The sequence below is a fragment of the Myxococcus sp. CA005 genome (assembly GCF_006518205.1).
Taxonomy (GTDB): Bacteria; Myxococcota; Myxococcia; order Myxococcales; family Myxococcaceae; genus Myxococcus; species Myxococcus xanthus.
Map to the genome: position 1 here is coordinate 1 of NZ_SRLV01000076.1, position 43,404 is coordinate 43,404.

The 43,404-nt window shown below is 69.0% G+C and carries 36 protein-coding genes, 1 rRNA gene and 1 pseudogene; 14 read left to right on the plus strand and 24 right to left on the minus strand.

The window, feature by feature from the left end:
• From FMQ63_RS27550 to FMQ63_RS27560, 3 genes and pseudogenes are all read right to left on the minus strand, one after another.
• Positions 1–596: pseudogene (locus FMQ63_RS27550) on the minus strand (hypothetical protein); the annotation flags it as partial.
• A 6-nt stretch (positions 597–602) separates the two neighbouring features.
• The gene (locus FMQ63_RS27555) at positions 603–1,358 is read right to left on the minus strand and encodes a general secretion pathway protein GspE (RefSeq protein WP_011554659.1); all 756 of its coding nucleotides are present in this window, start codon (positions 1,356–1,358) and stop codon (positions 603–605) included.
• A gap of 61 nt (positions 1,359–1,419) precedes the next feature.
• Positions 1,420–2,256: a DUF4292 domain-containing protein gene (locus tag FMQ63_RS27560; protein ID WP_011554660.1), complete on the minus strand. Its 837-nt coding sequence runs from the start codon at positions 2,254–2,256 to the stop codon at positions 1,420–1,422.
• A gap of 43 nt (positions 2,257–2,299) precedes the next feature.
• On the opposite strand from FMQ63_RS27560, the gene FMQ63_RS27565 reads away from it, so the two are divergent.
• Together FMQ63_RS27565 and FMQ63_RS27570 are read left to right on the plus strand one after the other, a co-directional pair.
• Positions 2,300–3,022: a MotA/TolQ/ExbB proton channel family protein gene (locus FMQ63_RS27565; RefSeq protein ID WP_011554661.1), complete on the plus strand. Its 723-nt coding sequence runs from the start codon at positions 2,300–2,302 to the stop codon at positions 3,020–3,022.
• A gap of 18 nt (positions 3,023–3,040) precedes the next feature.
• Positions 3,041–3,493 carry a biopolymer transporter ExbD gene (locus tag FMQ63_RS27570; RefSeq protein WP_011554662.1) on the plus strand — a complete coding sequence of 151 codons (453 nt, stop codon included), beginning with the start codon at positions 3,041–3,043 and terminating at the stop codon, positions 3,491–3,493.
• A 97-nt stretch (positions 3,494–3,590) separates the two neighbouring features.
• Here the strand turns inward: FMQ63_RS27570 and FMQ63_RS27575 are convergent, their stop codons facing one another.
• From FMQ63_RS27575 to FMQ63_RS27590, 4 genes are all read right to left on the minus strand, one after another.
• A complete protein-coding gene (locus tag FMQ63_RS27575; RefSeq protein WP_011554663.1) occupies positions 3,591–5,435 on the minus strand; it encodes an acyl-CoA dehydrogenase in 1,845 nt (614 codons plus the stop codon).
• A gap of 168 nt (positions 5,436–5,603) precedes the next feature.
• Positions 5,604–6,266: a MaoC family dehydratase gene (locus tag FMQ63_RS27580; protein ID WP_026113990.1), complete on the minus strand. Its 663-nt coding sequence runs from the start codon at positions 6,264–6,266 to the stop codon at positions 5,604–5,606.
• Positions 6,266–6,715 carry a MaoC family dehydratase N-terminal domain-containing protein gene (locus FMQ63_RS27585; RefSeq protein WP_002636736.1) on the minus strand — a complete coding sequence of 150 codons (450 nt, stop codon included), beginning with the start codon at positions 6,713–6,715 and terminating at the stop codon, positions 6,266–6,268. Before FMQ63_RS27585 ends, FMQ63_RS27580 begins: the two co-directional genes overlap by 1 nt.
• 14 nt (positions 6,716–6,729) lie before the next feature.
• The gene (locus tag FMQ63_RS27590; RefSeq protein ID WP_043612339.1) at positions 6,730–7,731 is read right to left on the minus strand and encodes a dihydrodipicolinate reductase; all 1,002 of its coding nucleotides are present in this window, start codon (positions 7,729–7,731) and stop codon (positions 6,730–6,732) included.
• Between the two features lie 237 nt (positions 7,732–7,968).
• Between FMQ63_RS27590 and FMQ63_RS27595 the strand changes: the two genes are divergently transcribed.
• The gene (locus tag FMQ63_RS27595; protein ID WP_011554666.1) at positions 7,969–9,084 is read left to right on the plus strand and encodes an HD domain-containing phosphohydrolase; all 1,116 of its coding nucleotides are present in this window, start codon (positions 7,969–7,971) and stop codon (positions 9,082–9,084) included.
• A 9-nt stretch (positions 9,085–9,093) separates the two neighbouring features.
• On the opposite strand, the gene FMQ63_RS27600 is transcribed toward FMQ63_RS27595, so the two are convergent.
• Positions 9,094–11,262 carry a peptidylprolyl isomerase gene (locus tag FMQ63_RS27600; RefSeq protein WP_020477895.1) on the minus strand — a complete coding sequence of 723 codons (2,169 nt, stop codon included), beginning with the start codon at positions 11,260–11,262 and terminating at the stop codon, positions 9,094–9,096.
• A gap of 375 nt (positions 11,263–11,637) precedes the next feature.
• On the opposite strand from FMQ63_RS27600, the gene FMQ63_RS27605 reads away from it, so the two are divergent.
• The 4 genes from FMQ63_RS27605 (at position 11,638) to FMQ63_RS27620 (ending at position 17,555) form a co-directional block, all read left to right on the plus strand.
• Positions 11,638–12,255: a hypothetical protein gene (locus FMQ63_RS27605; protein ID WP_100248072.1), complete on the plus strand. Its 618-nt coding sequence runs from the start codon at positions 11,638–11,640 to the stop codon at positions 12,253–12,255.
• A 67-nt stretch (positions 12,256–12,322) separates the two neighbouring features.
• The gene (locus tag FMQ63_RS27610) at positions 12,323–13,258 is read left to right on the plus strand and encodes a MoxR family ATPase (RefSeq protein WP_011554669.1); all 936 of its coding nucleotides are present in this window, start codon (positions 12,323–12,325) and stop codon (positions 13,256–13,258) included.
• A complete protein-coding gene (locus tag FMQ63_RS27615; RefSeq protein WP_011554670.1) occupies positions 13,255–14,592 on the plus strand; it encodes a DUF58 domain-containing protein in 1,338 nt (445 codons plus the stop codon). The genes FMQ63_RS27610 and FMQ63_RS27615 overlap by 4 nt, the downstream gene beginning before the upstream one ends.
• 200 nt (positions 14,593–14,792) lie before the next feature.
• Positions 14,793–17,555 (plus strand): SNF2-related protein, encoded by a 2,763-nt coding sequence (locus FMQ63_RS27620; protein WP_020477896.1) that lies wholly within the window; start codon positions 14,793–14,795, stop codon positions 17,553–17,555.
• Here the strand turns inward: FMQ63_RS27620 and FMQ63_RS27625 are convergent.
• From FMQ63_RS27625 to aspS, 5 genes are all read right to left on the minus strand, one after another.
• Positions 17,537–17,905, minus strand: coding sequence for a Smr/MutS family protein (locus FMQ63_RS27625; protein WP_011554672.1), 369 nt, complete (start codon positions 17,903–17,905; stop codon positions 17,537–17,539). The genes FMQ63_RS27620 and FMQ63_RS27625 overlap by 19 nt on opposite strands.
• Positions 17,868–18,119, minus strand: coding sequence for a hypothetical protein (locus FMQ63_RS27630; RefSeq protein ID WP_020477897.1), 252 nt, complete (start codon positions 18,117–18,119; stop codon positions 17,868–17,870). Before FMQ63_RS27630 ends, FMQ63_RS27625 begins: the two co-directional genes overlap by 38 nt.
• A 53-nt stretch (positions 18,120–18,172) precedes the next feature.
• On the minus strand, positions 18,173–19,228 hold the full coding sequence (locus FMQ63_RS27635) for a DUF72 domain-containing protein (protein ID WP_011554673.1): 1,056 nt from the start codon (positions 19,226–19,228) through the stop codon (positions 18,173–18,175).
• A 169-nt stretch (positions 19,229–19,397) separates the two neighbouring features.
• Complete coding sequence (locus FMQ63_RS27640; protein WP_011554674.1) at positions 19,398–20,324, minus strand: diacylglycerol kinase family protein; 927 nt, start codon at positions 20,322–20,324, stop codon at positions 19,398–19,400.
• A gap of 151 nt (positions 20,325–20,475) precedes the next feature.
• On the minus strand, positions 20,476–22,296 hold the full coding sequence (gene aspS, locus FMQ63_RS27645; RefSeq protein ID WP_011554675.1) for an aspartate--tRNA ligase: 1,821 nt from the start codon (positions 22,294–22,296) through the stop codon (positions 20,476–20,478).
• 236 nt (positions 22,297–22,532) lie between these two features.
• Between aspS and FMQ63_RS27650 the strand changes: the two genes are divergently transcribed.
• From FMQ63_RS27650 to FMQ63_RS27660, 3 genes are all read left to right on the plus strand, one after another.
• Complete coding sequence (locus FMQ63_RS27650; protein WP_044275795.1) at positions 22,533–23,822, plus strand: hypothetical protein; 1,290 nt, start codon at positions 22,533–22,535, stop codon at positions 23,820–23,822.
• 17 nt (positions 23,823–23,839) lie between these two features.
• Complete coding sequence (locus FMQ63_RS27655) at positions 23,840–24,598, plus strand: hypothetical protein (protein ID WP_020477899.1); 759 nt, start codon at positions 23,840–23,842, stop codon at positions 24,596–24,598.
• Between the two features lie 184 nt (positions 24,599–24,782).
• A complete protein-coding gene (locus FMQ63_RS27660; RefSeq protein WP_011554678.1) occupies positions 24,783–25,010 on the plus strand; it encodes a YHS domain-containing protein in 228 nt (75 codons plus the stop codon).
• Between the two features lie 12 nt (positions 25,011–25,022).
• Here FMQ63_RS27660 and recJ read toward each other — a convergent pair whose 3' ends face one another.
• The gene (recJ, locus tag FMQ63_RS27665) at positions 25,023–26,735 is read right to left on the minus strand and encodes a single-stranded-DNA-specific exonuclease RecJ (RefSeq protein ID WP_026113991.1); all 1,713 of its coding nucleotides are present in this window, start codon (positions 26,733–26,735) and stop codon (positions 25,023–25,025) included.
• A gap of 226 nt (positions 26,736–26,961) precedes the next feature.
• Between recJ and FMQ63_RS27670 the strand changes: the two genes are divergently transcribed.
• Positions 26,962–27,564, plus strand: a complete 603-nt coding sequence (locus FMQ63_RS27670; protein WP_026113992.1) for a hypothetical protein — start codon at positions 26,962–26,964, stop codon at positions 27,562–27,564.
• 110 nt (positions 27,565–27,674) lie between these two features.
• Here FMQ63_RS27670 and secF read toward each other — a convergent pair whose 3' ends face one another.
• The 6 genes from secF to FMQ63_RS27700 all read right to left on the minus strand — a co-directional run bounded on the left by secF (position 27,675) and on the right by FMQ63_RS27700 (position 34,606).
• On the minus strand, positions 27,675–28,853 hold the full coding sequence (gene secF / locus FMQ63_RS27675; protein WP_011554681.1) for a protein translocase subunit SecF: 1,179 nt from the start codon (positions 28,851–28,853) through the stop codon (positions 27,675–27,677).
• A 23-nt stretch (positions 28,854–28,876) separates the two neighbouring features.
• Positions 28,877–30,649: a protein translocase subunit SecD gene (secD, locus tag FMQ63_RS27680; RefSeq protein WP_011554682.1), complete on the minus strand. Its 1,773-nt coding sequence runs from the start codon at positions 30,647–30,649 to the stop codon at positions 28,877–28,879.
• Positions 30,649–31,005, minus strand: coding sequence for a preprotein translocase subunit YajC (gene yajC / locus FMQ63_RS27685; protein ID WP_011554683.1), 357 nt, complete (start codon positions 31,003–31,005; stop codon positions 30,649–30,651). Before yajC ends, secD begins: the two co-directional genes overlap by 1 nt.
• A 142-nt stretch (positions 31,006–31,147) precedes the next feature.
• Positions 31,148–32,347 (minus strand): tRNA guanosine(34) transglycosylase Tgt, encoded by a 1,200-nt coding sequence (gene tgt / locus FMQ63_RS27690; RefSeq protein ID WP_020477900.1) that lies wholly within the window; start codon positions 32,345–32,347, stop codon positions 31,148–31,150.
• Positions 32,348–32,352: 5 nt separating this feature from the next.
• Complete coding sequence (gene queA / locus FMQ63_RS27695) at positions 32,353–33,441, minus strand: tRNA preQ1(34) S-adenosylmethionine ribosyltransferase-isomerase QueA (RefSeq protein WP_026113993.1); 1,089 nt, start codon at positions 33,439–33,441, stop codon at positions 32,353–32,355.
• A 61-nt stretch (positions 33,442–33,502) separates the two neighbouring features.
• On the minus strand, positions 33,503–34,606 hold the full coding sequence (locus FMQ63_RS27700; RefSeq protein WP_011554686.1) for a SpoIID/LytB domain-containing protein: 1,104 nt from the start codon (positions 34,604–34,606) through the stop codon (positions 33,503–33,505).
• 72 nt (positions 34,607–34,678) lie between these two features.
• Here FMQ63_RS27700 and FMQ63_RS27705 point away from each other — a divergent pair, with 72 nt between their 5' ends.
• The 3 genes from FMQ63_RS27705 to FMQ63_RS27715 all read left to right on the plus strand — a co-directional run bounded on the left by FMQ63_RS27705 (position 34,679) and on the right by FMQ63_RS27715 (position 36,196).
• Positions 34,679–35,167 (plus strand): hypothetical protein, encoded by a 489-nt coding sequence (locus FMQ63_RS27705; RefSeq protein WP_225909360.1) that lies wholly within the window; start codon positions 34,679–34,681, stop codon positions 35,165–35,167.
• A 122-nt stretch (positions 35,168–35,289) separates the two neighbouring features.
• On the plus strand, positions 35,290–35,613 hold the full coding sequence (locus tag FMQ63_RS27710) for a hypothetical protein (RefSeq protein WP_225909361.1): 324 nt from the start codon (positions 35,290–35,292) through the stop codon (positions 35,611–35,613).
• A gap of 82 nt (positions 35,614–35,695) precedes the next feature.
• Complete coding sequence (locus FMQ63_RS27715) at positions 35,696–36,196, plus strand: hypothetical protein (RefSeq protein ID WP_020477902.1); 501 nt, start codon at positions 35,696–35,698, stop codon at positions 36,194–36,196.
• A 53-nt stretch (positions 36,197–36,249) separates the two neighbouring features.
• Here FMQ63_RS27715 and FMQ63_RS27720 read toward each other — a convergent pair whose 3' ends face one another.
• The 4 genes from FMQ63_RS27720 to rrf form a co-directional block, all read right to left on the minus strand.
• A complete protein-coding gene (locus tag FMQ63_RS27720; protein WP_020477903.1) occupies positions 36,250–37,494 on the minus strand; it encodes a KamA family radical SAM protein in 1,245 nt (414 codons plus the stop codon).
• Positions 37,494–38,864: a KamA family radical SAM protein gene (locus tag FMQ63_RS27725; RefSeq protein WP_011554690.1), complete on the minus strand. Its 1,371-nt coding sequence runs from the start codon at positions 38,862–38,864 to the stop codon at positions 37,494–37,496. The genes FMQ63_RS27720 and FMQ63_RS27725 overlap by 1 nt, the downstream gene beginning before the upstream one ends.
• A gap of 97 nt (positions 38,865–38,961) precedes the next feature.
• A complete protein-coding gene (locus tag FMQ63_RS27730) occupies positions 38,962–41,787 on the minus strand; it encodes a serine/threonine-protein kinase (protein ID WP_011554691.1) in 2,826 nt (941 codons plus the stop codon).
• A gap of 1,517 nt (positions 41,788–43,304) precedes the next feature.
• Positions 43,305–43,404: ribosomal RNA gene (gene rrf / locus FMQ63_RS27740) — 5S ribosomal RNA — on the minus strand; the annotation flags it as partial.

Sequence of the window (43,404 nt, forward strand, 5' to 3'; positions counted from 1 at the left end):
GAGGGGGGACGGGCAGCGGGGGGCGGAGAAGGCGGTACGGACTTGGGCACGGGCTTCGGAGCCTCCGGGAAATCCCATTCGAGCGGCGCGCCAGCGGCCACGGGCGGAGGCGGAGCACCGTCCTCGTCCTCCAGGGCCACGGCTTCCACGATGTCCAGCGGCTCGCCCCGAGCCCGCGCCAGCGCGGCGTCCAGGTCGTCCGAAGCCGCCACGAAGACGCGCATCTGCTTGCGGAGCTGGAAGCGCAGCTCGTCCACGAGCGTCACGTCCGCCGGGTCATCCACCGCGACGAGGATGCGCTCGCTGCGGCCTTCCACTTCCATCCGGAACGGCAGGATGCGGTGCTCGGACTGGAAGTCCACGGACACCAAACCCGCGACGTTCGCCGGAATCTCCTCCGGCAGCGCCACGAAGGGAAGCGCGTGCTGGGCGGACAGGGCCTGCGCGATGTGCGTGGGCGTGCACAGCCCCTGCGCCACCAGCACCTCACCCAGGCGATGACTGCCGAATGCGCCCCGACGTCCCAATGCCACGCGGACCTGCTCCTCCGTCACGACGCCGGCCTCGACGAGCAGCTCACCAATCTTCTTGCGCATGGGGGACTACCGCTTGACCTTCGCGAGATACTCCTCGCGGCTGAACACGCCCTTCTCGATGAGCAACTCCACCATCGCCTTGAGGGCGGCGACTTCCTTGCGCTGCACTTCTTCCACGTTGCGAAGCAGCTCCGCCGGGCTGCCAGAGGCCGCCGCGGGACGGGCGGCGGGAGCCTCGGACGCAGGGGCGGGACGGGCCGAGGCCGGAGCGCCGCGCGGCGAGGTCGCCGCGGCCGCCGGGTCCAGGTCCTTGAGGTTCTTCACCACCGTGCGGCCCTGGGCGTCCACCACCTTGAAGTTGGTGTCCGCGTCCTCCAACTCGTGGTTCTGCTCGTAGATGCGCGCGAAGGCCCGGGCAATGGAGGTCCGGCCCGCCACGTTGGGGATGATGCGGCACTTGGTGATGGCGCGCAGTTCGTCCAGCATGCGCACGTTGAGCGGATCCGACATCGCCACCACCAGCGACTTGCCGTCATCCCGCACCTGCAGCGGCAGCACGGAGAAGTCCCGCGCCGTCTGGGCCGGAATCTTCGCCTTCACGTGCGGCTGCACCATCTGCACCGCATCCAGGTTCACCGCCGGCATTCCCAGTTGCTTGGACAGGGCGCGCACCAGGATGTCCTCGGAGACGAGGCTCATCCTGACCAGGATTTCGCCCAGCTTGCCGCCCCACTTCGCCTGTTCGGCGAGCGCGGCCTTCAGCTGGCTCTCCTGAAGCACGTTCGCCTTGATCAGCAATTCACCAAGCTTGATCTGTGCCATGTCGTGGCGCGCACTCTAGACTGTCTCGGCAGCGTGCGCCCCTTCTTCCGCGCCTGCTTGGTCAGGAACCCGGTGCCAGGGGCGCGGACGACCCGGAGGCGGGCGCCCCGGCGGGCAGCTCCCGGCCGGCCTCATCCACCTCCACCACCCGGGCTCCCTCGGGGGGGACCAACTCGTAGAGTGTGAGGTCCGGTCGCGCGTTGAGTTTGATCTGCTGGTAGCGGACCTGGAGCTTCGTCTTCGCCTGCTTCGCCTCCAGTGACACCCGGCCCGGGAAGATGAGCCCGCCCTGCTCCAGGAAGTCCTCGAAGCCCAGGTCGTACCCCGGGATGCCCCGCACCTGACTCTTCATGATGCGCAGGTACTTGGTGTGGACGTCGAGAACCTGCGTCGCCTGGCCCCGGTGGAGCGTCAGCACGTAGACGCCCTTCTTGCGGTCCAGCTCCAGCGTCATCCGCTCCGGCGGGATGAGCGGCACCTGCCCGAGCATGATGGGCACCAGCTCCTCGCCCGGCAGCATGACCGGCAGGAAGCGGGACACGTTGGCGGGGCTGGCGGGGCCCTGGTACCAGGTGTTCGTATCCGCCTGATACAGCCCGAAGCGCTGTCCGTCGGACACCAGGGAGGCGAGCGGCCTGTTGAAGAAGTCGAACGTCTCCAGGTGCAGCATGGCCGGCCGGGTGACGGCGATGAACATGCTCAGCGTGCCGCTCTGGTCGGGCAGCTCGGCGCGCAGCTTCGCGTCCCCCTCCAGCGTGACGACGTTCTCCTGGTTCTTCACGACGCGCTGATAGACGGTGTCCGCATCCGTGAGCTCGCCCTCAGGGCCGAACTCGATTCGCTTGGGACAGCCAGAACAGAGCACTACCAGGAAGATTGCGACGGCTGCGCGGTTCATATGGCCTAGTCTGGGCCAAGCCGCCCTGCCCGGTCACCCACCAATGAGCCTGAACGACATCCTCCATTACCTCCGCCTGGGTGGCGTCACCCTCGCCATGCTCATCTTCGCCTCGGTCGCGGCGTTGATTGTCGCCGTCGAGCGCATCATCGTGCTCTGGGGCGTGGGCGAGCGTTCACGCGCCTTGGGTGAGACAGTGAACAAACACCTGCTGCGCGGGGACGTCGCCGCGGCCCGCACCGCCGCCGAGCGCTCCGACGCGGTGGCCGCCGACATCTTCCTGGCCGGGTTCGACCGGATGGAGCGCAGCCGCACCGCCGGGGGCGCTGGCATCGAGGCGGCGGTGGAACGCGAGCGCGCCCAGGTGGCCCTCAAGCTGCGCCGCTACCTGTGGATCCTGGCCACCATCGGCTCGATTACGCCCTTCGTGGGCCTCTTCGGCACCGTCGCCGGCATCATGCGCTCCTTCAAGGACCTGGGCCTGGACGTGGAAGCGGGCGGCACCGGCGGCAGCTCGGCGGTGATGACGGGCATCTCCGAGGCCCTGGTCGCCACCGCGGTGGGCATCCTGGTCGCCGTGCAGGCGATGGTCTTCTACAACTACTTCCAGGCCCGCCTGTCCCGCGTGCTGGTGGAGCTGCGCCTGATTGGCGACGAGTTCGTCGAGCTGCTCAAGGAGCGGGCCGCCGGCCTGCCGCCGTCCGAGCCCATGCCTCCCGAGCCGCAGGCCGCCCCCGCCACGCGCACGGACGCACAGCCCGCCTAGGCCGGAGGAGAACGCACCATGGGCATGGGAAAGACTCCGGGCAGCGACGACGGCTCCGAGGACGGCGTCTTCGCTGAAATCAACATCACCCCGCTCACCGACATCTTCCTGGTGCTGCTCATCATCTTCATGGTGACCAGCTCCGTCATCGTGCAGCAGGGACCGGGCGGCGGCGCCAAGGCCGGCCTCAAGGTGAACCTGCCCAAGGGCGGCGCCGCGGACGTCACCGCGCGCACCACGGACCTGTCGGTGGCGGTGCTCGCGGACGGGCGCTTCATGCTGGCCGGCAACGTCGTCTCCCAGGACGAGCTGCAGCAGGCCTTCGATGACGCCAGGCAGAAGGACGAAGAGACGGTGGTCATCGTCCAGGCCGACGAGGGCGTGCCCCACGGCACCGTGGTGCAGGTGATGGAGCTGGCCAAGAAGGCCGGGCTCGCCCAGCTCGCCATCGGCGTGCGCGAAGGCGAATAGGCAACACCTCCCCGCTGGGAACACGAAGGCCACCCAGGGCAGCGCGCCCGGGTGGCCTTGATGCTTCAGGCGCCCCGCCTTTCAGCGGGGCGCGGGCTCAGACGGACGCGAAGGCGGCGTCCGAGATGTCCATGGGCGAGGTGTCCTCGATGGTGAGCATCTTCGCCGCCTGCTCCACGTTGGGCAGCACGTTCCGCGCGTACCAGAGGGCGCTGTACTTCTTGCCCTCGTAGAAGGCGTGGTCCGGGTGGTCCGCGGAGACGGAGCCCTTCGCCTTCTCCGCGATGACGGCCGCGTCCAGCAGCAGCCAGCCCACGGCGACCTCGGACATCATGTCGAGGAAGCGGTTGGCGGACAGCGGAATCAGCGGGAACTTGCTGCCGTCCTGCGACCAGCCGAACACCACCATGGCGCTGGCCATCAGGGCCTCCTGCGCCGCGGCCAGGGACTTCACGGCCTCGCCGTAGACGGCGTGCTCGCGGTGGGCCTCGATGAAGGAGCCCACGTCGCCCATGAACTGCTGGAAGTGCATGCCGCCCGCCTGGCCCATCTTCCGGCCCACCAGGTCCATGGCCTGGATGTGGGTGGTGCCCTCGTAGATGGAGAAGATCTTCGAGTCGCGGGTGTACTGCTCCACCGGGTAGTCCTGGATGTAGCCGGCGCCGCCGTAGATCTGGATGGCCTGCGCGCACAGGCGGAACGCCTGCTCGGAGCTGTAGGCCTTCACCAGCGGGGTGAGCAGCTCCACCTGGCCCTTGTGGTAGGTGGCCGCGTCGTCATCCTTGCCGGCCAGTTGGCGCGCCTTGTCCAGGTGCATGGCCAGCTTGATGATCAGCGAGCGGATGCCCTCCACATGCGCCTTGATGTCCAGCAGCATGCGGCGGACGTCCGGGTGCTCGATGATGGCGGCGCGGGGCGCGGTGGGGTCCTTCCACTTGGTGAAGTGGGAGCCCTGCTTGCGGTCCTTCGCGTAGTCCAGCGCGTTGTAGTACGCGGCGGACGCCAGGCCAATGCCCTGGATGCCCACGGCGATGCGCGCGCCGTTCATCATCTTGAACATCTGGCTCATGCCGACGTGCTCGACGGTGCCCACGAGCTCGCCGACACAGTTGTCGCTCTCACCAAAGTTGATGACACAGGTGGCCGAGCCGTTGATGCCCATCTTGTGCTCGATGGAGCCCACGCCCACGTCGTTGGGCTGGCCCGAGCTGCCGTCCGCGTTGATGCGCAGCTTGGGGACGATGAACAGCGACAGGCCCTTGGTGCCCGGCGAGGCGCCGTCAATGCGCGCGAGCACGAGGTGGATGATGTTCTCCGCCATGTCGTGGTCGCCGCCGGAGATGAAGATCTTCGTCCCGCGGATGTTGTAGGTGCCGTCGCCGTTGCGGCGGGCCGTCGACTTGGCCGCGCCCACGTCGGAGCCGGCGTGCGGCTCGGTGAGGCACATGGTGCCGCCCCACGTGCCGTTGAGCATGCGCTCCACGAACTGTTTCTGCTGCTCGGGCGTGCCGCACTCCGCGACAACTTCCGCCGCGCCGAAGGCCAGGCCGGGGTACATGTTGAACGCCGAGTTGGCGCCCGACAGCAGCTCCTCCACCGTCACCTGGAGCATCATCGGCGAGCCCTGGCCGCCGTGCTCCGGGCTCACGCCCACCGTCTTGAAGCCCTGCTCGTAGAGCTTCTTCCACGCGTCCTTGAAGCCCGTCGGCGTGAAGACGGCGCCGTTCTCCACCCGGCATCCCTCCCGGTCACCCACCGAGTTGAGGGGCCCGAGCACCTCGCGCGCGAAGCGATACGTCTCCGACAGCACCGCCTTCGCTTCGTCCGGACCCCAGGCATCGAACGGCGCCTGGCCGGCCACCTGGCCGAAGCCGAACTGCTCGAACAGCGTGAAGAAGATCTCTCGAAGGTCGGTCTTGTAGGTGTTGATCCCGGCGGACATGGCCACTCCTGCGTGACGGCTCGCTGCCCGCCCTCGGTGAAAAAGGATGAGGTCAGCGGCGCGTTGAGACGCAGGAAGTGTGGCGGCGACTGATTTTTGAGTCAACCCCGAATGACACCTCGCGTTGAGGGGCGGTCAGAACCGCCCCTCCAGACGCGGTGCGCCTGCCTACTTCTTCGCCTTCTTGGCGGAGGGAAGCGTGGCTGTCTTGGCCGCCGGCTTTTCCCTGGGAACCGTCTTCTTGGAGGTGACGCCCTCGCGGCGCTCGTCCGCCTCGTCGCCCCCCTCGCTGGGAGCGGCGCTGGTGGCGGAGGCGGGCGCGGCGGCGCTGCTCAGGCTCTCCCGAGGCACCTCCACCACGATGGGGGACTGGCCGGAGCGCTGCCGGTTCTCGTCCTCCAGCGAATAGAAGAGCTGGATCTGCGAGGAGCCCTTCATCAGCAGTTCGCCCTTCTGGTTCTCCGCCCAGAGGTCGATTTCGACGAAGTAGCGGCCCCCGGAGCCGTGCCGGTCGCTCACGCGGCCCTTGCAGACGACGGTGTCACCCGGCCACACCATCTTGATGAAGCGCACGTTGTAGCGCCGCATCTGCCCGCCCCGGGCCCAGTCACTGATGAGCTGGCCGAGCATGCCCATGACGAGCATGCCGGGCGCGTAGACGCTCGGCATGCCCACGCTCTTGGCGTAGAGCTCGTCCACGTGGACCGGGTTGAAGTCTCCGGACGCCCCGGCGTAGCGCGACAGTTGGACGCGGTCGACGGGCGCCTTGGCCAGCGCGGGCAGCTCGTCCCCGACGCGGATGGCTTCGAAGTACAACTTGCGCGCGGGCATCACGGGGTCTCCTTGGCGGCGCGGACCACCAGCGTCCGGCGGGCGCGGAACACGAGGTTGCCTTCCTCGTCACGGCCTTCGTCCTCGATGACCGCGATGTCCATCTTCCCGGACATGCCCGGCCGCTCGAAGACGTCGGAGACGCGCGTGGAGACGTAGATGCGGTCCCCCGCGAAGATGGGCCGCTCGTAGTCGAAGCCCTGCTCCGCGTGGAGCAGGCTCTTGATGCCCACGCCCAGCAGCTCCCGCAGGTCCGCCGCCGAGTGGAAGGACGCGGGGAACGTGGGGGGCGCGATGATGGTGGGATACCCCGACGCCCGGGCATACTCCTCATCGTAGTAGATGGGGTTGTAATCCCCGATGGCCTCCGCGAACCGACGGATGGCGCCCTTTTCGACCTCGTTCAGCGTCGGCGGCGAGGCGCGACCGATCGCGTTCTTGTCCAGCATTTCCTCTCCTGACTCTAGCGTCCGGCCGGAAGCTCGAGCACCGTGAGGAGCCCAGCTTCGGCGGCCGTCAAGCGTGGCGCGGCATTCACCAGCGCATTCGCGGTGGCCCGGTCGCCCGCCACTCCCCCCGGGATTTCCAACACCAGCTTCGGGTCAGCGTCGATTTCGATACGGTCCTTGGGGTCATCCGCCCCCATCGCGATGGTCAGCTCCAGCCGCACCCGCTCCTGTCCGTCCTCCAACCCCACCACGGACTGGAACATGCCAGCCACCCTCCCCTTCCTGACGGGAAACGCGCCGCCGGAGATGTCCTCCTCGGCGAACACGGGGGCTACTTCTTCTTCGAAGTCGTCGCAATCCAGCCCCAGGCCGAGGGCCGCGAGCGCCGCGGACTCAACAAGGCCGACGTGGCCCAGTTGCTCACTGTCCACCAGCTCGAAGAACTCTTCCTCCGACAGCCCCGCGCCCACAATCCGCTGCAAGGACGGGCGGCGGGTCCGCGCATCCACCACGCGGGTGACGGTGGCACGACGGACCGGACCGCACACCTGTCCGGCAACCGCCACCAGACGGTCCAGCACGAAGCCCGGATTGACGCCGGTCCCCACCACGGCGACGCCCGCCTTCTGCGCCGCCTGGTCCAGTTCGTCCGCCAGCTCCGGGTACTTCAGATACGGGAAGGCCAGCTCCTCACAGGTGCTGGCCACGGGCAGTCCCAGCTTCACCGCCTCCATCACCTGGTCGAACACCTTGGGCAGCCGCGAGCCGGTGGCATGCAGCACCACCACGCCCTTGCGCTTGCCCACGGCCTGCGCCAGCGACGCGGAGACCTTCACACGAGGGGCGGGACTTCCCAGGACATCACCCAAGGGGCGGCCCACCAGGCCGGATTGCACGTCCACGGCCCCGATGAGCTCCACCTCAGGTGAAGACATCGCAGCCCGGGCAATTTCCTGACCGATGAACCCCAGCCCCATCACCACCACCGGCACGGGCCCTTCCGGGGCTTTTGCCATCGGAGATTGCTCCACGATTCCAAGGGGTTAGCGATACAGTCCAGCGTTGCCGCGCACCATAAATCACACCTTGGCGGCCAGGCAAGCGTGACGTGGTTCCGGCTCTCTTCCCGAATGGAAGAACCCCCAAGGATTTCCATGGCTTAGAAGCCCATCACCTGCCTGGGGGGTCTTTTGGGGGCGCGTAGCGGCGTGTATAAAGCTGTACAAGCACGCTGTCCTGGAGGCACCTCGGGCATGGATCGCATCCTCGTCGTGGACGACGACGTCCTCATCCTGGCCGCCCTGTCACGCATCCTCCAGGCGGAGGGGTACGACGTCGTCACCCACAGCGACCCGGCGGTGGCCGCCCGGGAGGTCGGCTTCCAGGTCGTGCTGACGGACTTCATGATGCCGTACCTCAACGGCATCGAACTGCTCAGCGCCCTTCGGGAGAAGAACCCCAAGGCGGTGCGGCTGATGCTGACGGCGGCGGCGGACTTCCGCACCGCCTCCGAAGCGGTCAACCGCGGCGAGGTCTTCCGGCTGCTGGGCAAGCCCTGGTCACTCAGCGACCTGACGAACAGCGTCCGGCAGGCCTTCGCGCACTACCGCCTGGTGGACGCCAACGAGCGGCTGTCGCGCGAGGTCGCGGAGAAGAACGCGGAGCTGGTGGCCATCAACCGCGACCTGGAGCGGCGGGTGGTGGAGCGCACCGCGGGGCTGCTCGACGGGCTCATCAGCGCCCTGGACTACCGCGATACGGAGACGCAGTGGCACTCGCGCCGCGTGTCGCTCTACTCCCGCCGGCTGGCCCAGGAGGTGGGGATGACGGGCGCAGCGCTGGACGTGGTGGAGCAAGGCGCGCTGCTGCACGACATCGGGAAGATTGGCGTGCGCGACTCCATCCTGCTCAAGCCCGGTCCGCTCACGCCGGAGGAATGGGTGGAGATGCGCAAGCACCCGGAGTTCGGCTACCGGATGCTGGCGAAGATGCCCTACCTGCACGAAGCGGCGCTCATCGTGCTCCAGCACCAGGAGCGGTGGGACGGCAAGGGCTACCCGCAGAACCTGGCGGGCGAGGACATCGTCCTGGGCGCGCGCATCTTCTGCCTCGTGGACACGGTGGATGCGATCACGTCCGACCGCCCCTACCGCAAGGGCCGGCCCATGAGCGTGGCGCGGGATGAAATCCGCCGCTGCGCGGGCACCCAGTTCGACCCGGCGCTGGCGGAGGCCTTCCTCAACATTCCGGAGACGGAGTGGCAGCGCATCCGCCAGGAAGTCGAGGCCTTGGAAGCGGCGGAGAACGAGCGCTGGAACAGCGACCCGCTCGGTCCTCCCGCGCCCCTGGCCCGTGCCAGCGGCGCCTGAATCGACGCTTCAGGGCGCCAGCTCCACCGCGCGCGCTTCGCGGATGACGTCCCCTTCCAGGAGGGCGTCAACCACGTCCATGCCGGACACCACCTCGCCAAAGGCCGTGTAGCGGCCGTCCAGGTGCGGCTGCGGGGCGTGGGTGAAGAAGAACTGGCTGCCACCGGTGTCCTTCCCGGCCAGGGCCATGCCCAGGGTGCCTCGGCCGTAGGGCCGACGCGTCATCTCGCAGCGAATGGAGTACCCCGGCCCGCCCTCACCGTCCCCGCGCGGGTCTCCGCCCTGCGCGACGAAGTCCGGCACCACGCGGTGGAAGGTGACGCCGTTGAAATAGCCCTTGCGCGCCAGCGCGTGGAGGTTGCCCGACGTGAGGGGCGCCTCGTCCACGTCCAGCCGCACGGTGATGTCCCCCTTGTCGGTGCGCAGCACGAGCCCCGCGCGCGCCGGGGCGGCCACGGGCCGGAAGGTGTTCGCGGGCAGCTCCACGCGCGCCGAGCGCACCCGCTGCCCCGTCAACTGCGTGAGGGCCTGCGCCGCCACGCGCCGCACGTTGGCGTGCGGATGCATCAGCCATTCACGCAGGCGGGGTTCGGCGGCCGTGCCCTGCAGCGCCACCAACGCGCCCGCCACCGGCTCGGCCAGGTCTCCCGGCGTCCGCGGCACACGTGCCGCCAGCGCCTCCACGGCAGGTAGCGCGGCCGCGTCTTTGAGCACACCCGCGGTCGCCGCCGCCGCGCCCGCCACCACTTCATCCTCGCCTTCGATGAGCTCACGCACCGGCGCCGCCGCCTCGGGCACGGGCCGCGCGGACACGGCTTCCAGCGCCGTCAGGCGCACACGCGCCTCGGGGTGACGCAGGTACTTCACCGCGAAGCCCGCCCCACCCTGCCCCTTCGTCTGAGCCACCTCGCGCAGCCCCAGCGCCAACCGGCGCGCCTCGGGCACGCGTCCGTACCCGCACCCCAGGACTTCCTTCGGCGCGCCCTCCTGCCGGTCCATCGCCGCCGCCAGCCGGCAGTCCAGCCAGGCCAGGTCCGCACGCGCCACGTCCGAGGCCGCGCCCCGCTCCGCGTCCACCAGCGCGAGCCGCAGCGACTCCAGGACGGGACGGCCGAAGGCGGGCAGACCCTGCTGCGCCAGCGCCAGCAGCGCGTGTCCTTCCGACGACCGCGCCAACGTCTCCACCGGCGCCTTCGCGCCCTCCGGCGCCGACGCCCCCGCCGCCGCCGGAGGCGCCATGCCCCGGGCCACGCGCCTGGCTCGCGCCGCCAAGGCCTCCAGCGCATCCACCGCGGTGCACGGTCCACTGCAAGCCGCCGCCAGCTTCGCCAGCGAGCGCGCCGCCTCCGCCGCCACACGCGGAACCGAGTCCTCCAAGAGCCGCCCGAGGACCACGGCATCCTCGGGACCACCCACGTCACCGAAGCCCTTCGCGCACGAGGCCCGCACGTCCGCGTCCGCATCACCCAGGCAGCGGCGCAACGCGAGCAAGGCCTCGGGCCGCTTCACGGTGGCCAGGAAATGAGCCCCTGCCTGACGCGCCTCCACCGGCCGCTCGGCCGCGAGCAGCGCCTCCGCTGGCGCCAGGGGCACCTGGGCAACCACCGCCGCGCCGCGGGTGCGCGCGAGGACGCCCAACGCCTGTGTGGCCTGGGCCGCCTCCGCCCCATCCACTTCCCGCATCCGCTCGGACAGCCACGCCACGGCCCCGGATGTGCCGAGCCGGCCCACGGCCTCCACCACCGCCCGCCGCACGTCCGCGTCGCGTTCCGTCCGCCCGGCGTCCACCAGCGCCTTCTCCAACGCCGCGAGCTCGGCATCCACCAGGGGCTCCCAGGACAGGGCGAGCACGCCCGCGGCGAAGGCCGCCTCGCCACGTACCGCCGCGTCCTCATCCTTCAGCCCCGCGATGACGGTCTCCAGGGTGGCCGGGTCCTGGATTCGCGCCAGCGCCCGCAGGGCCCGAGCACGCACCCGGGCATCCGGTGCACTGGCGGCCAGCGACACCAGGGCCCCATTTCCCAGCGAGCGCGCGTCCTCCCACGCCTGGATGCGCTCGAGCGTCTGCGCGTCCACGGGAGGCGGCTTCACCGGCGGCACGGAACGGACGCATCCGGACAGCAGCGAGAAAGCGACGACACATGTCGACAGGGCACGGACGGAGTGCGAGCGGCGCATGGCGCGGGCCTAGGTCAATTCCCCGCGAAAATCCAGGGGTTAGGCCGCGAGGGGTTTGACACGCAAGGCCGGCGCTCCGAAGATGACACGTGGATTCTCTCCGCGGGAGCGTTGGTCCTGAACTGCCCTGGCTGCGGCTCGAAGGTAGCCGCCAACACGTCCATCTGTTCCGTCTGCGATTACATCATCGATGGCTCGTTCCTCTCGGGGGAACCGCCGGCCGAAGAGTCTGAGGAGTCCACGGACGCGGCGGAGGACCCCCGCCGAGCCGCAAAGCCTCCTCCCCCGCGGCGCCCACGTCCGGCCGCAGGCAAGTCCGGAAGTCGGCCCGCCGCCGCGCCGCCGCCCGACTCGGACTCCACCAACATCCGGAGCATGGAGGACGTCGCCCGCAGTGCGCCGCAGCAACGTGCGGCGCGTGCAGCGGCGCCTCGGCCCGCGCCTCGCAAGGCGCCCGCTCCCGAGCCCGCGGCCTCGGTGGACCCGTGGGACCGCTCGGACTCGCACGACCGGGGCACCGCCGTCACCGACCCGGATGAGCTCATCCGTGACGCGAAGGAGCTGTTCGCTCAGCTCCAGGGTGGCGACAAGGTCGCGTTCTGGGGCGCGGCGGTGGTGCTGATGTCCTGCTTCATGCCGTGGAAGGAGACGGCGGTGGATGGGGACGTGCTCGGCCTGATGAGCCTGGGCTCCGGCGCCTTCATCATGTCCATCCTCCTGCTCACGGCCGTCACGGTGCGCGTCAAGGGCTCGTTCCCGAACGTGAACCCGGTGGTGCCGTGGATGGGCCAGCTCATCGTCAGCATCGTGTGCCTCATCTGGTGCGTCGTGTTCATCAAGGTGTCGTCCGACACGACGATGGTGCCCACGCCCATCGGCAACTCGGAGATGATGAACTCGTCGCCCAGCTTCGGCGTCTACGTGGCCATCCTGGGCGCGGTCGCCACAATGGGCGGCACGCTGCTGGGGCTCAAGGGCCAGTCCTCGCACTGAGCCTCCGCGCCTCGAATGAAAAAGCGCTGCCGCCCTCCGCGGCAGCGGGCTAGCGTCACCGGCCACCATGTCCGACGCCTCTCCCCTCTCCCGTCTCACCGCCGCGCTCGACGCGGCCGTCTTCGGACAGCAGCGCGTGCTGGAGGACCTGGTGACGGCCTTCCTCGCGCGCGGCCACGTACTGCTGGAGGGCGTGCCCGGTGTGGCCAAGACGCTCACCGCGCGCAGCATGGCCGGCGCGCTGGGGCTGCTCTTCACGCGCATCCAGTTCACTCCGGACCTGATGCCGGCGGACATCCTGGGAACCAACGTCTTCCAGCCCCAGGACCACGCCTTCCGCCTCGTGAAGGGCCCCATCTTCACGGAGGTGGTGGTCGCGGACGAAATCAACCGCACCCCGCCCAAGACGCAGGCCGCGCTCCTGGAGGCCATGGAGGAGCGGCAGGTCACCATCGACGGCGTGTCCCACGCACTGCCGCCCCACTTCTTCGTGGTGGCCACGCAGAACCCCCTGGAGTTGGAGGGCACCTACCCACTGCCGGAGGCCCAGTTGGACCGCTTCCTCATGCGCGTGCGCGTGGGCTACCCGGAGGCCTCGGCGGAGACGACGATGCTCCGCGCCTTTCACCAGCGCGAAGGCAAGCCGGCCACCACCCGCCAGGTGCTGGATGCGCCCACGCTGCTGGAGTTGCAGTCGCGCGCCGCCCGCGTGTCGTGTGACGACTCCATCATCCAGTACGTGGTGGCCATCGTCCGGGAGACGCGCACCAACCCGCGCGTGCGCCTGGGTGCCAGCCCCCGCTCGGCCCAGGCGCTGCTCGCGGCCTCCAAGGCTCGCGCCGCGCTGATGGGCACGGACTTCGTCACCCCGGATGACGTCAAGGCCGTCACCTTCAGCGTCCTCAACCACCGGCTGCTCCTCAAGGCCGAGGCCGAGGTGGAAGGCATCACCGCGGATGACGTGCTGAAGCAGACGCTCGAACGGGTCCGAGTGCCCCGGTGAGCGCCGGGCGCCCCGTCCCCACCGGCCTCGCCGTGGCCCTGCTGGCGGCGGGGCTCCTCCCGGCGGCGCTCGCGGTGGCCAGCCCCGCGTTCGGCTGGCTCGCGCTGGCGACGGACGTAGCCGTGCTGGCCCTCTGCGCCGTGGACTTCCTCCGGGCCCCGCGCGCCCAGAGCGTCCGCGTCTGGCGGCGCGTGGAGCCCGTCCTCTCCTCCGGCACGCGCAACGCCGTGCACGTGGCGCTGGAGCGCCAGGACACCGGCACCGCGCCGCTGCACGTGGAGGTCCGCGACGAGCCGCCCGAGGACATGGCCAGCAGCGGGCACCGGCAATCCCTCACCCTGCCCGCGGCACGGTCCACGCCCCAGGAGCTCACCTACTTCGTCACGCCGCCTTCGCGGGGTGACGCCCGCTTCGGGGACGTGCACCTGCGGCTGCGAGGCCCCCTGGGCCTGTGCGCGCGACAGGTCCGCGTCCCCGCGACGATGGACGTCAAGGTGTACCCGGACCTCACCGCGCTCACCCGCGAAGCACTGGCGCTGGCCCACGCCTCGGACGCCCCTTCCGCGCGCACACAGCGGCGGCGCGCCTCGGAGGGCCGGGAGTTCGAGTCGCTGCGCGAGTACCGCCCCGGCGACGACTACCGCCACATCGACTGGAAGGCGTCCGCGCGCCACGCCCACACCCTGGTGCGCACGTGGCAGCCGGAGCAGCACCAGCCGGTGCTCCTGCTGCTCGACTGCGGCCGGCACATGGCGGGCCGCATCCAGGAGCGGCGCAAGCTGGACCATGCGGTGGACGCGGCGCTGCGGCTGGCGCGCGTGGGCCTGGAGGCCGGGGACGTGGTCGGCGTGCTGGCGTTCGCCAGCGGCGTGCGGGCCTACCTGCCGCCACGCAAGGGCCGCGAGCACCTGCGGCTCATCACCGAATCGCTCTACCGCACCGAGGCCGCGCTCGAGGAGAGCGACTACGGCCGCGCCTTCGACTTCGCCTTTGCACGCCAGACGCGGCGCGCCCTGGTGGTGCTGTTCACGGACCTGGTGGACCCGGACGCCTCCGCCAGCCTCCTCACTCGCACGCTGGCGCTGCGCCCCCGGCACCTGCCCGTCGTCGCCTCACTGCTGGACGAGGACGTCCAGGCGGCCGCCCACGGTGTGCCCGCGCAGACGCAGGATGCCTACGCGCGCCAGGCCGCGGCACGGCTGGAAACGGAGTACCGGCGGACGGCCACCACCCTGCGGGACGCGGGCGCGCTGGTCATCCGAGCCCCCGCGCGCGGCTTCGGCGCGGCCACGCTCAACGCCTACCTGGACGTGAAGGCGCGCGGACTGCTCTAGGCCTCTGCGTCAAGTCCAGCGAAAGTTTTGTACGCAGTGTGCAGTCAACGTGTATCGACGCCGCTCGCAAAGAAGCATGCCAATCGCGCGGAGGCCGATTTTTCGGCCTCGGACACGACCCCCTTTACAGATAGGCGCGCGTCAACAAAATGGCCGGTCCTCGCCCGCCGTGACGGTGGGCGACCTCGAAAACACCACGGATGGAGAAGGTCTTGGCGGAGGTCGCGAGGGGATTCAGGGTGGAGGTTGAGGCGGACGCGGCGGCGGCGGTGGCGGCACGGATGGAGTCCGAGTCGGCGGCGGCCCCCACGGCGTTGACGCCCTTCCATGAGCGGCTGCTGGCAGAGGAACTGCTGGCGCGCAGCGGTGACACGCAGCAACGGCTGGCGGGAGCGCTGTCAGAAGCGAAGGTGGACCTCAACCCGCACCAGGTCGAAGGCGCCATGTTCGCGCTCGACTCGCTGTCGCGCGGCGGCTGCATGCTGGGCGACGAGGTCGGCCTGGGGAAGACCATTGAGGCGGGGCTCGTCATCGCCCAGCTCATGGCCGAGGGGAAGTCGCGCATCCTCATCCTGGCGCCCGCCACGCTGCGCGCGCAGTGGAACAGCGAATTGCGGGAGAAGTTCGACCTGGACAGCGTCCTGGTGGACGGCCGCACCGTGCGCGCCACCGGGAACTGCTTCGACCAGCCCTTCCCCGTCATCTGCTCGCACCCCTTCGCGGCCAACAAGGCGCACCTGACGGCGGAGATTCCCTGGGACCTGGTGGTCATCGACGAGGCCCACCGCCTGCGCAACGCCCACCGCCCCAACAACAAGATGGGCCAGGCGCTGAAGGCGTCCCTGGCCGGCAAGCCCAAGCTGCTGCTCACCGCCACCCCGCTCCAGAATGACTTGATGGAGCTGTTCGGGCTGATGTCGCTGCTGGACGAGCAGATCCTCGGCCCCGAGCACGCCTTCCGCAGCCGCTACCGGGCGGACGAGGCCGGTGGAATGCCGGAGGCCGCCGCCATCGAGCTGAAGGAGCGGCTGGCCCCCGTGGTGCAGCGCACCCTGCGCCGGCAGGTGCGCGAATACGTCCGCTACACCAACCGCCGCTCCATCGTGGAGGACTTCACCCCCTCCCCGGAGGAGCACGACCTCTACGAAAAGGTCAGCGAGTACCTCCAGCGCTCCGAGGCCGCGGCGATTGAACCCGGCAAGAAGACGCTGCTGACGCTCTGCTACCGCAAGCTGCTGGCGTCCTCCACGTACGCCATCGCCCCCACCCTGCGCCGGCTGTCCGACAACCTGGAGAAGCGGCTCCAGGCGGCGAAGCTGGGCCAGCAGGCCCTGGCGATGTTCGAGCCCGAGGAGGCCAAGCAGTTCGTCGAGGAGGGCGAGGAGTGGTCGGACGACCCCGCCAAGGCGCCCAACGTCCGCGCGCTGGAGCAGGAGGTCTGGGAGCTGCGCCAGTACGCGGACCTGGCGGACTCCATCAAGGTCAACGCCAAGGGCGAGGCGCTCAAGCGCGGCCTGGACCGGACCTTCGCCGTGATGAAGTCGCACGGCTGGCCGGAGAAGGCGCTCATCTTCACCGAGTCCAAGCGCACGCAGCAGTACCTCTCCAACCTCCTGTCGGAGAGCGGCTACCAGGGGAAGATCTCCCTGCTGTCCGGAGACGCGGGCACGCCCGAGGACCGGCGCGCGCTGGTGGAGGAGTTCCGCCACCGCACGCAGATCCTCATCTGCACCGAGGCGGGCGCCGAGGGCCTCAACCTCCAGTTCTGCAACCTGGTGGTGAACTACGACCTGCCCTGGAACCCGCAGCGCGTGGAGCAGCGCATCGGCCGCTGCCACCGGTACGGCCAGCAGCGGGACGTGCTGGTCATCAACTTCCTCAACCGGATGAACGCGGCGGACGCCCGCCTCTTCGAACTGCTGGAGAAGAAGCTGAACCTCTTCGACGGCGTGTTCGGCGCGTCCGACGAAATCCTGGGCGCGCTGGAGAGCGGCGTCGACTTCGAGCGGCGCATCCTGGACATCTACCAGTCCTGCCGGAAGCCCGAGGACATCAACATCGCCTTCGACAAGCTCCGTGAGGAGTTGGAAGGCCGCATCAGCCAGCGCATGACGGAGATGCGCTCGGTGGTGCTGGAGCGCTTCGACGGCGACGTGCGGCGCCGGCTGCGCGGACAGAACGAGCAGACGAAGGAGGCCCTGGCCAAGCGCCAGCAGGAGGCGCGTGCCCTCACCGCCTCCGTGCTGGGCAGCCGCAACTCGGGGCGGCTGGAGGTGGCCAAGGCCGCCTATGCCGTCAAGGAGCGCACCCAGGACGCGGTGAGCTACCTGCAACTGGACGCGGCGGGACTGCCGTCACGGCTGGCGCGGCTCGCGGGCAGCGAGGGCTGGTGGTTCGCGTACAAGTTCGAGACGACCGGCCTCAAGCCCGAGGAGAAGCTGGCCCACCTGGTGCTCGTGCGTGACAGGGACGGCTTCCGCGCCCTGCCCATGGCGGACAGCGCGCACTTCGTGAAGCTGGCGGCGAAGCCGGAGCGGCGGCGTCAGCCCGCGCCGGTGTCCGTGCAACTGATGCAGGAGCAGGCGCTGATGGCGGCGAAGGACGAAATCGTCCGGGCCGCGGAGCGGCGCAACGCCCAGGAGCTGGACAAGGCCAAGGAGCGCGCGGACCGCTACGTCGAGGACTGCCTCATGGAGTCGCGTGAGGCCGTGGAAGCCGCGCGGCAGACGTGGATTGAAGCGCGCAAGCAGGTGGGGCTGGCCGAGGACATCGCCGACAAGGCCAAGGCCCGCGCGCACTCCGACCGGATGGAGCGCGAGTACCGCCGCAAGCTGTCCTCGCTCCGCAACGAGGAGGAGAAGCGGTACGCCTCCAAGGACCGGCAGTTGGCGGAGCTGGCCAACAAGGCGAAGGTGATGGAGAAGCGCGCCCTCATCGCCTCCGCCTACTTCTGGCTGTCGTAGTCCGCTGGGCGCAGGCGCACCCACGTCGCGCCCCAGCCTCCGTCCCCTTCGCCCGCGGAACGGAACGACTCCACCTCTGGCAGCCTGGGAAGCAGCGACTGCACCGTGCGCCTCAGCGCGCCGGTGCCCTTGCCGTGGATGATGCGCACGTCCAGGACGCACTTCTGCCGGCACGCCCAGAGGTACTCCACCACCAGGTCCTTCACGTCGCGCGGGTGGAAGAGGTGCAGGTCCAGGTTCCCATCAATGGGAATTTCTACAGCCTCATCCTCGGAAGGCGGCGGCTCCGGCCCTTCGGGCGGGAGCGGCGGCTCATTCGCGTCGAGGACCGGCAGGCGCCTTCGGCTCACGCTCCCACTCCTGCTTCTCCTTCTCCGCCTGCAAGCGGCGCCGCTCGCGGGCGGCCTTGAAGCGCTCGGACAGCGATGAGACTTCGCCCTTCAGCGCGGAGAGGTTCGTGGAGATGCTGCCCGGGTCGCCTTGCTGGCGGCCGGCTGCTTGCTCGCCCTGGGCGCCTGCGCCCCCTGCGGACATCAGCTGGACCACCAGTGCCGCAACCGTCATGACTGTCATGGCCCAACAGGTAAGCAAGACGCGTGCTGAGTGGCAAGTGACACTCAACGGGTGGCGGCGTGACGCTCGGCCTCTTCCCGCCTGCCCAGGACAACGCGCTCGGCCAGTTTGATAGCGGACAGTGGCGCGCTGCCCTCGGCCTTGTTGTTGATGGTGATGAAGGTGGGCTTGTCCCGGCGCAGCGCCGCCAGGCACACCCGGGCCAGGACATCGCGCGTGGGGACGTCCTCGTCCACCAGCTTGTTGAACGGCGCGTAACGCGCGCGCGCCTCCTCGTAGCCGAGGTCCGGCGGGAGCATCCACCGCACCACCAGCGCGCGGGATTCGAAGGCGCGAGTGAGCTTCGCCTGCCGGCCCACGGGCGGCATGTGCGCCCACACCGCCAGCACCGGACTGACGCCCACGTCCGCCAGCGCCTGTGCCAGCCCCTCCGTGAGCAGCTCCTCGTTGCGCAGCTCCACCGCGTACAGCGGCCCCTTCGGCAGCGCGGCGAAGAAGGCGTGCAGCCGCTCCACGAAGCGCGCGGGCCCGCCGAGCGCCTGCGGGTCCTGCGGCGGGAACTGGAAGACGAGCGGCCCCGCCTTCTCCCCCAGCCCCTCCACGAAGGGCATGACGACGGCCTCCGTGGCGTAGGCGGCATGGAGGAAGCGCTCGTTGGTTTGTCCCCGCTGCGCGCCGTAGCGCTCGTGCAGCGGGAAGCGCGCCAGGGTGCAGACCTCATGGGCCTTCACCAGGAAGCGGAAGGTGTCCGGTACCTGGGCGGCGTACTCGGCGAAGGCGCTGGAGGCGATGGGGCCGTAGAAGGTCCGGTCGATGCCCACCGTGCGCAGCACCGGGTGGTGCGCGTACGCGGCCAGGCCCTCCCGCGCGAGCTGCGAGGCGGAGGCCTCATGGTCATAGACGATGCCGGACCAGCCCGGGAACGTCCACGAGGACGTCCCGAGGAACACGCCCTGCGGCAGCTCCCGCCCCAGCGTGGCCAGCGACTCCGGCACGGCCGCGGGCTCCACGGGCTGCGCGCCCTTGCGGCCCTTGGCGGGCGGCTCCACGGCGGCGCCGGTGAAGAGGTCGAGCTGTGCGGGTCCTCGCTCTTGAGGCATGGCGCGTCTCCTGGGCCAATACAGCAGGCACCGCGGGCACGGTGCCGAGCGTCCAGCGCACCTAACGCCGGACGCCACTGGATGCAGGAGGTTGCCTCAGTCCAGCCCCACGTCCCAAGTGCCATGTCGCTCGACAGGCGACCGGGCGACGAATCGGGGCGCGTGAGCGCTACAGCACCTTGAGGCGGATGGCCCCGGGCAGCAGCGTCATGGTGCACGGGAGGCGGCCCGGCGTCTCGCCGTCCACGTCCAGGAACACGTCGCCGCCGTCCACGGGCTCGGCGCGCAGGGTGCGGCAGCGCAGGCGCCGGGTGCCCTTCCAGTTCACGTGCGAGCCGTTGTAGACGCCCTTCGACTTGAGGACGAAGTCGCTCAGGCTGTAGTTGGACCAGATGGTGACGTCGAAGAGGCCGTCGTGGGTGACGGCGTCCGGCGCGACGAACATGCCGCTGCCGAAGTAGCGGCCGTTGGCCACGGCCACCGCGGTGACGCTCACCACCTCTTCCGGGCCCCCGTCCACCGACAGCCGCACCTGCCGCTCCGAGTACTTCACCAGGCCCTTCAACGTGCCCCACACGAAGCTCAGGTGGCCGCCCAGGGCCTTGCTGCTCTGGTTGACCTCCTGGGCCACCACCGCGCTCACACCGAACGAGGCGATGTTGGCGAAGTAGCGCGTGGCGGGCTGGCCCGCGTTGTCGATGAACTCCAGTTGGCCCACGTCGAACGGCTCTGTCGTGCCGGAGCGCAGCCGCTCCAACGACGAGGCCAGCTCCAGGTCCCACCCGAAGGTGCGCCGGAAGTCGCCACCCGTGCCCCGAGGAATCAGCCCCAGCGCCGCGTTCGGATTCAGCGCCTTGCCGTCCTCGAAGAAGCCGTTGGTGACTTCGTTGAGCGTGCCGTCGCCACCCACCGCGACGATGCACTCGTACCCGTCCAGGAGCGCCTGACGGGTGATGCGCGCCGCATCCATGCCACCCTGGGTGAAGCCGTGGCCGAAATCGCCCAGCGCCCTGCCGACCTGCGCGGAAATCTCCGCCCAGCGCTTTCCCGTCTGCCCGTTGGCGCTGCGCGGATTGACCACGAGGAACGTCTTCATCTGGCCCTACCCCTCCCTTGGCCCTCCCTGTTTACGCGGTTGCGCACCGGCACTCCACTCCGTGGCCATGTTCAGGGCACGGCGGGCCTGCCGCCACCCCGCGTCAAAAGGGGTGGCGGGACCGCGCGAGCGAGGGCTCGCGTCTGACGAACTAGGCCTTGGGCGCCACGGGCACCGGCCGCACGTGGATCTCACGCAGCTGCCGGTCGTCCACGTCGCCGGGGGCGCCCGTCATCAGGTCGGTGCCCGTCTTCGACTTCGGGAACGGAATCACGTCGCGCAGGGACTCGGCGCCCGTGAGCAGCATGGCCAGCCGGTCCATGCCCAGCGCGATGCCGCCATGCGGCGGAGCGCCGAACTTCAGCGCGTCCAGCAGGAAGCCGAACTTGGCGCGCGCGTCCTCGTCGCTGATGCCCAGCGCCTTGAACACCTCCGCCTGCACCTTCGGGTCATGGAGACGGATGGAGCCGCCGCCAATCTCGAAGCCGTTGAGCACCACGTCGTAGCGGTGGCACTTCACCCGGCCCGGGTCCGTGAGCAGGTAGGCCACGTCCTCGTCGTGCGGACGCGTGAAGGCGTGGTGCGCCGCCGCCCAGGTGTTCGTCTCGTCGTCGTACTCGAACAGCGGCGGGTTCACGACCCACAGGAACTTCCACTGGCCGCCGCTGCCGTACTCCGGAATCAGGCCCAGCTTCTTGGCCACGTGCACGCGCAGGTTGGCCATCACCGTGTGGACCAGCGCCTCCTTGCCGAACTGGAACAGGAGGAGGTCGCCCGTCTTCGCGCCCACGGCCTGGTTGATGGCCTGCCGCAGCGCGGGGCTGATCGTCTTGGACAGCGGGGACTGCGTCCACTCACCCCCGTCCGCCACCTTCGCGCGGGCCAGGCCCTTGGCGCCCGCCTGCTTGGCGAACTCCTCCAGCTTGTCGCTCTCCGCGCGGCTCATCGCCTTCTCCGCGGGGACGACCATGGCCTTGACGATGCCCTTGTTCTGCACCGCCTCCCAAATCATCGGGACGCCGCCGCCCTCGCCGTGCTCACGAATGAGGTCGGTGAGCACCACGTGCTCCAGCCCGAAGCGCAGGTCCGGCTTGTCGTTGCCGTACTTCGCCATGGACTCGTAGAAGTCCATCCGCATGAAGGGCGTGGGGATGTCGATGCCCAGCACCTCGCCCCACAGCTTCTTCAGCAGGCCCTCAATCATCGTGAAGATGTCGTCCTGGGTGACGAAGCTCATCTCCACGTCGATCTGCGTGAACTCCGGCTGCCGGTCCACGCGCAGGTCCTCGTCGCGGAAGCACTTGACGATCTGGAAGTACCGGTCGAAGCCCGCCACCATGAACAACTGCTTGTAGAGCTGCGGGCTCTCCGCCAGCGCGTAGAACTTGCCCGCGTTGAGACGGCTGGGGACCAGGAAGTTGCGCGCGCCGCCCGGCGTGTACTTGCCCATGAAGGGCGTCTCCAGCTCCAGGAACCCGTTGCCCACCATGTACGAGCGCGTCAGCGCGTTCATCTTCGAGCGCGTCATCAGCGAGTGCTGGAGCGGCGCGCGGCGCAGGTCCAGGAAGCGGTGGGCCAGGCGCTTCTCCTCGGACGTGTCGATGCTGTCCTCGACGGGGAACGGCGTCGGCTCCGAACGGTTGAAGATGGTGAGGTCGCTGGCCCGGACCTCGATTTCACCCGTCTTCATCTTCGGGTTCACGTTCTTCCCGCGCGAGACGACCTTGCCGCGCACGCCCACGCAGTACTCCAGCCGGAGGCTGCCGGCGAGCGCGTGCGCCTCCGCGTGGTCCGGCTCGAACACCACCTGCGTGAGGCCATCCCGATCTCGCAGGTCGATGAACACCGCGCCGCCGTGGTCTCGGCGGTTGTGCACCCAGCCGAAGAGGACGACTTCCTCGCCGACGTTGGTCGCGGTGAGCTGACCGCAAGTGTGGGTACGCTTGACCTCGGAGATGAACGGGACTGCCATGGCACCGCCTGCTGGATTCGAAGGGGGAAAAGGCGAAGCACCATACGGATCGCGGAAACGACGCGTCAAGGAGTCCGAGCGCCCCGGGTACGTCTCAAACCGTCGGAATCAGTGCGGATTCCGGGTTCCAAAGCCGCCCGCGAGGTCCCGGCGCACCGGCTGGCCGGCCGCCGTGCTCGCGAATGTGACGGCCGGGGGGAATACACGTTCCGGGCGGTCCGGAGTAGAACGGCGGCATGCTCCGAACAGTCATCGCCTCGACCGCCGCGCTCGGACTGGCCGCCGGCTGTGCGCCCGATTCGACCGCGCCCGTCAAGGTCAGTGCCCTGGTGCTCTCCAGCAATGGCCAGTACGTCCCCCAGGAGGTGGAGCTGAAGACCATCTCCGACATCGTCGGCCTCAAGGGCACGGTGGCCGACCTCCAGGGAGGCGCGCGCATCGTCATCGACTCCCAGGACCCGGACCTGAACAACGCCACCACGCCGGAGGGCTACGCCAACGCGCTGCTCAAGAACGCCGGCCGTGACGTCAGCGCCAACTACATCTCCCAGGGCGGCGTCCTCTGGCCGGCGGACTTCCACACCTGGAACATGGTGACGGCGTACTACAGCATGGAGCGCGCCTACGATTACTTCCGCGTCGTGGGCAACATCCCCGCGGCGGACTTCAAGGACCCCGTCACCACGTACTACTTCCCGGAGTTCGTGCTCGCGGACGTGGACAAGGACCCGCTGAGCGACAACGCCATGTACTTCTCCGTGCTGGAGTCGTTCCTGATGCTGCCCTTCGACAAGCTCCAGCGCGCCCCGCTGGCCATCAACGCCGGCATCATCGCCCACGAATACGCGCACCGCGTCTTCAACCTGAAGGCCTACAACGGCCAGCAGTTCCCGGAGGCGCTCTCGCTGTGGCAGCAAGCCGGCGCCAGCCCGGGCGCCAACATCCTCAAGTCCTTCGACGAGGGGCTGGCGGACTACCACGCGTACGGCTCCACCTGCCAGACGACCCAGGGCGGCAAGGGCTGTGACACGCGCTTCTTCTCCACGTCCTTCCACGGCAACCTGTACGGGCAAGTCACCGAGGACCGGGACCTGGCCCGCGTGGACCGCTGCATGGACGCGTCCCTGCTGAACCAGTTGTACAACCAGAACCTGAGCGCGTTCAGCGGCAACGAGTACCGGGTGGGCACGCTGCTCGCCAGCGCGCTCTACCAGGCCGGCGAGGCCACCGGTCAACGCGACGTGCTGCTGCGCGCCATCGTCGCCTCGTACAACGACGAGAGCACGACGACGCCCGGGCTCTACCAGTTGGCGCGCGCCACGCTGGCGGACCAGTCCCGCTTCACCCTGGCCGTGGCCGCCAGCGCCATCATCACCCACATCACCGACCTGCGCCTGAAGGAGGCCGTCTGCAACGAGCTGATGGACCACCTCCAGATTCCGCGCGAGCAGCTCGTCGGCAACGACCCCAACATGTGCCCGCCCAGCGCCGCGGGTGGCACCACCTGCCCCCGCCTGGACCTGTGAGCATGAGGACTGCTTCCGTGAAGACGTGGCTCTTGCGTTGCGCCCTGGGCAGCCTCGCCCTGTCCGCCCCCGCCCTGGCCCAGGACGAGGACGACCCCTACGCCTACCCGGACGAGGAGCCCGCCAACGACGCCTCCGACGCCTATGACCGTGTCCGCCCCAAGGTCGACGAGGCGGACGACTTCCGCCGCGTCTCCGAGCAGGAGTACGACGACGGCGAGGACGGCTTCAAGCCCCTCTCCGGGCTCGACGACCCGAACCTGGGCGTGGCCGTGGAGTTCATCACCGGCGCCCTCTTCCTGGACAGCCCGCGCGGCCGGGCCGCGGAGACGCGCCTGGGCCTGGGCGTGCGCGCCACGTGGGAGTACGGCCGCATCCTCGACAACGAGTCGCTTCGCGAGGCCCTCTGGGCCGACGTGCGCTGGACGTTCGGCGGCACCAGCGACGGCACCGACTTCATCCGGGGCAAGACGCACTTCCACTACTTCACCATTGCCCCGGCCTATGAGCTGAAGCTCGGCAAGTCCGACTTCGGCTTCTTCGCCCAGGCAGGTGGCGGCATCGCGTACACGTCGTCGACCATCACCATCGACACGGTGGAGACGAAGGTGAGCGGCAGCAAGCCGCTGCTTCAGTACGGCGTGGGCTTCCGCGGCCGGCCCCGGCTGACCTCCTCCGGTAACTTCCGCCTCGCCTTCCGGCTGGAGGCCATGGGCTACCGCCGGGGCTACCACAACGACTTCTTCCTGGGCGGCAGCCTCGGCACCGCCTTCTGAAGTCGCCTTCAATGGCCGCTCGCCGCGCTGCATCCGGCGGGCGGCCATGAAGTTTTTTCCACTGTCTCTCCTCTTCGCCCGGACCCCCTCCTTGCGACTTCAAGGAGTTGGGACTGGCACGCCATGTGCTCCTATTTCCACCGGGACGGGAACCTGGGTTCCCCTGGGGGCTGGGAGGCGAGCGATGAAGAACGCGCAGGGACAAGGACAGCACTTGGACCCCGTATGTGGGAAGACCTTGGACACACCCGAGGGCCGTCCCACCGCCGAGTACAAGAAGCGCCGTTACTTCTTCTGCTCGGAGCGGTGCCGCCATGCCTTCGAAAGGCAGGCGGAGCGCTTCCGCTTCAACGAACTGGCCCGCGTCGGCGCGCTGATGACGCCGGGCCGCGTCCGCTGGGGCATCGCCTGAGCGTCACGGCCGCTAGGCGGCCACGCGCAGGTCCTTGAGCCGCAGAGACAGCTTGCGCTGGCCTCGGAACGTGTCGAAGCCGGCCTGAAACGCCAGGTCCACCGGGCCATCCACCAGCGTGGCCCGGTCCGCCATGTTGAAGCCGATGGCGTCCAGCTCCGGTGCGTCCGCCAGGGCGAGCTTGAGATGGCCGCTGCCCGTGCCGGACTTGGGCTGCAGCACGCGCGGGCGAGCCACTTGCCGGCGCAGCACCAGCACGGGCTCCGGATTGCCCTGCCCGAAGGGGCCCAGCCGCTGGAGCGACTCAACGGCATGAGCGTCCAACTCGTTGGGATTCACCACCGCGTCCACGCGGCACCGGGGGATGAGGTCCTCCGGCGTGAGGCGCTGGTAGGCAATCTTCTCAAAGGCCTCCCGGAAGGCGGGCAGCCGCTCCGCGTCGATGGTGAGCCCGGCGGCGTGCTTGTGACCGCCGAAGCGCGTCAGCAGCTCCGCGCAGCCACTGAGCGCGTCATGAAGGTGGAAGGCCTCGATGCTGCGCGCCGAGCCCTTCCCCACGCCGTCCTTCACCCCCACCATGACGGTGGGCCGGTAGAAGCGCTCCACCACGCGCGAGGCGACGATGCCGATGACGCCCGGGTGCCAGCCTTCGTCGTACAGCACCAGGCCGCGCGCGTCCTTCAGCGACTCCGCCTGGGCCAGCGCCTGCGTGAGGATGCTGCTCTCGATGCCCTGGCGCTCCGCGTTGGCCCTGTCCAACACCGCGGCCAGTGAGCGCGCCGTCTCCGGTGACTCCGAGCACAGCAGCTGAAGTCCCAGCGAGGCGTCATGCAGCCGGCCCGCCGCGTTGATGCGGGGCCCCAGGCGGAAACCCACCTGACCCGCGGTGACGGAGGCGTCCGGGTCCATGCCCGCCACTTCCTTCAAGGCCCGCACGCCCGGCCGGCGGCCCGCGCTCAGCTCCTGGAGGCCATGCGTCACCAGGATGCGGTTGGCGCCGGTGAGCGGCACCACGTCCGCCACCGTGGCCAGCGCCACCAGGTCCATCATGGACCGGAGGTTGGGCTCCTTCCGGGTGGCGAAGAAGCCCTCGTCGCGCAGGCGCTTGCGGATGCCCATGCAGAAGTTGAAGGCCACGCCCGCGGCGCACAGCGCCTTCGTCGGGTACTCGCAGCCAGGCTGGTGCGGGTTGAGCACCGCCACCGCGGGCGGCAGCGTGGGCGGCACGGTGTGGTGGTCCACCACCAGCACGTCCAGGCCCAGCTCCTTGGCGCGGGTGATTTCCGCCACCGAGGTGATGCCGCAGTCCAGCGTCACCAGCACCCGCGTGCCCTCCGCGGCGATGCGCTCCACCGCGCCGACGTTGAGGCCGTAGCCTTCGTCCAGCCGGTGGGGGATGTACGTCGCGGGCGGCGCGCCCAGCTCCTTCATGAAGAGGTACAGCAGCGACGTGGAGCAGACGCCGTCCACGTCGTAGTCACCGTAGAGCGTCACCTTCTCCCGCGAACGAATCGCCCGGATGATGCGGTCCACCGCTCCCGGCATCCCCTTCATGCGGAACGGGTCCGGCAGGTCCGCCAACCGGTCCGACAGGAACGCCGACGCGGACTCGGGGGTGCGGTAGCCACGGTGCAGGAGCACCTTCGCCGCGAGCGGGTGCAGTGACAACTCCCCCGCGAGGGACGCCACTTCCTGCTCGACCACATCTGGAAGCAACCACCGCACGCTCGACACTCCTCCTCGCCTTCTCCGAGGGGAGTTGGCGGGATGAATTGGCTACGAAAGCGACAGTACCTCAGACGTCTGACCAGGACAGTCCAACCTTGAGCCCGACACTTCCCCTCCTACACAGGCGTTCAGGCAGACGCACGTCTGGTGGCTCGCTGATTCACGCACGGTCGGTCGCCGGTGAGCAGGTTCAAACGCACACCTGAAAACAGTGAGGTCGAGCATGCATCCAAGAGGCACCCGGGCCGCCACGCTGGCCCTGGCATTCGCCACGCTGGGCACCGCGGGTTCGGCGGCCGCGCAGGAGCGGCGCGACGGAAAGCGCGGTGACCTGAATGTGTTCCTCCGCGGCGGCGTGGGCGACTACACCGGAGGCCTGGGCGACCTGACGAGCACGGGCCCGGCCTGGGGTGTGACGCTCAACATCCAGCCCACCACCTTCCTCGGCTTCGAAGTGGGCTACGAAGGCTCACGCAACGGCCTCACCGACAGCCGCCTGCTGGAGCAGCCCTCGCTCGTCCGGCAGGGCGGTAGCGCGCTGGTGAAGGTGTCACCGCCCTTCCTCACCACCGTCCGGCCCTTCGTCGGCGCGGGCCTGGGCGTCTCCCATATGAACGTCCGCGGCCCGGTGGAGGACCTCTACCAGTCGGACACGATGCCGGAGGTCCCCCTGGCAGCGGGCGTGGAGTTCAACCGCGGCGCGCTCACGGCGGGCATCCGGACCACGTACCGCGTCCTCCTCAGCGAAGGCTGGGCGGACAGGGCCGTGGAGGACACCCACGGCGGCCTGCTGGACGCCTCGCTCACGCTGGGCGCGCGCTTCTGACAGGCCCCTGAAACACCCAGGGCCCTGCTTCCCGTGAAGGAAGAGGGCCCTGTCGGTGTCCATCGCACGAGGCCTTCCTCAACGGAAGGAAGGCCTCAGGTGCGGGTGGCTCACGCGGCGTTCGGCTGCTGGTGGTCCACGTTGCCGCTGGCGCGCAGACGGGCGTCCTTCGCCGCGGCGCGCTCGTCCAGCCAGATGGTCAGCGGGCTGGCGATGTAGATGGTCGAGTACACACCGACCACGATGCCCACCAGCATCGCCATGGCGAAGTCGAAGATTTCGCCCACGCCGAAGATGAGCAGACCGATGAGCGACAGCGCCGTGGTGCCGGACGTGAGGATGGTGCGGCCCAGCGTGTCGTTGATGGCGATGTTGATGACCTCCGCGAAGGGCTTGCCCTTGTACTTGGCCATGTCCTCGCGGATGCGGTCGTAGATGACGATGGTGTCGTTGACGGAGTAGCCGACCACCGTCAGCAGCGCCGCGATGGCCGTCAGGTTGAACTCGCGCCGGCTCACCAGGTAGTAGCCCGCCACCATGATGACGTCATGGACCATGGACAAGAGCGCGCCCGGACCGAACTTGAAGTCGAACCGGAACGCCACGTAGATGAGGATGGCGACCATCGAGTACAGCAGCGCCATGATGCCGCGGTTGCGCAGCTGCTTGCCCACCTGTGGACCGACGTAGTCCACGCGGCGCTGCTCGAAGTCCGGCTTCTCCAGTCCGGCGTTGAGCGCGGCGAACACGCGGTCCGCCATGCCGCTGGCCACCACCTGGTAGTCGTAGCCCGTGCCGCCCTGGGCCTCGCCCAGGTCACGCACTTCCTGCACGCCGATGCCCGCCGACTCCACCGCCTTCTTGACGGCGTCGGAGTCCATGGGCTGCGCCGCGCGGAAGCGGATGATGCCGTTGGGCAGATCCGAGTAGACGTTGCGCACGCCCCCCAGCGCCTCCAGGGCCTCCTTGCCCTTGGCACCGCTCTCCTCGTTGAGCTGCGTGACGCCGCCCATGCGGAGCAGGAAGGTGTTCTCCTCCGCCGCGCCGATGTTCTGCACGCTGACGTCTGGCAGGCCGCCCTTGTCCGCGCGCTCACGGACCTCCTCGGCGGTGATGGGGTGGTCGAACTTCACCTCCACCACCGTGCCACCTGCGAAGTCCACGCCGAAGTTGAAGCCGAAGGCGGCGATGCCGACGATGATCGCCAGGTTCAGCAGCGTGGAGATAAACAGCGCGGGCTTGCGCTTGCTGATGAAGTCGATGTTCGTCTTGTTCTTGAAAATCTGCATGACGGTTCCCGGACTCCGGCCGGTCAGACGGAGACGACCTTCGCGTTACGACCGTGGACGAAGTAGGTCATGATGACTCGCGTCACCGTGATGGACGTGAACAGCGACGCCAGCAGGCCGATGATGAGCGTGGTGGCGAAGCCTCGCACCGGTCCGGTTCCCGTGAAGAACAGGATGAAGGCGGAGATGAGCGCCGTCACGTGCGAGTCGAAGATGGTCCAGAAGGCCCGGTCGTAGCCCTGGTCCACCGCCGCCCGGGCCGACTTGCCATGCCCCAGCTCCTCGCGGATGCGCTCGTTGATGAGCACGTTGGCATCCACCGCCACCCCCAGCGTCAGCACGAAGCCGGCGATGCCCGGCAGCGTCAGCGTGGCGTTGAAGAAGGCCAGTCCCGCCAGGATGAGCAGGCCGTTGAGCACCAGCGCGAGGTCCGCGATGAGGCCGGAGGCCCTGTAGTAGATGGCCATGAAGAGGATGACCAGGCCCAGGCCCAGCACCGCCGCCATGCCACCCTTCCGGATGAGCTCGTCACCCAGGCTGGCGCCAACCTGACGAATCTCACCCACCGTCACAGGGGCAGGCAGCGCGCCGGCCTTGAGCACCAGCGCCAGCGTCTGGGCCTCGCCCAGCCACTCCTCGAAGGTGCGGCCACCCATGCGGCCCATGGTGATGCGGGCCGAACCGCCGCTGATCTTCTCGTTGATGTTCGGCGCCGTCTGGACGTTCTCGTCCAGCACGATGGCCATGCGGCGGCCCACGCCCTGCTCGGTCAGCCGCTCGAACTCGCGCGCGCCCGCGGGGTCGAAGGAGATGTTCACCTCCGGCTCGTTGAGCTGGCTGATGTTCGCGTCCGCGCTCGCCAGGCTCTCGCCGGTCAGCGGCACGTTCTTGTCCAGCAGGTAGGAGCGGTACGAGGTGCACTCGTTCTTCTTCACCGGGTTGGCGATGCACTCGGTGAGCACCACCCGGTTCTCCGGCACCTTGTCCTTCGTGTACTCGGTGATGGCCTCACGCGTGGGGGCCTGGAGCTGCGGGAAGCCGCCCTCCGTCGTCAGCGTGATTTCGCTGCCAGCCGGCGGCGGGGTGGCCTGGAGCAGCTGCGCGAAGAACTGCGGGTTGGAGTCATCCACCATCCGGAACTCGAGCTGCGCGGTGGTCCCCACCAGCTCCTTCGCCTGCTCCGGGTTGCTGCGGCCCGGCAGCGAAATCTGGATGGAGTCGGCGCCCAGCTTGCGCACATCCACTTCCGCCACGCCCCACTTGTCGATGCGGCGGCGGATGACGAGCATCGCCTGGTCCACCGCTTCGGTCCGGAAGACGTTGGCCTGACTCTCGTCCTGCACCAGCGTCAGCGAGGCGCCGCTGCGGCTGACTTCCTTGAAGTCAGTGAAGGTGGCCAGGACCTCCTTCTGGATGGCGTCCATGGTCCCCGGGTCCTTCGCCGTCAGGGTGACCTCGAGCTTCTCCGGGTCCGTGTCCGCCGACACCTCGCCCAGCTTCTTGTCATTGACGTAATTGACAATCTGCTGCGCGCGGCGCTCGGTCCGCTTCTGGAGCGCCGTCTTGGTGTCCACCCGCATCACCATGTGGATGCCGCCCTGGAGGTCCAGCCCCAGGTTCAGGCGGTACTTCGCGGGAGGCGCCCAGGCGGGCATCCGCTCCTCGAGCACGGCCAGGTTGTTGCGCTGCTCCCGGTCGAGAACGACGAGCGAGTAGTAGGTCGGGATGAGGAACCAGATGCAGCCCAGCGTCACCGCGACGATGAGTCCGAACTTCCACCACCAGCCGCGGTCCATCACTTCTCCTCCTTCTTCTCTCCGGCCGCCGTCGCGGGGGCCGCGGGCGTGCCTTCCGCCACCGCGCCCTTGGCGCTGACGGCCGTCTTGAGCACGCGGATGCGCACGCCGCTGGAGACCTCCAGCGTCACGGTGCGCTCATCCACGAGATGGATCTTCCCGAGGATGCCCCCGGAAGTGACGACCTCATCACCCTTCTTCAGCGCGGAGAGGAGCGCACGGTGCTCCTTCAACTGCTTCTGCTGCGGGCGGATCATCACGAAGTACATGATGCCCACCAGGATGACCAGGAAGCCCAGGGTGCCCAGGGGATTGCCACCACCGGCCTGCGCCAGAATCAGAAAGCTCTCAGCCACACACTGCCTCGTCGGTTGAGGAAAGCTTGGGATGGAAGGCCCCCGATTTTGTTCGAGGAAACCATCCGAAAGGGGGCCCTCTTAGCAAGGGGGGCCCATGTGAGCAAGTGAACGCGGGAAGCCGGGCAATCCATCCGCCCGGTCAGCGACCGCGGGTCCGTTCGGCCTCCTGCGCCTTGGCACGGGCACGGAATTCCCGGGCAAAAGTGGCGAACCGGTCCTCTGCCACCGCGCGCCGGACTTCTGCCATCAGTCCCAGGAAGTAGTGGAGGTTGTGAATCGTGTTGAGCCGCATGGCCAACAGTTCCTGGGCGGCGAAGAGGTGCCGGAGGTAGGCCCTGCTGAAATTGCGGCAGGTGTAGCAGGAGCAAGCAGGGTCCACCGGCCGGTTGTCCCTGGCGTAGGCCGCGTTCCGGATGACGACCTTGCCCTCCGAGGTGAAGAGCAGGCCGTTGCGCGCGCACCGGGTGGGCAGGACGCAGTCGAACATGTCCACCCCGTGCTCCACGCAGGTGACCAGGTCCACGGGCGTGCCCACGCCCATCAGGTAGCGCGGCTTGTCGCGGGGCAGCAGGGGCGCGGAGTAGGCCACGCCGTCATGCATGGCCTCCGGAGCCTCGCCCACGGAGTAGCCGCCCAGCGCGTAGCCGGGCAGGTCCACCGCGCACACCTCCTCGGCGTGGCGCTTGCGCAAATCCTCGTGCAGGCCGCCCTGGACGATGCCGAAGAGCGACGAGCGCTCCCGGCTCCAGGCCTTCACGCACCGGTGCAGCCAGCGGGTGGTGCGGGCCAGCGACGCCTCCAGGTAGGCCCTGTTCTCGGTGGAGGGCGGGCACTCGTCGAAGGCCATGATGACGTCGGCGCCCAGCGTCTCCTGGATGTCGATGGAGCGCTCGGGCGTGAGGAAGTGCCGCGAGCCGTCCAGGTGCGACTGGAAGGCGGCGCCCTCCTCGGTGATTTTGCGCTTCTCGGACAGGCTGAACACCTGGAACCCGCCGCTGTCGGTGAGCATGGGCCGGTTCCACGACACGAAGCGGTGCAGGCCGCCCATCTCCCCCACCAGCGCTTCGCCGGGGCGCAGCATCAGGTGGTAGGTGTTGCCGAGGATGATCTGCGCGTCCAGCGTGAGCAGGTCGTCCGGCCCCACGCCCTTGACGCTGCCCACGGTGCCCACGGGCATGAAGATGGGTGTCTCCACGGGGCCGTGCGGCGTGTGCAGACGCCCCCGGCGGGCCTTCGTTCCCGACGTGTCCTCGTGAAGGAGCTCGAAGCGGACCATCCCCGGCTCCACGCGGGTATCGCCCTTGCCACCTGACTGCTTCGCTTCCTGCTGCTCGCCCATGGCGTTCACTCCGACACCAGCATGGCGTCGCCGTAACTGAAGAATCGGTAGCCCGCGCGGACCGCCTCCGCGTAGGCCTCCAGCGTGCGCTCGCGTCCGAGCAGCGCGCTCACCAGCACCACCAGCGTCGAACGCGGCAGGTGGAAGTTGGTGAGCAGCAGGTCCACCTGACGGAAGGCGAACCCGGGACGGATGAAGAGGGTCGTCTCGCCGGGGCCCGCGCGCAGCCGCCCCGTCTCCGGGTCGGTGGCGGACTCCAGGGTGCGCACCACGGTGGTCCCCACCGCCACCACGCGCCGGCCTTCCGCGCGCGCCGCGTTGATGGCCTTCGCAGTGGCCTCCGGGACGGTGTAGCGCTCCGGGTGCATGTGGTGCTTGTCCAGGTCGTCCTCACGCACCGGCAGGAAGGTGCCTGGCCCCACGTCCAGCGTCACCAGCGCCCGGTGCACGCCACGCGCAGCCAGGGCGGCCAGGGTCTCCTGGGTGAAGTGCAGGCCCGCGGTGGGCGCGGCCACGGCTCCGGAGGCGCGTGCGTACACGGTCTGGTAGCGCTCCGCGTCCGCGGCGTCCGGCTCCCGGGTGATGTAGGGCGGCAGCGGCAGGCGGCCCGCCGCGTCCAACAGCGCGGCCAGCGAGGCGCCCGGGGGTGCGTGGAACCGCACGCGGTACTCCCCTCCTCCCAGCGCCTCCTGGATTTCGGCCTCCAGGCCGCTGGCGAACATCACGCGCTGCCCGGGCTTGAGCCCCTTGGAGGCCTGCCCCAGACAGACCCAGTCGAGCGACTCGGGGGCCGCCCCGAGCGCCGCCGAGGTCAGCGTGTTCTGGGCGGCCGGGCGCACGACGAGCAGCTCCACGCGGCCACCAGTGCCGGCCTTCTGGCCCAGCAGACGCGCGGGAATGACGCGGGCGTCGTTGAGGACGAGCAGGTCTCCGGGGCGCAGGAGCTCCTGGAGGTCGGCGAACCGGCGGTGCGACCAGGTGCCGCTGGAGCGGCTGATGGTCATCAAGCGCGACGCGTCCCGCTCGGCCAGGGGAGCCTGGGCGATCTGGGATTCGGGCAGCGCGAAGTCGTAATCAGAGAGACGGGACGACACGGGGGTGGCGCTTGTAGCAGCCCCCACGCCGTCGCGGAAAGCGCGCCGGACGCGGGAGGCGTCAGTAGAGCTGCTGCAGCTCGGCCCCGGGGTAGTAGTGGGAGAGGATCTCCCGGTACTCCCGGCCTTTGTCGGCGAGCGCCTTGGCGCCCCACTGACACAGGCCCGCCCCGTGGCCATAGCCGCGACCGGTGAACACGTAACCGCGCTCGGTGCGTTCCACCTCGAAGTCCAGGCTCTTGAGCCGGGTGTAGCCAAGCTTGCGGCGCAACTCCACGCCGTCCATGGAGGCGCCGTCCGCCAGGGTGACGCGCGTCACCCGGCGCGTCCGCGTGCGGGCCGCCACCTTGAGCCCCTGGGCCGGGTGGCGGAGCGCCGCCTTGATGTCCGCGTCGGAGAGCGTCGCCGTCCACCGGCTGGCGGGGAGCTTTCCGCAGGGGCAGTCGACGGGCTGGAGGTACGGCAGGTCGCGCTGCAAGGCATCGAGCCCCGACTCCGTCCGGCCGCCACAGGAGGCATGGAAGTACGCCTCGATGGGCGCCAGCTCGTACGTGAGCACCTGTCCCCGCGTGGCCTCGACGGCGGCCTTGGTGCGAGGGTCCTCGCGGTTGACGCCGCCATAGACTTGATGGAGCACGCTGCTGCCCAGGTGGAACGCGTTGCTGTAGGCATCCAGCTTCTTCTGGAGCGCATACGTCCGGGCAGCCACCGCCTGGGCCTTGAGGGCCTCCGGGGGAAACGACACGGGCATCTCGCTGCCCAGCACGGCGGCGAGGTAGTCCTCCAAGGGAATGACGTTGATGAGCTGCAGCCCACTGCGGTGCAGGCGCACCACCACATCGCCGCGGACCTGCGCCGCGCCCGCCTTGAGCGGCTCGGTGCCAGGCGCGGCCGAGGCCTCCGACATGCCAGCGCGGAAGCGGACGGAGTCGCCCTCCACGGGCGTGCCGTTGACCTCGATGCGGCCCCCCTTGCGGCGGACGTTCGCCTGTCCCGAGGTGATGGGGGCGAAAGTGGCCTCCTCGCTGTCGGGACCGGAGGCCAGCCCCCGGCCGCTGATGCGCACCTCACTGCCCGCGTCCTCGATGGAGATGCGCAGGGTCTCCACGGCGAGCACGCCCGAAGGGACCAGCAGGAGCAGGATGAGTGCAACAGGTCGCAACATGGCCCCGAAGTGTAGAGGCGTGGGTGCTCGCCTCAAGAAAACGTCCGGCGGATGGGAGAGGATGGCTCACCCGTGACGTCACCTTCGCGCCCTGCCTTCCCCACGGCCTTCATCACCGCCCTGCGCGAGTTGGAGCCCCGTCCCGCCGCGATGCTCACCCTCCGGTTGGTGGAGGGCCGCTCGCGCGAAGCCTGCGCGACGCATTACGGCATCCCCGCCCAAGCCTTCTCCGTGCTGCTGCTGAGGGCCGCCATCGCACTGGCCCTGCACCGAGGCGCCCCCGCCCGCGAGCCCGCCAGTGAGAACGAGGAAGCCGCCTGGGCACGGATGCTCGCGGACGCGCTCGAGCGCCAGGACGCGAAGTTCCCCGCCGCGCTGGCTCCGGTCGTGGAGACGTGCCGAGAGCTCCAGACGCTGGCGCCCCAGGTCGCCACGGGCTTGGAAACGGCGGAGCGGGAGGCCCGCGCGTCGCCCCAGCGTCGCCGCGAGGAGTGGCTGCGGCGGCTCGCGGTGGCTCTGCTGCTGGCGATGACGGCCTGGCTGTACCTGTCGAAGCCCTGAGGCCCTTCGGCGCCCCGCCAACGTCCACCGGTGCACACCACGCCAGCCCGTCCCTGAGGGAACGACACCGCGGGCCGACGCCGCTGGACGCCAGGGGTCGCGGACACATAAGGGAGGCGACCATGCGCGCCCTTCCACGGATGTTGCTGGCCTGCGTGCTGCTCACGGCCTGTGCGAAGCAGGTGGACGCCCGCGTCGCGGGCAACGACGACGCGGCCATCGACTCGCTGTCCCTGCGGCTCGAGGAGCTTCGGACGCGCGACGCCGTGGACGACGCGACGTGCGCGGACCGCTGTTCGGTGGGAACGCAGACTTGCGAGCTGGCGGAGTCGCTGTGCGCGCTCGTGGAGCACCATCCTGACCGGGACGACCTGCCGCCCCGCTGTGCCCAGGGACAAGAGCAATGCGCCACTGCCCGGAATGTCTGCGCGCGATGCGGCCCCTGAGCGGCACGGCCCGGGTGCACAGAAGCAGGCTCCGTGTTTAGACTGCGACGGTTCCCGCTGTCCTGAACGAGGTCCTCCCGTCATGTCCCCCCGCTCCGCCCTGCTCCTGGTCACCTCGTGGCTCGTCATTCCCGGGCAGGCCCTCGCCGCCGACAGCACGGAGCTGACTCCGGAGAAGGTGGCGGAAATCCGCCGCGACGAGGCCCAGGCCCTGTCCGAGGTCAACGCGGAGTACGGCAACCGCAAGTCGTCGGAGATGAGCACCGCGGAGCGCCGGGAGGCCATCGACAAGCAGAAGGCCGCCTCCGCGTCGGTGCTGGAGAAGCACGGCGTGTCGGGCAAGGACTTCGCGCGTTACGAGGCGCGCATGTCGCCGGCGGACAACGCCCGCGCGAAGGCGGAGGAGCAGCGGCTGGCGGAGGCCGCCAAGGCCGCGAAGCAGCCCGCGCCCGCGGCCGCCCCGGAAGAGGTCCACGTCCAGCAGGGCTTCAGCGACCAGGACCCGGTGGAGTTGGAGGCCACGGAGGGCGCGGAGCCGTCCATCGACGTCGGCGTACCGAAGGACGCCGAACTGCCGCAGTAGGCCTCTTCTGAACGACAGGTGCGCGGTGGCGAGCCCCCCACCGCGCACGCTGCTCAGCCCTTGCGGTAGCCGTAGCGCGGGGCCCGCTCCTGCCACACGCCGTCATACGGGCAGGTGCAGTCCGTCTCCTCGGGTTCCGGGTACGTGAAGCGCTCGCCCTTGTAGTTGCGGAACACCGTCTCCTGCGCTCCGTACTCGACGGCGTAATCGGGCTGGAGCGTCACCTTCCCACCGCCCCCCGGCAGGTCCACCGCGAGGTGCGGCACGGCGAGGCCGGTGGTGTAGCCCCGGAGCTGCTGGATGATTTCCAGCCCCTTGGCGATGGGCGTGCGCAGGTGCTCGCAGCCCTCGGCGACGTCCATCTGGTGCAGGTAGTACGGCCGCACGCGGCTGCGCAGCAGCAGGTGCGACAGCTCCTTGATGATGCGCGCGTCGGAGTTGAGCTGCCGCATCAACACGGCCTGGTTCTCCACCGGCACGCCGTGGTCCACCAGCCGCTCGCAAGCCTCGCGCGCCTCGGGCGTCACTTCCTTCGGATGATTGAAGTGCGTGACGACGAAGACGGGCGCGTAGCGCCGGAGCGTTTTCGCCAGGGCGTCGGTGACGCGCATGGGCAGACACACGGGGACGCGCGTGCCGATGCGAATCATCTCGACGTGGGGAATCTCGCTGAGCGGCGCGAGCAACTCCTCCAGCCGGGAGTCGCTGAGCATGAACGGGTCCCCGCCGGAGATGAGGACGTCGCGCACCTCGGGATGGCTCCGGACATAGTCCACGCCCCGGCGGAGCTGTTCCTTGGAGAGCTCCGCCACCCCGCCCTGCGTGATGCGCCGCCGCGTGCAGTGACGGCAATAGACGGAGCACGTATCCAGCGCGAGGAAGAGCACCCGGTCCGGATACTTGTGAACGATGCACTCCTCCGGGCGCGTCTTGTCCTCACCCAGCGGATCCGCGAGCTCGCCCGGACGGATGCGCGCCTCGGCCCTCACCGGGATGGACTGCATGCGCACCGGGCAGAACGGATGCTCCGGGTCGATGAGGGACAGGTAGTACGGACTGATGCCGATGCGGAACAGTGCGGACGTCTCCTGCACGCCCGCGCGCTCGTTGGAGGTCAGCGGCACGTACCGCTCCAGCTGCTCCAGGCCTCGCACCGCATGCCGCTGCTGCCAACGCCAGTCCGCCCACTCCGCGTCCGTGGCGTTGGGAAACAGCCGTTTGCGCCCTTCGGCGCTGAGCGACGCGCGAGCGGCCGTCGGCTCCGGCGGGAGACCCGCCGGAAGCACTGAGGTATCCATTACGCCGCCTTCTGCTGCTCCCGCCACCAGGCCTGCCCCGCCTCGGACAGCTGGTCGATGGGGTCGAAGTATTCGTACTTCCGGCTGAGCGCATCCGCATCGTTCAGTTCGATGCCGGTCCGGTAGTTCTTGGTCCAGTACGAGATGCCGCGCTCGCGGTCATACTCCGCCACCTGGTGCACCCAGCGCTTCCCGACGAAGGGCACGTCACAGACGATGCGCGGCGTGGCGAAGCCCGGCATGTAGCCCATGATGTCGTGCTGCAGCTGCTGCGCCTGAGCCACCGACAGCCGCCAATGCTCGCTGTTGGGGATCATGTCGCACATGTAGAAGTAGTACGGCAGGATCTTCGCGTGGTCGAGCAGCGTGAAGCACAGGTCCAGCAGCGCCTGCGGGCTGTCATTCACACCGCGCAGCAGCACGCCCTGGTTGCGCACGTCACGGAAGCCCATCTCCAGCAGCTTGCGCACGGCCTTGCCCACCAGCGGGGTGAGCTGCTGCGCGTGATTGACGTGCGTGTGCAGCGCCAGGTCCACGCCGCGCTCGACGGCCTTCTTCGCCAGCCGGTCCAGCCCCTGGAGGACGGAGTCCTGGAGGAAATGCTGCGGGATGGCCATCAGCCCCTTGCTGGCCAGGCGGATGTCCCGGATGTTCGGGATGTCCATCAGCGAGCTGACGAACGGCTCGAGCTGCTGGATGGGCAGGTTCGCGATGTCGCCACCCGACACCACCACGTCGCGCACCGTCGGCGTGCGACGCAGATAGTCGAGCATCTGCGCGTAGCGGTCCTTGGGCCCGATGCCAAATTTGTGTTTGCTGACCTGCGGCACGTCATTGCCCACCAGGTCCATGCGCGTGCAGTGACCACAGTACTGCGGGCAGGTCGGCAGCATCTCCGCCAGCACCTTGGTGGGATACCGGTGCGTCAAGCCTTCCACCACCCACATGTCCTGCTCGTGAAGACTGTCACGGCTGGCCTTGGGATGGTTGGTCCACTCCGTGAGGCGGTCCGCGTAGGCCGGTAGCATGTAACGACGCACCGGGTCACGCCACAGGTCCTCAAGATTCATGGTGTTGAGCATCTGCGGAGGCACGAGCAGCGACATCGTCGCCCGCTCGCGCTGGTCGCGCTCCATGCTCTCAGCCAGGTCATCCGGGAGCAGAGCCCCCAGCGTTGCCTTGAGTTCCTTGAGATTCTTGATGGTGTGCTTGCGCTGCCAGACGGAGTTCTCCCAGTCGGCGGCGGACACGTCCTTGAAGCCAGGGATCCGCCGCCAATCGGGCTCGATGAACTCCCGGCGGTGAGGATACGTAAAAGGCTGTTCAGCGGGGCCAGCCTCAGGCTTGGCCCGGATGGGCGTCGTTTGCATGGCGCATCACCTCTAAATTGCTCGCGGGCGAGGCGTCATAACGCGCCCATGCCCCACTTCGGTCAACAATCGAAGGGGGCATCGGATGCCCGCCTTCTCACTCGATGGGAACATTGACCAGCTTGGCTACATTATCTTCCGTGATGTCGACCACCACGGGCTTGGTCGTCTTGCCGTTGAGCTTGAACGAAATCTTCCGCTTGCCCACCGGTAGCATCAACGGACTGCCAAGTGTCACCGGCGTCTGGCGATTCGTCTTCTTCCCATCGACGTAGATGTCCGCGCCCGCCGGCTTTGTGCTGCAGGCGAACTTGCCCATCACCTTGGGAGCCCTCGGCGGCTTGGGGGCAGGCGGAGGCTTGGGCGCAGTCTGGGGCGGCGGCCGCACGTTGGCCACGGTGGGCTCGGGCTGCGGCTCCTTCGTCATCTCGAACGCGACCGTGACCTGCTTGCTGCTGCCGTCGGCCTTGAACTCACCGGAGTACGGCTTGTAGCCCGCGAGCTTCGCGGTGAACGCGTAGGTCTTCCCCACCTCCAGGTTCGCCATGCGCGCGTCTGGAATCCGCCCCAGGCGCTCGCCATTCACGGCGATCTCCGCGCCGTCATCACCCTTGAAGACAGCTGCGACCTGAACGGGCGCGGGAGCCGGATCCGTGGCGGGAGGCGGCGTCTGCCCATTGTCGACAGGCGCGTTCTCAGGTGCCTCGTCGCCGCCCGGATCCTCCGCGGGAGCGGCGGGCTCGGTGGTCCCCGCGGCAATGACGACACCCGTGTTCGTCGGCGGTGCCACTGGGGGCTTGTTCTCGGGCGGCGGGGCCGCCTGCGGATCAGCTTCCAGCGGAAGCGAAACGACGATCCTGCTTCCGGCGACGACATCCACCGTCTTGGCCGCGCTCTGCTGACCCGGAGCGTTCGCGGTGACCCGGTACTGCCCTGCCGGGAGTGCCAGCAGCGTGTTGAGCTGGACCTCCTGGCCATTCAGCTGGATGCGCGCGGAAGGGTTGGACGGGGACACCATGAAGGTGACCTCGCCCGTGGACGGCCTGGTGGCCATCACCACGCCGACGACGAGCAACAGCACGATGGCCGCGGCGGCGGCGAACAGCACCGGCTTCGGCAGCGTCTTGAGGTTGAGCGCGGGCTTCCCCTTGGCGGGGACCTTCGTCTTCGCCTTCGCCTTCGCGGGCGCAGCGACCTTCGCAGGTGGAGGCGCCTCCTCCGGGGGGAGGGGAACCGAGCCCGTCACCTCTTCCTCGGGCTCGTTCAGGTCGTCGTGCGGATGACCTTCGTCACCGTAGTCGTCCTGGGCGTCGTAGCCGGCGCTGCTGTCGTCCTCGGGCGGCTGCTCGTAGTCAGACGGATCCTCTTCGGGCTCGGGAGCGCGCTTTCCGCTCCGGCCGCGGCCCGACACGGGCGCTGGCCTGCTGCCCGTCTCTTCGTCCAGCGAGGGAGACGAGCCGCGCGAGCGCGTCGGCGGCGCGGACGGCGCGGGGCCAATCATCGTGGCGCCGGAGTAGGCCTCGCCTTCCTCGTTGCTGATGACGACCTGCGCCTTGGGGCCACTCTTGCCCCTGCGCGAGGACGTATCGGGCGCGGGGGCGCGCAAGGAGTTGTAGGAACCGGACGTCCCATGGTCCTGGATGGGGTTCTCCGTCCGGCCCGTGATGCTGTCGTCCACCACGACGCTGCTGTCGGCAACGCGGGTTTCGGGAGACATGAACGTATGCGAGGAGTCGACAATCTGCGTCTTGTCGCCCGCGCCAACGCCCATCTCCTCGAGTTCCTCGGCGGTGGGAGGCGGGATGTAGTCCTGGACAGGCTGCGCCGGTGAGGTGGACGCACGGCCCGCGGGTGTTCCCGTCACCACCACGGCAGGAGGGGGCGCACGCCGCGCCGCCTGCCGATTGAACCCGGGAGCCACCGTGATGCCCGAGGCCTCAATCTGGTCGGGGCGCTCGATACCGGCATAGCGCTCCATCTTCTCCGCCTCGCGGAGCATGTCCTCGGCGAACGCCTCCTTCATGTAACTGGAGAGGTGCTTGGACGAGTAGATGGCGTCACCGGCCAGGAGGAACCGCATCAGGTCCTCGGCCATGTCGGACGCCCACTGGTAGCGGTCCTCGGGTTCGCGAGTGAGTGCCTTGAGGACCACCTTCTCCAGGCCCTGCGGGATGCTCGGGTTGAACTCGCTGGGGAGCGGAACCTCCGCGTTGCGCACCTTCTCCAGGGTGGAGAAGTCCGACTCGCCGACGAAGAGCTTCTCGCCCGTGAGCATCTCGTACAGCAGCACGCCCACGGCGAAGATGTCGCTGCGCCGGTCGATGGGCATACCCCGGACCTGCTCCGGGCTCATGTACCCGAACTTGCCCTTGAGGATGCCCGCCTGCGTCTTCTGCGAACGGTTCGCCGCCTTCGCGATACCGAAGTCGATGACCTTGACCTCACCCTCATAGGAAATGAGGATGTTCTGGGGCGACACGTCACGGTGGATGATGTGGAGGTCCTGCCCGCGGGCGTCCTTCTTCCGGTGCGCGTAGTCCAGGCCGTCGCAGATCTTGGAGGCGATGAACACCGCTTGGGCGGTGGGCATGATCTCCTTACGACGCCGGTAGCGCTCCAACATGGTCCGGACGTCGCGCCCGGCGACGTACTCCATGGCGATGAAGTAGGTGTCGTCGTACTTCCCGAGTTCGTTGATGTGCACGACGTTGGCGTGGTTCAGCTGAACGCTGATCCGCGCCTCGTCGATGAACATCGTGATGAACTCTTCGTCCTCCGCCATCGTGGGGAGGATCTTCTTGATGGCCAGGATGCGCTCGAAGCCCTCGACGCCGAAGGCCTTCGCGATGAACACCTCCGCCATGCCGCCGACGTTGATGCGCTCGAGGAGCAGGTACTTCCCAAAGAGGGTCGGCTTCTTCATCTCGTGGAGCGGCCCGGCACCGGGAGGCGCGCACCGCGACAGGCGGTGCGCAGACCGGGCGGAAACCTGGACTCTAGTCGCAGCGCGGACGGCGAGTCAAACATGCACAGCAGCCTGAAACCCCAACGAATCCGGTAGTTTGAGCCCTCCGAGCACCATCCGGACCTCGCCACGGAAATGTCATGTGCCACGACGCGCGGCGGCAGGCGTGCAGAGGGGGGCTCAGAGGTCTGTTGGAGCGCGGTCGCAGGTAGGCGCATGTCACCTGTATTAGCAGGTCAGAGCGCCCCCTGCCTGGGGCACCCGAGCGGAATGATCCATGCTTCGGCGCCAGTGGGACCGGGCGAACCTGCCACCTGGCGTCGCCGAACTCGAAGGTCTCCCGGCTGAGTTTTCACCGGGCCCACGAGGCGCCTCCATTTCCCGCGCACGGGTAGCCCGGCAGCCGGCGACGCGTCCGACGCATTTGCCACCGAGGCCTCTGGAACCAGAGCCAAGCCCAAGGAGTGCACACGGGCTTCGCACTCCAAGCCACCCAACGCAGGGGCGACGAATGGAGGACCGTCGACACTCAGCGCCCCAATCACCCTCCTGAGAAGCGCCGCACCTTCATGAGCAGCCCTCGTCATTGAGAAGAGAGAGTGGCTGAGATTCACCAGGCGTCCCCGGGCAGCACACGCCCTGGACCGAATGGGGCACGGCGACATCAACTGGCGCCCCCAATGCCAACCAGCGGGAGTGCAAACCAGAGGATCTGCCCGCTAGCGAAACTGCCGCGAATGTCGCCAAGCATCCGCGCGCACCAGCATGCCCTTCCCCAGGGCTTGGCGCTGGTAGGCGCGATGGCCGGCGTGCTCCGCGGAGGCACACGACGCTTGCTCACCGCCCGAAGATTGGGGCTCGCGTTGCACGAACAGCCACGATTGAAGAAGCGCATGACTCCCTCACCGCCCGAAGGTTGGGGCCCGCGCTGTACGCGCATCTACGGATGAAGAGCTCCTGTCGCCGGAACGCCGCGAGCGACTGGCCCAGGTCTACGCGCGCCACGGCGGGCGCTGCGTCTTCGCGGGGCGCTTTCTCTCGGTGCTGCGCGGGGCGGTGTTCATCATGGCCGCGGTGCAAGGGATGCGGCTGCGCGACTTCCTGCTGTGGGACGGGTAGGCGCCATGCCTCAGCGCTCCGGACGCGCTGGGTTCGCCTCTTTTTCCTTCAGCTCTGCCTCCGCCAGGGGGGAACGCTCCGCGTCTCCGACTCGACGGATGAGTCGCTGTGAAACGCATGAGAGGGACGGGGGCCAGTTGCGAGGAAGGAAGGGCGCAAGGGGCCAAGGAGGGCGGCGCGAGCCGAGCACCTGCTGGTGCTGGCCACCACGGCCGCCCTACTGGCGGTGGGGGGCGTGCGCCGGCTGCGCACGCGGCGCCTGGCCCAACGCCCGCGGTGACGCGCGGAAACTCCACATGCCCCAAAACGGAAAACCCCCGGTGTCCACAAGGGACACCGGGGGTTTCTCAAAAAGAATCCGGCAGCGACCTACTCTCCCGCGCGGTTTCCCGCGAAGTACCATCGGCTCTGGAGGGCTTAACTTCCGTGTTCGGGATGGGAACGGGTGGGACCCCT

Excerpts from the sequence above, each read along its gene's own strand:
- FMQ63_RS27555 (WP_011554659.1), bottom strand. The coding sequence starts at position 1,358 with ATGGCACAGATCAAGCTTGGTGAATTGCTGATCAAGGCGAACGTGCTT.
- FMQ63_RS27560 (WP_011554660.1), bottom strand. The coding sequence starts at position 2,256 with ATGAACCGCGCAGCCGTCGCAATCTTCCTGGTAGTGCTCTGTTCTGGC.
- FMQ63_RS27565 (WP_011554661.1), top strand. The coding sequence starts at position 2,300 with ATGAGCCTGAACGACATCCTCCATTACCTCCGCCTGGGTGGCGTCACC.
- FMQ63_RS27570 (WP_011554662.1), top strand. The coding sequence starts at position 3,041 with ATGGGCATGGGAAAGACTCCGGGCAGCGACGACGGCTCCGAGGACGGC.
- FMQ63_RS27575 (WP_011554663.1), bottom strand. The coding sequence starts at position 5,435 with ATGTCCGCCGGGATCAACACCTACAAGACCGACCTTCGAGAGATCTTC.
- FMQ63_RS27580 (WP_026113990.1), bottom strand. The coding sequence starts at position 6,266 with ATGCCCGCGCGCAAGTTGTACTTCGAAGCCATCCGCGTCGGGGACGAG.
- FMQ63_RS27585 (WP_002636736.1), bottom strand. The coding sequence starts at position 6,715 with ATGCTGGACAAGAACGCGATCGGTCGCGCCTCGCCGCCGACGCTGAAC.
- FMQ63_RS27590 (WP_043612339.1), bottom strand. The coding sequence starts at position 7,731 with ATGGCAAAAGCCCCGGAAGGGCCCGTGCCGGTGGTGGTGATGGGGCTG.
- FMQ63_RS27595 (WP_011554666.1), top strand. The coding sequence starts at position 7,969 with ATGGATCGCATCCTCGTCGTGGACGACGACGTCCTCATCCTGGCCGCC.
- FMQ63_RS27600 (WP_020477895.1), bottom strand. The coding sequence starts at position 11,262 with ATGCGCCGCTCGCACTCCGTCCGTGCCCTGTCGACATGTGTCGTCGCT.
- FMQ63_RS27605 (WP_100248072.1), top strand. The coding sequence starts at position 11,638 with ATGGAGGACGTCGCCCGCAGTGCGCCGCAGCAACGTGCGGCGCGTGCA.
- FMQ63_RS27610 (WP_011554669.1), top strand. The coding sequence starts at position 12,323 with ATGTCCGACGCCTCTCCCCTCTCCCGTCTCACCGCCGCGCTCGACGCG.
- FMQ63_RS27620 (WP_020477896.1), top strand. The coding sequence starts at position 14,793 with ATGGAGAAGGTCTTGGCGGAGGTCGCGAGGGGATTCAGGGTGGAGGTT.
- FMQ63_RS27630 (WP_020477897.1), bottom strand. The coding sequence starts at position 18,119 with ATGACGGTTGCGGCACTGGTGGTCCAGCTGATGTCCGCAGGGGGCGCA.
- FMQ63_RS27635 (WP_011554673.1), bottom strand. The coding sequence starts at position 19,228 with ATGCCTCAAGAGCGAGGACCCGCACAGCTCGACCTCTTCACCGGCGCC.
- FMQ63_RS27640 (WP_011554674.1), bottom strand. The coding sequence starts at position 20,324 with ATGAAGACGTTCCTCGTGGTCAATCCGCGCAGCGCCAACGGGCAGACG.
- aspS (WP_011554675.1), bottom strand. The coding sequence starts at position 22,296 with ATGGCAGTCCCGTTCATCTCCGAGGTCAAGCGTACCCACACTTGCGGT.
- FMQ63_RS27650 (WP_044275795.1), top strand. The coding sequence starts at position 22,533 with ATGCTCCGAACAGTCATCGCCTCGACCGCCGCGCTCGGACTGGCCGCC.
- FMQ63_RS27660 (WP_011554678.1), top strand. The coding sequence starts at position 24,783 with ATGAAGAACGCGCAGGGACAAGGACAGCACTTGGACCCCGTATGTGGG.
- FMQ63_RS27670 (WP_026113992.1), top strand. The coding sequence starts at position 26,962 with ATGCATCCAAGAGGCACCCGGGCCGCCACGCTGGCCCTGGCATTCGCC.
- secF (WP_011554681.1), bottom strand. The coding sequence starts at position 28,853 with ATGCAGATTTTCAAGAACAAGACGAACATCGACTTCATCAGCAAGCGC.
- secD (WP_011554682.1), bottom strand. The coding sequence starts at position 30,649 with ATGGACCGCGGCTGGTGGTGGAAGTTCGGACTCATCGTCGCGGTGACG.
- tgt (WP_020477900.1), bottom strand. The coding sequence starts at position 32,347 with ATGGGCGAGCAGCAGGAAGCGAAGCAGTCAGGTGGCAAGGGCGATACC.
- FMQ63_RS27700 (WP_011554686.1), bottom strand. The coding sequence starts at position 34,606 with ATGTTGCGACCTGTTGCACTCATCCTGCTCCTGCTGGTCCCTTCGGGC.
- FMQ63_RS27710 (WP_225909361.1), top strand. The coding sequence starts at position 35,290 with ATGCGCGCCCTTCCACGGATGTTGCTGGCCTGCGTGCTGCTCACGGCC.
- FMQ63_RS27715 (WP_020477902.1), top strand. The coding sequence starts at position 35,696 with ATGTCCCCCCGCTCCGCCCTGCTCCTGGTCACCTCGTGGCTCGTCATT.
- FMQ63_RS27720 (WP_020477903.1), bottom strand. The coding sequence starts at position 37,494 with ATGGATACCTCAGTGCTTCCGGCGGGTCTCCCGCCGGAGCCGACGGCC.
- FMQ63_RS27725 (WP_011554690.1), bottom strand. The coding sequence starts at position 38,864 with ATGCAAACGACGCCCATCCGGGCCAAGCCTGAGGCTGGCCCCGCTGAA.
- FMQ63_RS27730 (WP_011554691.1), bottom strand. The coding sequence starts at position 41,787 with ATGAAGAAGCCGACCCTCTTTGGGAAGTACCTGCTCCTCGAGCGCATC.